44 protein-coding genes, 1 tRNA gene and 2 pseudogenes are annotated in these 42106 nt (G+C 69.8%); 24 read left to right on the forward strand and 23 right to left on the reverse strand.

The window, feature by feature from the left end; genetic code table 11:
• The coding region (locus R6U01_RS11255) for an ATPase (RefSeq protein WP_410286548.1) at positions 1-1773 on the forward strand (1773 nt) is incomplete at its 5' end.
• Between the two features lie 4 nt (positions 1774-1777).
• Here the strand turns inward: R6U01_RS11255 and R6U01_RS11260 are convergent.
• The 7 genes from R6U01_RS11260 to R6U01_RS11290 all read right to left on the reverse strand — a co-directional run bounded on the left by R6U01_RS11260 (position 1778) and on the right by R6U01_RS11290 (position 8613).
• Positions 1778-2707 (reverse strand): acetamidase/formamidase family protein, encoded by a 930-nt coding sequence (locus R6U01_RS11260; RefSeq protein WP_410286549.1) that lies wholly within the window; start codon positions 2705-2707, stop codon positions 1778-1780.
• Positions 2708-2786: 79 nt separating this feature from the next.
• Positions 2787-3158 carry a hypothetical protein gene (locus R6U01_RS11265; protein ID WP_410286550.1) on the reverse strand — a complete coding sequence of 124 codons (372 nt, stop codon included), beginning with the start codon at positions 3156-3158 and terminating at the stop codon, positions 2787-2789.
• A 270-nt stretch (positions 3159-3428) separates the two neighbouring features.
• Positions 3429-5351 (reverse strand): gamma-glutamyltransferase, encoded by a 1923-nt coding sequence (gene ggt / locus R6U01_RS11270; protein ID WP_410286551.1) that lies wholly within the window; start codon positions 5349-5351, stop codon positions 3429-3431.
• 460 nt (positions 5352-5811) lie between these two features.
• Positions 5812-5970, reverse strand: coding sequence for a hypothetical protein (locus R6U01_RS11275; protein WP_410286552.1), 159 nt, complete (start codon positions 5968-5970; stop codon positions 5812-5814).
• Between the two features lie 561 nt (positions 5971-6531).
• A complete protein-coding gene (locus R6U01_RS11280) occupies positions 6532-7122 on the reverse strand; it encodes a hypothetical protein (RefSeq protein ID WP_410286553.1) in 591 nt (196 codons plus the stop codon).
• 263 nt (positions 7123-7385) lie between these two features.
• Positions 7386-7679, reverse strand: a complete 294-nt coding sequence (locus R6U01_RS11285) for a chorismate mutase (protein WP_410286554.1) — start codon at positions 7677-7679, stop codon at positions 7386-7388.
• A 7-nt stretch (positions 7680-7686) separates the two neighbouring features.
• Positions 7687-8613 carry a shikimate kinase gene (locus R6U01_RS11290; protein WP_410286555.1) on the reverse strand — a complete coding sequence of 309 codons (927 nt, stop codon included), beginning with the start codon at positions 8611-8613 and terminating at the stop codon, positions 7687-7689.
• Positions 8614-8753: 140 nt separating this feature from the next.
• Here R6U01_RS11290 and R6U01_RS11295 point away from each other — a divergent pair, with 140 nt between their 5' ends.
• The 4 genes from R6U01_RS11295 to R6U01_RS11310 all read left to right on the forward strand — a co-directional run bounded on the left by R6U01_RS11295 (position 8754) and on the right by R6U01_RS11310 (position 10101).
• Positions 8754-9212: a DUF5796 family protein gene (locus R6U01_RS11295; RefSeq protein ID WP_410286556.1), complete on the forward strand. Its 459-nt coding sequence runs from the start codon at positions 8754-8756 to the stop codon at positions 9210-9212.
• Positions 9209-9448 carry a hypothetical protein gene (locus tag R6U01_RS11300; protein WP_410286557.1) on the forward strand — a complete coding sequence of 80 codons (240 nt, stop codon included), beginning with the start codon at positions 9209-9211 and terminating at the stop codon, positions 9446-9448. Before R6U01_RS11295 ends, R6U01_RS11300 begins: the two co-directional genes overlap by 4 nt.
• Positions 9449-9580: 132 nt before the next feature.
• Positions 9581-9931, forward strand: a complete 351-nt coding sequence (locus tag R6U01_RS11305) for a ferredoxin (protein WP_410286558.1) — start codon at positions 9581-9583, stop codon at positions 9929-9931.
• A gap of 85 nt (positions 9932-10016) precedes the next feature.
• Positions 10017-10101: transfer RNA gene (locus R6U01_RS11310), tRNA-Leu, on the forward strand.
• Between the two features lie 287 nt (positions 10102-10388).
• Here R6U01_RS11310 and R6U01_RS11315 read toward each other — a convergent pair.
• The 6 genes from R6U01_RS11315 to R6U01_RS11340 form a co-directional block, all read right to left on the reverse strand.
• On the reverse strand, positions 10389-10790 hold the full coding sequence (locus tag R6U01_RS11315; RefSeq protein ID WP_410286559.1) for a pterin cluster protein: 402 nt from the start codon (positions 10788-10790) through the stop codon (positions 10389-10391).
• Entirely contained in the window at positions 10736-11902 is a 1167-nt protein-coding gene (locus R6U01_RS11320; protein WP_410286560.1) for an ATP-NAD kinase family protein, read from the reverse strand. The genes R6U01_RS11315 and R6U01_RS11320 overlap by 55 nt, the downstream gene beginning before the upstream one ends.
• A 321-nt stretch (positions 11903-12223) precedes the next feature.
• Positions 12224-12916, reverse strand: coding sequence for a competence/damage-inducible protein A (locus R6U01_RS11325; protein WP_410286561.1), 693 nt, complete (start codon positions 12914-12916; stop codon positions 12224-12226).
• A gap of 114 nt (positions 12917-13030) precedes the next feature.
• On the reverse strand, positions 13031-13795 hold the full coding sequence (locus R6U01_RS11330; RefSeq protein WP_410286562.1) for a DUF5803 family protein: 765 nt from the start codon (positions 13793-13795) through the stop codon (positions 13031-13033).
• Positions 13796-13799: 4 nt separating this feature from the next.
• A complete protein-coding gene (locus R6U01_RS11335) occupies positions 13800-14495 on the reverse strand; it encodes a DUF2110 family protein (RefSeq protein ID WP_410286563.1) in 696 nt (231 codons plus the stop codon).
• Entirely contained in the window at positions 14495-15019 is a 525-nt protein-coding gene (locus R6U01_RS11340; protein ID WP_410286564.1) for a transcription factor, read from the reverse strand. The genes R6U01_RS11335 and R6U01_RS11340 overlap by 1 nt, the downstream gene beginning before the upstream one ends.
• 124 nt (positions 15020-15143) lie before the next feature.
• On the opposite strand from R6U01_RS11340, the gene R6U01_RS11345 reads away from it, so the two are divergent.
• Positions 15144-16301 carry a hypothetical protein gene (locus R6U01_RS11345; RefSeq protein ID WP_410286565.1) on the forward strand — a complete coding sequence of 386 codons (1158 nt, stop codon included), beginning with the start codon at positions 15144-15146 and terminating at the stop codon, positions 16299-16301.
• A 52-nt stretch (positions 16302-16353) separates the two neighbouring features.
• On the opposite strand, the pseudogene R6U01_RS11350 reads toward R6U01_RS11345, so the two are convergent.
• Positions 16354-16987, reverse strand: a pseudogene (locus tag R6U01_RS11350) (sensor histidine kinase); the annotation flags it as partial.
• A 1-nt stretch (position 16988) separates the two neighbouring features.
• Between R6U01_RS11350 and R6U01_RS11355 the strand changes: the two are divergent.
• Positions 16989-17432: pseudogene (locus R6U01_RS11355) on the forward strand (ATPase domain-containing protein); the annotation flags it as partial.
• A 64-nt stretch (positions 17433-17496) separates the two neighbouring features.
• Here R6U01_RS11355 and R6U01_RS11360 read toward each other — a convergent pair.
• Positions 17497-18102 (reverse strand): tRNA (cytidine(56)-2'-O)-methyltransferase, encoded by a 606-nt coding sequence (locus R6U01_RS11360; RefSeq protein WP_410286566.1) that lies wholly within the window; start codon positions 18100-18102, stop codon positions 17497-17499.
• 188 nt (positions 18103-18290) lie between these two features.
• Here R6U01_RS11360 and R6U01_RS11365 point away from each other — a divergent pair, with 188 nt between their 5' ends.
• Positions 18291-19340 carry a phosphoribosylaminoimidazolesuccinocarboxamide synthase gene (locus tag R6U01_RS11365; RefSeq protein WP_410286567.1) on the forward strand — a complete coding sequence of 350 codons (1050 nt, stop codon included), beginning with the start codon at positions 18291-18293 and terminating at the stop codon, positions 19338-19340.
• A 102-nt stretch (positions 19341-19442) separates the two neighbouring features.
• Complete coding sequence (locus tag R6U01_RS11370) at positions 19443-20159, forward strand: DUF47 domain-containing protein (RefSeq protein ID WP_410286568.1); 717 nt, start codon at positions 19443-19445, stop codon at positions 20157-20159.
• 53 nt (positions 20160-20212) lie between these two features.
• Here R6U01_RS11370 and R6U01_RS11375 read toward each other — a convergent pair whose 3' ends face one another.
• Positions 20213-22933 carry an AAA domain-containing protein gene (locus tag R6U01_RS11375; protein WP_410286569.1) on the reverse strand — a complete coding sequence of 907 codons (2721 nt, stop codon included), beginning with the start codon at positions 22931-22933 and terminating at the stop codon, positions 20213-20215.
• A 93-nt stretch (positions 22934-23026) separates the two neighbouring features.
• Between R6U01_RS11375 and R6U01_RS11380 the strand changes: the two genes are divergently transcribed.
• Together R6U01_RS11380 and R6U01_RS11385 are read left to right on the forward strand one after the other, a co-directional pair.
• Positions 23027-23371: a hypothetical protein gene (locus R6U01_RS11380; protein ID WP_410286570.1), complete on the forward strand. Its 345-nt coding sequence runs from the start codon at positions 23027-23029 to the stop codon at positions 23369-23371.
• A gap of 83 nt (positions 23372-23454) precedes the next feature.
• Entirely contained in the window at positions 23455-24006 is a 552-nt protein-coding gene (locus R6U01_RS11385; RefSeq protein ID WP_410286571.1) for a hypothetical protein, read from the forward strand.
• A gap of 479 nt (positions 24007-24485) precedes the next feature.
• Here the strand turns inward: R6U01_RS11385 and R6U01_RS11390 are convergent, their stop codons facing one another.
• Positions 24486-24854, reverse strand: a complete 369-nt coding sequence (locus R6U01_RS11390; RefSeq protein ID WP_410286572.1) for a cupin domain-containing protein — start codon at positions 24852-24854, stop codon at positions 24486-24488.
• 78 nt (positions 24855-24932) lie between these two features.
• A complete protein-coding gene (locus tag R6U01_RS11395; RefSeq protein ID WP_410286573.1) occupies positions 24933-25844 on the reverse strand; it encodes a 1,4-dihydroxy-2-naphthoyl-CoA synthase in 912 nt (303 codons plus the stop codon).
• 225 nt (positions 25845-26069) lie between these two features.
• Between R6U01_RS11395 and R6U01_RS11400 the strand changes: the two genes are divergently transcribed.
• The 3 genes from R6U01_RS11400 to R6U01_RS11410 are packed head-to-tail and all read left to right on the forward strand — an operon-like array spanning position 26070 to position 28734.
• Positions 26070-27089, forward strand: coding sequence for an ABC transporter substrate-binding protein (locus tag R6U01_RS11400; RefSeq protein ID WP_410286574.1), 1020 nt, complete (start codon positions 26070-26072; stop codon positions 27087-27089).
• A complete protein-coding gene (locus tag R6U01_RS11405) occupies positions 27089-27892 on the forward strand; it encodes an ABC transporter permease (RefSeq protein ID WP_410286575.1) in 804 nt (267 codons plus the stop codon). Before R6U01_RS11400 ends, R6U01_RS11405 begins: the two co-directional genes overlap by 1 nt.
• Positions 27880-28734 carry an ABC transporter ATP-binding protein gene (locus tag R6U01_RS11410; RefSeq protein WP_410286576.1) on the forward strand — a complete coding sequence of 285 codons (855 nt, stop codon included), beginning with the start codon at positions 27880-27882 and terminating at the stop codon, positions 28732-28734. Before R6U01_RS11405 ends, R6U01_RS11410 begins: the two co-directional genes overlap by 13 nt.
• Before the next feature lie 42 nt (positions 28735-28776).
• On the opposite strand, the gene R6U01_RS11415 is transcribed toward R6U01_RS11410, so the two are convergent.
• Positions 28777-28944 (reverse strand): hypothetical protein, encoded by a 168-nt coding sequence (locus R6U01_RS11415; protein WP_410286577.1) that lies wholly within the window; start codon positions 28942-28944, stop codon positions 28777-28779.
• 178 nt (positions 28945-29122) lie between these two features.
• Between R6U01_RS11415 and R6U01_RS11420 the strand changes: the two genes are divergently transcribed.
• Together R6U01_RS11420 and R6U01_RS11425 are read left to right on the forward strand one after the other, a co-directional pair.
• Entirely contained in the window at positions 29123-29974 is an 852-nt protein-coding gene (locus R6U01_RS11420) for a universal stress protein (RefSeq protein ID WP_410286578.1), read from the forward strand.
• Between the two features lie 133 nt (positions 29975-30107).
• A complete protein-coding gene (locus tag R6U01_RS11425) occupies positions 30108-30506 on the forward strand; it encodes a helix-turn-helix domain-containing protein (RefSeq protein WP_410286579.1) in 399 nt (132 codons plus the stop codon).
• Positions 30507-30546: 40 nt separating this feature from the next.
• On the opposite strand, the gene R6U01_RS11430 is transcribed toward R6U01_RS11425, so the two are convergent.
• From R6U01_RS11430 to R6U01_RS11440, 3 genes are all read right to left on the reverse strand, one after another.
• Positions 30547-30771 (reverse strand): hypothetical protein, encoded by a 225-nt coding sequence (locus R6U01_RS11430; protein ID WP_410286580.1) that lies wholly within the window; start codon positions 30769-30771, stop codon positions 30547-30549.
• Positions 30772-30868: 97 nt separating this feature from the next.
• Positions 30869-31507, reverse strand: a complete 639-nt coding sequence (gene deoC / locus R6U01_RS11435) for a deoxyribose-phosphate aldolase (RefSeq protein ID WP_410286581.1) — start codon at positions 31505-31507, stop codon at positions 30869-30871.
• A 47-nt stretch (positions 31508-31554) separates the two neighbouring features.
• Positions 31555-31923 (reverse strand): Hsp20/alpha crystallin family protein, encoded by a 369-nt coding sequence (locus tag R6U01_RS11440; protein WP_410286582.1) that lies wholly within the window; start codon positions 31921-31923, stop codon positions 31555-31557.
• 157 nt (positions 31924-32080) lie between these two features.
• Between R6U01_RS11440 and gatD the strand changes: the two genes are divergently transcribed.
• From gatD to R6U01_RS11460, 4 genes are all read left to right on the forward strand, one after another.
• A complete protein-coding gene (gene gatD / locus R6U01_RS11445; protein ID WP_410286583.1) occupies positions 32081-33367 on the forward strand; it encodes a Glu-tRNA(Gln) amidotransferase subunit GatD in 1287 nt (428 codons plus the stop codon).
• Complete coding sequence (locus R6U01_RS11450; RefSeq protein ID WP_410286584.1) at positions 33364-34485, forward strand: N-acetyltransferase family protein; 1122 nt, start codon at positions 33364-33366, stop codon at positions 34483-34485. Before gatD ends, R6U01_RS11450 begins: the two co-directional genes overlap by 4 nt.
• Before the next feature lie 24 nt (positions 34486-34509).
• On the forward strand, positions 34510-34725 hold the full coding sequence (locus R6U01_RS11455; RefSeq protein ID WP_410286585.1) for a hypothetical protein: 216 nt from the start codon (positions 34510-34512) through the stop codon (positions 34723-34725).
• A 105-nt stretch (positions 34726-34830) separates the two neighbouring features.
• Complete coding sequence (locus R6U01_RS11460; RefSeq protein ID WP_410286586.1) at positions 34831-35862, forward strand: prepilin peptidase; 1032 nt, start codon at positions 34831-34833, stop codon at positions 35860-35862.
• A 92-nt stretch (positions 35863-35954) separates the two neighbouring features.
• Here R6U01_RS11460 and dnaG read toward each other — a convergent pair whose 3' ends face one another.
• Positions 35955-37511, reverse strand: a complete 1557-nt coding sequence (gene dnaG, locus R6U01_RS11465; RefSeq protein WP_410286587.1) for a DNA primase DnaG — start codon at positions 37509-37511, stop codon at positions 35955-35957.
• 178 nt (positions 37512-37689) lie between these two features.
• Between dnaG and R6U01_RS11470 the strand changes: the two genes are divergently transcribed.
• The 4 genes from R6U01_RS11470 to R6U01_RS11485 all read left to right on the forward strand — a co-directional run.
• Positions 37690-37956: a hypothetical protein gene (locus tag R6U01_RS11470; protein WP_410286588.1), complete on the forward strand. Its 267-nt coding sequence runs from the start codon at positions 37690-37692 to the stop codon at positions 37954-37956.
• Positions 37953-39437 (forward strand): sodium:solute symporter, encoded by a 1485-nt coding sequence (locus R6U01_RS11475; RefSeq protein WP_410286589.1) that lies wholly within the window; start codon positions 37953-37955, stop codon positions 39435-39437. Before R6U01_RS11470 ends, R6U01_RS11475 begins: the two co-directional genes overlap by 4 nt.
• A gap of 107 nt (positions 39438-39544) precedes the next feature.
• Positions 39545-40975 carry an aspartate aminotransferase family protein gene (locus tag R6U01_RS11480; protein WP_410286590.1) on the forward strand — a complete coding sequence of 477 codons (1431 nt, stop codon included), beginning with the start codon at positions 39545-39547 and terminating at the stop codon, positions 40973-40975.
• A gap of 91 nt (positions 40976-41066) precedes the next feature.
• Positions 41067-42106, forward strand: a 1040-nt coding sequence (locus tag R6U01_RS11485; protein ID WP_410286591.1) for an amidohydrolase, incomplete at its 3' end; no start/stop codon positions are given.

Here is a 42106-nt window from a genome sequence, read left to right on the forward strand (position 1 = left end):
CACGCCGGCGCGGACGACGAGTGCGACATCGTCGTCTCCCCCGAACACGCCGAGAAGCTCGCGAACCTCGCCTTGGAACAGAACGTCCCGATCATCCTCGACGTCTCCGGGTACCTGGAGGAGGACACCGCCAACGAACTGCTCTTGGAGGTCGTCAAGCAGCTGTTCGCCAAGGAGAAGCGCCTGAAGAAGCCCTTCCTGCTCGTCGTCGAGGAGTGCCACGAGTACATTCCCGAGGGCGGCGGGATGGACGAGACGGGGAAGATGCTGATCAAGGTGGGCAAACGGGGGCGGAAGCACGGCCTCGGCATCGTCGGGATCAGCCAGCGCCCGGCCGACGTCAAGAAGGACTTCATCACGCAGTGCGACTGGCTCTGCTGGCACCGGCTCACCTGGGACAACGACACGAAGGTCGTCGGGCGGATCCTGGGTTCGAAGTACGCGAGCGCGGTCGAGGACCTGGGCGACGGCGAGGCCTTCCTGATGACCGACTGGGACGAGTCGATCCGCCGGATCCAGTTCCACCGCAAGGAGACGTTCGACGCGGGCGCGACCCCCGGCCTCGACGACTTCGAGCGCCCGGAGCTCAAATCGGTCTCCAGCGACCTCGTCGGCGAGCTCCAGTCCATCTCCGACGAGCAGGAGCGCCGCGAGTCCGAGCTCGCCGACCTCCGCCAGGAGCTCGAGAAGCGAGACAAGCGCATCCACGAGCTCGAGCGCGAGCTGGAGGAGGCCCGCGACCTGAGCAACATGGCCGACCAGTTCGCGCAGGCGCTCCTCGGGAAGGCCGAGGCGCCCTACCGCGGGGGTGACGGGCGGTCCGGAACCGACGGCGGGCGGTCCGGAACCGACGGCGGGCGGTCCGGGACAGACGGTGAGGGGTCCGCGGTAGTCGGAGACGCGGGCGCCGGAGACGACCAGTCCGTGCTCAAGTCGTACGACGAGGCGGTCGCCGCGACCAGATCGGACGGCGAGACGCCGGACCCTGACGGGTCATCGATCGACGAGTCTGCGACCGCCGGACCCTCGACCGCTGAGCCCTCGGTCGATGCGGAAGCGCGGGACGGTGCCGACGCCGACGCGGACCCCGACTCGGACGAGGTGGCCGCGGCCGGCGAGGGCGACTCGCCGCCCGACGACGTCGAGCCCGTGACGCGCGCGGACGTCGCCGAGAGCGCCCTCCGCTTCACCGACGCGGTCGAGCTCGGCACCCGCGAGGCCGTCATCGAGGAGCTCCGCGGCCGGATCGAGGCGCTCCCGGAGCTGTCGCGCGGGATGCTTCGACACTACCGCCGCGAGGGCGTCAGCGACCCCGTCGCCGCCCACATCGACGCCGGCGGCGACGGCGACTCCGGACACGCCTACAGCCGTCACCGACCGGTCCGGCGCGCAGGGCTGATCCGACACGCCGGACGCGGGCACTACGCGTACGCGGTCCCCGACCTGATCCGCGAGGCGTACGCCGACCGGCTCGGCGAGGAGCGGGTCCGCGAGGTCGTCCGGGCCGTCGAGACCGCGTTCGTCCCGCCGGCCGAGCGGAGCTACCCGCCGGACGCCGGGCCGGCGGACGTCGCCGTCGGAGACGACTCGGCGGGGCCAGATCTCGACCGCGTCATCGATACGGCCGGCGACGGGGCCGACGGTGCCGCCGGCGACGGCGTCGACGACACGGCCGACGGCGACGCCAGAGCGGAGGACGCCCAACGGTCGACGAGCTCCCTGAGCGACGCCGCGCGGCGTCTCGCGGAACGCGGGCGCAACGGCGACGAGTGACCGGTCAGAACGGGACCGAGAGGTACTCGCTCGGCACCGCGTTCCGCGCCGTCACCTGCGGGTCGACCACCTGACTGATCTCCAGCCCGCCGACGAGACTGGAGAACAGGTACGCCTCCGTTCGGGAGAAGCCGTGTTCGTGCGCCAGCAGCCGCACGACGTCGCTGTTCGCGAGCTCCACTGCCTCCTCCATCGTCTCCGCGCTCGCGATCGTCTTGACCGCGTCCCCGGTGTCGACGAGCGGTCGGTCGAGTGCGACCTCCGGCTCCTCGATCACGGAGAGCGTCACGTCGATCTCGGTGCCGATCTCGGCGCCCGTCCCGCACATCTCCCCGTCGGCCATCGCGGCCTTCGCGTCGCCCATCGCGAGCATCGCGCCCTCCTGGAAGACGGGGAAGTACGCGGTCGTCCCGGCCGTCATGTCCGTCGTGTCGAGGTTGCCGCCGTGGTCGTCCGGCGTGAGCGTCGAGATCGTTTCCCCGGCGGTGGCGACCCCGATCGTGCCGATCACCGGGTCGATCGGGAGCTCGATCCCCTCGAACTCGATCCGGCCGCCGCCGCTCCTGTCGCCGCCGTCGGCGAAGACCTCTGTAATCCGCGTCGCCGGGTGGTCGATGTCGGGGTCGTCCTGCAGGAGTCCGAACCCCGGCGCCGTGAGGACGCGTCCGACGTCCTCGGCGACGCGCACCGCCTCGATCTCGACGGCGAGCACGTCCCCAGGGCTCGCCCCCTCGACGGCGATCGGGCCGGTCGCGGCGTTCACCTCTTCGGGGATCGCGTCCAGCAGGTCGTCGTCGGACTGGATCGCGCCGTTCAGGCTGTCGATCGTCTCGATCGTGAGCGATTCGCCGTCGGCCGCCTCGTAGGCCGCCTCCATCTCCGGACCGAACTCGTACACGTGGCCGTCGCGGTGTGGGACCACTTCTCGTGACATCCTCTCGGACTGCGCGACGCGCGGACAAAAACCCTCGCGACGCCACGGAGTCAGTCGGTCCGGCGACCGAGCGCGAGGCCTACCGGAGCGAAGAGAGAAATCGCGCGAGCCGTGCGCGGAGGGTCGTCCGTCGGTCGGACACGGAGTCGCCGTCGGACGCGTCCGACCCGGAGGCGTCCGCGAGCTTGCGGTTCTTCTCCGCGAGCAGGTGTTCGTACCGTTCGGTGACGCACCGGAGCTGTTCCTCCTTGCGTTCGAGTTCGGCTTCGAGCCGTTCGACCTCGCGTCTGTCGGCGACCGCCCGCTCTCCGAAGTCGTCGTCACGCCGTTTCTCCGTTCGCCGCTCGGCGGCGTCGCTCGGACCGCTCGGCGCCGCCCGAACGACCGTCTCGTCCGCCAGGCGCGACGCCGACCGATCGGTCGGGCTCTCAGCGGGGACGTCGGAATCCATGGGACATGCTAGTATTTGGCATAGAAACGAGATAAAGGTCAGTCAGACGAACGGCGTGCGTTTCGTGCCGACGAGCGGTTCGACCCGCTGGCTACTCTCTTGAGTCCGTCCACGCGGCGGTTCCTCTTTCGAGTCCGCGCCGGCGAAGCGGCCACCGTGTACCGGGGGGGACCGACTCCTGTGAGGTCCGTCACAGCAGGCGATACAACCGGGTGAGATACCCGGATAAAACCGGTCTCCGGGCGATTCAGCTTCGGGTCGTCAATCGCATCACGACGGCGAATCGGCGGAACCGTCTCTGCGGTCGTCGGCGACGCCGACGTAGTCGCCGTCGTCTCTGACGAGGATCGACTGGGCGTTACCGATGGTATCGACGACGGAGACGTCATGACCGGCCTCGTTCAGCTCCTCGGCGACGTCGTCCGGAACACCGCCTTCGGCCTGCACCCACGTCCCGGTCGCGGAGTACACGCGCGGTTCCGCGACCGCCTCCTCGATGTCCATGCCGAACTCGGCGACGTTGAGGAGGATCTGGGAGACGGTGTGAATGATCGACCAGCCGCCGGGAGAGCCCACCGTCATGAAGGGGTCACCGTCGCGCGTCACGATCGTCGGGCTCGTGCTGCTGAGCGGACGCTTCTCCGGTTGGACCTCGTTCGGACCGCCGGGAGTGGAGTCGAAGTCGGTGAGCTCGTTGTTCAGCATGAACCCGCGCCCGGGGACCATGATCCCCGATCCGAACAACTGTTCGATGGTGCTGGTCCACGAGACCAGGTTCCCCTCGTCGTCGGCGGTCGTGAAGTGCGTCGTCTGCCCGGGATGGCTCACGGCGCTGTTCGTGTCGCTCTCGTTCTCGTCCCCGTCCCGTGCGCCCGAGGCGTTACCGCCGCGTGCGGCCTGCTCGACGTCTCTGGGACTCGTGTAGTACTGGTCGCCGGGCTGGTACTCGAAGGGGTCGCCGGGCTCGCGGGTCGCGTCCGTCGCTTCGTCCGGATCGATGATCTCCCTGCGCGCGTCGAGGTACTCGTCGTCGAGCATCCCCTGCCACGGGATGTCGACGAACTCCTCGTCGCCGAGGTACTCGTTGCGGTCGGCGAACGCGAGCTGAAACGCTTCGACCAGCCGGTGGTACACGTCGAACGACCGTCGGTCGTACTGCGCCAGGTTGAACGGTTCCAGGAGCGCGAGGATCTGTGCGATGACGTAGCCGCCGGAGGTCGGCGAACGCATCGTCCGGACGGTGATCTCGTGTGCGTCACCGTCGTAGGTCTGGTACGTCGGCCGAGTGATCTCGACGTTGTATCGGCCGAGGTCGTCGACGGTCATGCTCCCGCCGGTCCGGCGGTAGCGCGCCGCGCCCTGGACCGTGTCGGCGATGTCTTCCGCGATCTCCCCTTTATAAAACGGACCGATGCCCTCGTCACGGATGGTACGGAGGGTGTCGGCGAGATCCGGTTGGACGAGTTCGTCGCCCTCCTCCAGGGGCTCGCGGTACGGCGCGAACACCTGCTGGGCGGCCGGAGTGAGGGCGCCGTCCTCGACGTTGTCCGCGATCGAACTCGCCAGGAACTCGTCGACGGTAACCGTCCGTCCGTCGGACGCGGCCAACTCGATCGCCGGCTGGATGAGTTCGCTGAGCTCCGTCCGGCCGAACCGCTTGACGGCCACGTCGGCGGCCTTCAGCGTCCCGGGAACGCCGACCGCCTTGCCGTTCGTGTGCCGCGCCAGGAACGGCACCTCTTCGCCCTGGTTGTCCAGAAACATGTCCGGTCGGGCGCCCAGGGGCGCCCGCTCTCGGTTGTCGATCGCGATGATCTCGTCCTCCTCGGCGCTGTAGACGAGTATGAACCCACCGCCACCGATCCCCGACGAGTGGGGCTGAACGACGTTGAGCGCGAACTGGACGGCGACCGCCGCGTCGACCGCGTTCCCCCCGCTCTCGAGGATCTCCACGCCCGCTTCCGTCGCCTGCGGATGGACGCTCGAGACCATCCCGCCGCTCGATTCGTCGACTGCGGCGAAATCGGTCGCGTTCGACGACGTCACCGACGCGCGACCGGTCCCGACCGGAACCATCCCCGCACCCAGCGTGACGCCCGCACCCTGGAGGAACGTCCGTTTTGTCGTTGTGACGCCGTCCGTCGGGTCCGCTGCCGAGTCGTCCGACCTCTCGGGGGAATTATCACGTCCCATACGACCTTGTTATAAGTTAGCATAATAAAAATTCACATCATGTTTTGTAGAAGAAAGTCCCAAAAGCCGAACTGTCTTCGCTGTCGAAACGAGCGATCGACGGGGAAACCGGTCGAGTTCGCCCGACCACTCTCTCGCTGCTCTCCTCCGGACGGGCGTACTCAGTCGTCGGTCGCGGTGCTCGTGAGTATGAGGTCGGTCGTCTCGTCGGGCACGTCCCAGAGCGGGTAATGCCCGCTGTCCTCGAGCCAGTGCAACTGAAAAGAGGCACCGCTACCGAGAGGAGCGACCGCTCGGTGGCAGGTATCGACAGCTAAAACTGACGGGAAGTTACGCTTTTTTGGCTTTGTTGAAATCCTCTACATTTGATATATCCTGACCCGATCGTGGTCAATACGGGTGAACCACGGATCGCTCAATACAGGGGATCATCCAGAACTAGTGGAACGGGTAACGAGGATCAACTTGGTGTCTGTCTCTGTTCCTCGTCGTCTCTGAATAGCCAATACAGTCCCAAACCCAGTACTGCTTCGAGTGGGCCGAGAAACACTGCTACAAATAAAAAGAGGAAGTACACGAGCATACCGAACATGCTCTCAGTGGAGGGGCTGGTGTCCATATCTACTACTCTGATTGGTTGGATAATAGAACCTTCGGGACGATAGATTCGCAGTCTTCAGTGAGCGGCTGTTTCAGATGAAAATCTATCTGAAGAATGGGATTTCAACAGACCCGCTTTTTTAAATCGGGCTCAGTCGGCCAAACACGACGGTGCGCGATCGCATAAGAAAGGTTATATAATATTCTCGCTTTCAAGACCTAATCATGAGTTCACGGAGACCACACGGTGGCGCACGCGGCTTGCCACACGGTACCATTAGTCGTTGTCACCTCCTCGCGATGAGCGGGGTCGCCGCAATCGGTGGATTGAGCGGTTGCTTGAGCCGAGTTGCGTCGAGCTTCTTGAGAGGCCAATCCGGTGAGTGCTGAATACAGCGCGCGCATCTCGTATTCGCTCCTCTCTGAACCATGGAGAATCGGACCGGTCAGTATGAGAAATTCACGCCGCAAGTCGGCGTGAAACTGACGACGCAGGCACCGTCAACGCAGACTTCGGAGGCGTCGAAACGGTCGTCACGACGCGAGCGGTTACGGAAATGACCGCCTGCTATGCCGGCTCTCACAACGTTCGGAGGGACGCGTGCAACCACCGTCGAATATCGCTCACCTTCGACGGACCGCTGTACCCTACGTAGGCCTGACGAGGCTCATACTGCCCCTGTTCTTCGGCTCTCAGGATAGCCGCGGTAGCACGGTGGTTTCCGTCGATCAGCGCGGGAGTGCCACGCCTCCAAGAGTGGTGGTGATGAACGATTATCAGCGTTCCCCAGTCGTCGGGCGCGTTCTCAGCGAGGCCGGTGATGCGGTCCAGGGAACTCGGGTGGGGAGACGATCCGCCCGCACGGATGCGGTTGACTGCGGCTTCGACCGTGTCCCGTTCCTCGGGGTCTCCCCAGATCGTATAGACGTCCCGCAAGGCGCGCTCACTGAGACGACAGCGGATCCAACTGAGATTCAAGCTGAGCAGATTTCGGGCGACGCCGGGCTTGTGAGCGAGGATTTTGGCCTCGACCTCGTGCCTTTGGTCGTCGGTTTCGATATCGAACTTCGGCGCCGACGGTTTGCTCTGCTCTTCGGCGAGCCACTCGCTGACGACCTGCTGTTGATCGATAAAAGACACATCGAAAATTGACGAACGGTGCCTTGACATGGTGAGTATAGGTGATCTCCTCAGTCATTAATATGTCGGCTAATTATTACTTCGAGTAGCACAGCTGATTCGGTCGTCGAGGACGGAACGAATTCGAACACCGTGCTGCATCCATCCTCTATATTCAGCACGCACCACCTGTCACTTCCCGAGGGTGTTCAACAAATCCGAACATTCAGTTATGTTGTATATGGGTCTCGTTGACTTATACCCTATTTAAATGACTTTCTGCAAGAACCACCATCACCGCGCTGTCTTGCGGTTCACCGGTTTTGTCTTTGTTCCACCTTGTTCAGCTCGATCAGCAACCGGAAGATCGCCTTCACGAGGTTGGCGTCGACGTCGAAGCGCTCGGCGTTCTCGCCGGCGCGCTCCATCACCCGCTCCTCTTGGCCCTCGTCGGTCGTCGGGAGATCGCGCTCCTCCTTCACGGCCGCCACGGTGTCGGCGACGTACGTCCGGCGGGCTATCAGTTCGACGATCTCCCGGTCGATGTCTTCGATCTCGCGTCGCAGTTCGTCGAGGCTTCGGTCCTCCGCGTTCGGTGTGTCACTCATTGGTGGGTCATGATCGGTCGACGGTCGCGCCGTCGTTTCTGGTGGTCGTTCGTCGCAGCGTTCCGGGCCGCTCGTCCCACGCGTCGGCGACCGCGTCGAGGTCGGTCTCGGGGTCGGTCGGGTCCGCGACGGCGACGACGCTCGGACCGGTGCCCGACAGCGACACGCCGGTCGCGTCGGGCATCGCCTCGACCGCGGGGTCGGCGTCGAACCCGAGCGCGGCCGAGAAGGCGAGCCCGTTGACGGTCATCGCCTCGGCGTACCGGCCGTCCAGCGCGAGGTCGGCCACCAAGTCCGCCATGGGCGCGACCGCCTCGCAGCGGGCCACGTCCGCGTCCGCGCTGTAGGCGCGCTCGGGCGGCGTCCACACGAGGACGTCCCAGTCGACGGTCTCGCGCGACCGCAGTTCGTCGGCGCCGTTGTCGGTGACGGTCACGCCCCCGAGCATCGAGGCTGTCGCGTCGTCGAACGCGCCCGTGACCGTCACGCCCGCCTCGCGAGCAGCCCGCACGCCGAGTCGGCAGGCCTCCAGACGGGTGACGTCGACGGTCGAGACCGCGGCGTCACCGTCGAGATCGGGGTCGTCGGCCGCGTCCCCCACCGTCAGCCCGAGCGCGTCACAGGTCGCGAGCACGGTCGCGTTGGCGGCCGCGCTGGAGCTCTTCAGTCCGGCCGCGAGAGGCACGTCGCTGTCGGTCCGGACGGTGCCGCCCTGGCCGTCGCCCCATCGCTCGGTCGCGAGCGCGACGCAGCGCTCGATCAGGGCGGTGTCCGCGTCGAGGTCCTCGGCGATCGTCCCGTCGACGCCCCCGGCGGTCGGGTCGAGCGACACGCTCGCCCGCGTTTCGACGTCGATGCCGAAGGCCGCGCCGGTGCCCGTCGCGAGCGCGTTCAACACGGTGCCGGCGCCGAGCGCCGCGGCGCGTCCCTCCATGCACTCAGGGCTCGCGAGCGCGGACAAAGAGGTAGCGATCACGGCGAGTCTCTCGGTCCCGCGACGGGCGGCGGCGACCGCGGTCGCGCGGACCGCCGTCGAGCGCGCCCCTTTTGAGGGGGGCGACCCGAGCGACACGTATGTCAGCGCCTTCACGCAGCGACGTCCCGCCGACGTCGATCGGGGTCGACCTCCGCGAGGAGGGGGTCGTCGTCGAGTACCTCGACGGTCGGACCACGCTCTACCGCGGCGTTCCGGACCCGGTCGAGGGATCGATCACCGCCGGCCCCGGGAAGGAGACGCACGTGCTCGTCACCGACCCGACCGAGACCGAGGGCGTGATGACGTACGTCAACGACTACAACACCGACGACGAGATCCTGGAGGACTCCGGCGTCGGCCGCGTCATCGTCGAGGATGGCGAGCGCGACGAGGTGTTCCCCGGCGTGATCGTCGGTCGGACCGGGCAGCGCAACGAAGTGGTCGCCGACCCCGAGATCGCCGGCGGGCGCGTGTTCGTCTTCGTCGAGGACGGCTGGACCGAGGGGAGCTTCGAGATCGTCGAGAGGCCCGAGGGCGGGCTCGACGCGCACCGATGAGCCTGGCGAAGCCCTGGCGAGACCTCGACCGCTCGACGGTCGGGAGCGCGCCGAGCCGCTACGCGCTGTACGAGTTGGGCGACGCCGACGGCGACACGGTCGGGTTCGGCACGGGGGTGCTCCGCGACGAGCTCAAGGAGGCGCTGGCGTACGGAGACGCGGCCAAGGTGCGGTGGGAGCTCGCCGACTCGGCCGAGCACGCGGAGCGGCTGCTCGCCGAGCACGTCGAGGAGTAGTCGGCGGCGAGGGGAGGGCTCCCGAGTCGGCGAGGCGTCCCGCGTCGCAGAGAGGGACCGCCGTCGCCGGGAGGACCGCACTCACCGGGAACGACCGACAGACGAAAGTCCGGCGGCCGCCGATGGGTATTCATGAGCGACGAGGCGGACGCCGGCGACGAGGTGTTGCGCGCGAGCGACATCGGCGGCGAGGGGCCGCCGATCGAGGAGAAGCCGTACAAGATCGTCTTCGAGGCGAACAAGTGCTTCGGGGCCGGGAAGTGCGCCGAGGTCGGCGACAACTGGGTGATGGACGTACAGAGCGGCATGGCGAAGCCCCGGTCGTACTACATCGGCGAGGACGAACTGGAGGAGAACGTCCGCGCCGCCGAGGTCTGTCCCGCGAAAAAGGACAAGGGGGTCATCCACGTCGTCGACCGGCGCACCGACGAGGAGATCGCGCCGAACCCGCACGGGGACGGGACGCTCTCCGTCGACTGGTAAGCGGGACCGAGGCGGTCGGACTGTCCGCCCGGCGACGGCGACCATCCGAAAGGGGTTTCACCCCGCCGCCGGAACCGAGAGCCGCGCGGGGGTGGCTGAGCCTGGCCAAAAGCGGCGGACTTAAGATCCGCTCCTGTAGAGGTTCGAGGGTTCGAATCCCTTCCCCCGCATATCGCGGCGCTCACACACCGTGAGCGCCGCGTCTGGGACTGGAAGGGATTCGAATCAAGGAAGTCGCGCGCAGCGAAGCGAGCACGTCCGACTGTGGTTCGAATCCCTTCCCCCGCATGCCTGCGGCGAGCAATTCGCGAGCCGCAGGCTTCCGAATCGGCAGGGATTCGAAGCAGGGAACGAAGCGAGCGCAGCGAGCGGAGTGAGTGAGGTTCGAATCCCTTCCCCCGCATGCCTGCGGCGAGCAATTCGGGCGCGATAGCAGTCGGTTCGACTGATAAACCGCCTAGCAACAGAACACGAACGGGTAGACCAGGGCGACGCGGTCGCCCTCTTCCAACTTCGTGTCGCAGCCCTTCTCGTTCTCGTTGAAGCGGCCGTTCACGAGGATGCGAGCGTACGCGATCGTCTGCTCGCCGACGGGGTTCTTCCGCCACGTGCCCGGAAGCTCCTCCGGCGTCGGCGCCCAGCCGCTGTGGGTCGCGTCGGCCTCGGTCTCGGCGACGAGCATGTCCTGGAGCCCCGGATAGTCCGCGAACAGCTCGTCGAGGAACTCCCGGAGCGCGCCGCCGCAGTTCAGTGCACCCGAAACGTCGCCAGAACCCCGGTCAACGGTCGCGGTTACGCCGTCCCTCACACGATCTTCATCATCCGCGTCTCGAACTTCCCGACGCGAACCCGGACCCACCCCGCGAGCTCGTCGTCGAGTTCGGGGTCGTCGGTGTCGACGCGCAGCGCGCGCACGTCGTCGAGCTTCGCCCGCGAGGCGACGATCCGCAGGTCGCAGCGCCGGATCACCGCCGGCGACAGCTGCGGGTTCCCGCGGCCGAAGACGAACCCCTGCCCGCCGATCGGCGAGACGACGATCACGTTCTCCTCGCCGAGCGCGTCGAGGATCTCCCGCTCCGTTCCGTCCCGGACGACCACCTCGCCGTCGCGCCACACGTCGACGCCGATGGGCGACGGCTCGAAGCCCAGTTCGGCCTTGATCGCGCCGACGGTCGACCCCGGCCCGAGCACGAAGGCGACGCCCTCCCCGTCGCGCTCGCGGATGTCGTCGGCCACCCCCTCCGCGAGCGACTCCACGGTCCCGCTCGCGGTCTGTTTCGACGACTGGAGGTCGTCGGCGACGGGGACGTGCGCGACCGCCCGGAGCTCCGGGTGGACCGCCCCCTCTCGGTACGCGTCCTCGTCGATGTCCATCACCTCGCGGCGCTCCGTCCGCGAGAACGCCGCCGCGACCTCGGCCGCGTCCACCGGCGAGACCGCGAACACGGAGGAGTACACCTTCACTCCGGCGGGCACGCCGAGCATCGGGACCTCGCTGCCCGCCGCCTCCAGCGCCGCCGCCACGTCGCTCGCGGTCCCGTCGCCGCCGACGAAGAGGACGAGGTCGACCGGACCGGCGTCCGCGTCGTCGACGCCGCCGCTCTCAACCTCCCTGTCGTCCCCGCCGCTCCCGACGAATGCCTTCACGACGCGCGCGGTGTGGGCGGCGGTCGTCTCCGTGGGACCCGGCGGATCGCCGGTAGCGGTCCCCTCGTCGCCGAACGGGTCGACGACCCGAGCCGGCTCGAAGCCGGCCGCCCGCACCAGCCGCTCCCCCATCGGATCGGCCGCGGTCGAGACGGTCGCCTCCGGCGCGACCGTCGCGAGTCGATCGAGCGCTCTTCGCGCGCGGTCGGGCGCTCGCGGCTCCGCGCCGCGCGCGACCGCCTCCGCGACCTTCCCGTCGGTGCCCTTGAGTCCGACGCGACCGCCCATCCCGGCCACCGGGTTCATCACGAAGCCGACGTGCATGGTCCGATCTACGGCGGCGGACTCTTAATGGGCCGCGTCTCGGCCGCCGCGCTGGTCCGGAAGTCCAATACTTAAGACGACCCCGGAGCAATCGCCACCCATGCTCCTCGAAGCCGCCGTGACCGAGCCGCTCCCGATCGACGCGACCGCGACCGCCGTGCTCCTCGTGAGCCTCGCCGTCACCGCCGTGTGGCTCGCGTACCTCTACCGGTAGCCCCGCGGTCGCGTCCGGCACCGTCTCTCCCGTCTTCTCTTCGCGACCCCGGTCTTCCGGCGCTGCTCCTCCCGACGCCAGCGCCGCTCCGTCACCGGCCGGTCCGGTCAGTCCGACTCGACGAGCGTCGACCGCTCCCGCACCCACTCGGCGGCGCGCTCGGCCTCCGCCGCAGTCGTCGCCGTGATCTTCACCCGGACGCTCTCGCCGGGGTAGGAGCCGACGCTCACGTCGAACCGCTCCTGCAGCTCCGTGAACCGGTCCAAGAGGGCGCTCTCCGGCTCGTCGACGTCGACCGTGACGGTGTGCGTCGGCGTCCCCTCGAACTCGTCGGCGACCGACCCGAACATCGCCTTCATCTCCGTCGGGACGCCGGGCAGGACGTAGGCCGACTCGACGACCGCGCCCGGCGCGACGCCGCGCTCGTTGGCGAGCGGTCGACAGTCCGCCGGCAGGTGCGTCGTCTCCGCGGCGAGGTCGTCGGCGCTGTACCCGCGCTCGGCGAGCCACGCCGCGGCCTCCTCGTTCTTCTCGAGCTCCCGGCCGAAGGCCGCCGCGACCCCGGCCATCGTCACGTCGTCGTGGGTCGGCCCGAGCCCACCGGTGACGACAACCGCGTCGTACTCGGCGTGGTACTCGTTGACTATGCGCGCGATCTCGCCGACCTCGTCGGGGACGACGGTCACCCGACGGACGACGACGCCGCGCTCGTCGAGCCGGTCGCAGAGCCACGTCGCGTTCGTGTTCTCGGTGTCACCGACGAGGAGCTCGTCCCCGACGGTGACGACGGCGGCATTCATACCGCCGTCAAGGCGACGCGCACTCAAAAGGGTCCGCGTTCGGTCGCGGCCGTCCGCGCACTCGGCGGGCGGCGACCCGACGACGGGGCGCCGCCGGAGCGATCCGACGACCCGCTACTCGTCGTCGTCGTACACGCCCAGTCCCATCTCCCGGCGCTGCTCCCGGAGCTCCTCCAGCTGCCGCCGGAAGTACGCGGTCCCGACGGCCGCCGCGACGAGCGCGACGGCGAGGATCACGCCGAAGACGAGCAGGTCGGTCTCGCGGTACGACTGGACCACGACCGACCCGCCCTCGACCGACTCCCAGGTGATCCGGTCGCGGCCGTCGACGGTTTCGATCTCGTGGTCGCGCGGGGAGACGTGGCCCACGACCGGGAAGTCGGTGCTGAACCCGGGCGGGAGCGTCACCGCGTACGACCCGTCGACGTACGCCAGCGTGGTGAACCGTCGGGGCGACCCCGACGCGGAGAAGGCGACCTGCCCGTCGCCCATCCCCTCCGGGAAGCGGACCCACGTCTCGTCGGGGGTCCGGTCGACCTCGCCGCCGCGGGCGCGGAACTCGCTGCCGTTGAGCACCTCGCCGTCGGCGGTCCGGTACCGGAACGCCTCGAACTCCAGCGGCTGGTCGCCGGTGTACGGCGTCTGCCGGTACAGTCTGAGTTCCTCGACCTCCGAGACGTCGTACACCGCCGTGTACTGGTTCCCGGTCGAGAGGGTGAACGCGGCGTCGCGGTCGGTGTCGAACTCGTACTCGCTCGGCGGCTCCGCGTCCAGGGTCTCGTTCGCGACCTCGCCCCCCTCGTTGAGGTAGGTGAGACAGCCGGCGCTGACGGCCAACAGGGCGACGACGGCGACCGCGAGGGCGAAGCGTCGGTTCACGGGCTCAGACGATACAGCGCATCTCCGCCGGGAGGTACGAACCGATCGCGGCGAGCAGTCCCGGCGGGTCGGTGTTCTCGGTGCAGACGATGCTCTGTTCGAGGAGGCCGAGGCGCTCGACCGTGACGATGTCCTGCGCGTGGCCCGCCCGGTTCACCGTCGCGCGCACCTCGCCGCGGGTCGCCGAGTTGACGTTGACCCGGCCGTTCCCGCGCTGCCAGTCGTACAGGCGGTCGCGCTCGGCGTCCGCGAGGCGGCTCGGCTCCGCCTCCGGGTCGCCGACGTCGCCGCCGTATCGGAACCGCAGCGGGAGGTGCTGGACCAGTCCGAACCGTTCGACCACCTGCGCCGGCGACCCCCTGCCGAGTCCGATCTCGTCGGCGGGGATCCGCACGTCGACGCCCGCGTCGACCACGAACCCGTCGTCGTCCCACGACTCCAGGGTGCCGACGTACTCCTCGCCCGCCTCCAGCCCGTCGTCGTGCGCGACGATCTCGCCCCACGTCTCCGCGAGCACGTTCCGGGCCACCGCGGCGTCCTCGCCGGTGACGTCCACCTGGACGAAGCCGTCGTCGCGGACGCCGACCTGCCACTCCACGCTCAGTTCGCCGACGTCGTTGGCGACGAGCGAGCCCATACCGTCCAGCGCGCGGTCTCGGGCGTCCCCCTCGACGTAACACTTGGTTGCGAGGACGACCATCAGCCCGTCACGTCCACGTTGAGTTCGTCTCGGAGCTCCTCGACGCGCCGGCCCATCGCCTCGCGGAGCCGGTCGTTTTCCATCGCGTCGAGCGGCGAGCCGCACTCGGGGCACTCGAAGCCGAAGTCCATCGCCTCGCCGAACTCGAAGCGGATCGAACACACCTCACAGAGGTAGAACTCGTGGGTGCGCTCGTACTCCTCGCGTTCCTCCAACGCGTCCAGCAGGCGGTACATCTCTTCTTCGAGGTTCTCCGGGATGTTGTCGTAGTGGAACGTCCAGAGGTACGTGAGCCACCCCGAGTCCTCGTCGCGCACCCGTCGGTACGTGGCGAGGTCGTTCTCGTACAGGATGAACAGCGCGCGTCGGACGTCGTTGAGCTCCAACCCGAGCGCCTCCGCCAGCTCCTCGTCGGTGACTTCGCCGTCGGGCGGCGCGGCCGCGACCGGCATCCCCGTCGGCCCCACCAGCTCGTGGAGGTACTTCTGGATGACGGGGTCGTTCAGTAGATCCTCAAAAGCCATTACCCGAAATTGGTGGTGGAATCGGGTTAAAAGCTCCGAAAGGGCCACCGCCGGCGCGGTCGCGGACCCGGTCGCCAGCGGCTCCGGCAGAGCTTTACGCCGCCCCTCGGACCACCCGTGCGTAATGAGCGAGTCCGACGGTCCGCGCGCCGAGGGGTCCGACGGTTCGTCTACGTCTACCGGGAGCTCCTCCTCGGGGAGTTCGCCTTCCAGAGGCGCTCTTTCCGACGGTTCGCCTTCCGGCGATTCGCCTCCCGACGGCTCGCCTTCCGACGATCCTGACGGCCGTTCTCCCGGCGGCCCGAGCGCCCGCGTTCGCCTCCGGCGGGCGGTCGGCGCCGTCGCGCTCGCGGCCGTCCCGGTGCTGCTCGCGGCCGTCCCGCTGGTCCCCGCCGCCCTCCTCCTCGGGCCCGCCGGGCTCGGGCTGATCGGTCCCGCCGCGCTCGGCGGGGTCCCCCCGACGGTCGCCGCCTCGCTCGCCGCGGCCGTCCTCGGTCTCGGCGGATCGGCGCTGGCCGGCCCGGTCCTCGTCGACCGCCGGGTCGACCGGCTTCCTGACGCCGAACTGGACGACCGCCCGGCCGGCTTCGTCGCCGACCGCGTCGCGACCCTCGCCGAGAGCGTCGGCGTCGATGCCCCCGCGGCGACCGTCGTCCGCTCCGACGCGGCCAACGTCGCCGTCGCCGACGGCTACCGGGGCCCGCGGCTGGTCGTCTCGACGCGGCTGCTCTCGCTCCCGGCGGCCGACCGCGACGCCGCGCTCCGCCACGCGCTCGTCCGGCTTCGAACCCGGGAGGCGGCGGTCACGACCGCCCTGCTGCCGGCGCTGGCGCTCGTCGAGACGGTCGCGCTGTTGGCGACGCTGCTCGTCGGTCGGCGCGCCGAGCGGACGGCGGCCGACCGTCGCGTGAACCGGATCCACGGGTACGAACCCGAGGAGAACCGGATCCCTCCGTGGGCGTACACGGCCGCCGGCGTCCTCCTGTGGCTGCTCCTGCTGCCGGCGTGGGTCCCCGCCGCCCTCGGCGAACGCCTCTACGTCGGCGGCGGTCGCCGCGACGCGGACGCCGCGGTCGCGCGCAGCGGGAGCGCCGAGCGCGACGGGCTCGGAAACGCGATCGCGTTCGCGGGCGATGCGGCGGGCGCCGCCGACTGGCCGCCCCTGCTCGACCGGCTGTCGACCGTCTCGATGGCGGACACCGAGACGGGCCGCGTGCGCGGGACGAGCCGCCAGGAGGCGCGGTTCCGTCTGGCGCTGTTGCGGTCGAAGCGGTCGTTTTAAACGGCTCTCCGCGGGCCACCGAATCGCGGGATCGCCGTCGCACCGGCGGCTCTCACAGATGCGCGGGCACCGACAGCCGGAGGGTGGTGCCCGCGCTCGACGACTCGATCGAGAACTCCCCGCCGGCCTTGCTCACGACCCAGAAGATCAGCCAGATCCCCAGCCGGTCCGCGTGGGTCAGCGACGTCTCGCCCCGGCCGAGCACGCGCGTCTCGTGGTCCGGAATGCCGGGCCCGTCGTCGGCGATCTCGACCGCGATCCACTCGGCCGACTCGCGTTCGACGCGGATCTCGACCGACGGGTTCGGTCCGTCGTTGTGCTTGGCGGCGTTCTCCACGCCCTCCTCGATCGCGGCCATCAGCCCGACGACCGTCGTCTCGAGCGGGTCTTCGGGCGGCATCGCGAGCTCGACCGTCGCCTCGGGGAACCGGTCTTTCACCCGCGACCGCAGTTCGGTCAGGCGGTCGCGGAGCTCGACGGGGGCCTCTGCGGGCGACGGAGGCGACGGCGTGCGGTCGAGCTTCTGGACCGCGGTTGCGATCCCGGTCAGGTCCTCCGTGGTCTCGGTGATCACGCCGAGGGACCGCTCGCAGCTCCTCGTCGTCGACCTCCCGCCGCAGCAGCTCCGCGTCCCCCGAGATGAGGTTCATCTTGTTCCGGAGGTTGCGGCTGAGCACGCGGTTCATGAAGGAGGTCGAGGAGCGCGGTGCGACGATCGTGATGGCCGACGGGATCGCCGGGTACCGCCTCACGCTCCGCGGCGAGGAGGGGACGACGCTCCAGCAGATGCACGCGCTGGGCCGCTACCTCAAGAACACGGGCGTGACGGCGCTGTTCATCGAAGAGACGCGCGACATCACCGGCGAGTTCCAGGCGACGGTGGACAACATCAGCTACCTCGCCGACAACATCGTGTTCCTCCGGCACCTGGAGGTGCACGGCGAGATGCGAAAGGCGATCGGCGTGTTGAAAAAGCGGACGAGCGACTTCGAGCGGACGATTCGGGAGTTCCGCATCACCGCCGACGGTGTCCAGGTCGGCGAGCCGATGACGGGGCTGCGCGGCATCTTGAGCGGGACGCCCGAGGTCGTCGACGACGGGACGGGTATGGAGGGTGCTGCCGAGGAGTGATCGACGGCGACGAGGAGTGATCGACGGCGAGGAGGGGTGATCGGCGGCGACGAAACAGCCGTCCTCAGTCCGACCCGTCGTCGCCCTCGTCGGCGTCGACGACCGTCTTTCCGGTCGGCTCCGGGATCACCTCTCGGTCGGCGTCGACCCACTCGCGCTCCAGTTCCGCGCCCTCGAAGAGGCGGTCTAAGAACACCGCGAGCCCGGCGACCTCGGAGTGCGGCTGGTTCGTCACGCCCACGTTGAAGTCGGCGCGCTCGTACAGCGCCCACGGCACCTTCTCGCCGCCGACGACGACGAGGAGGTTACGGGGCGCGGTCGGTCCGCCCGCCGCGTTCGCATCCGCTCCCCCGTCCGAGAGCCCGACCGCCTCGCGGACCTCCTCTTCGACGTCCTGCACCCGCTCGCCGTACATCGTGAGGTGGACCACGACGCCCTCGAAGTCCCGGACGATCGCCTTCTGGTCCTCGCGGAGCTCGACGCCGAAGGGGCCGCCGAACCGGTCGGTGATGTCCCGCACCGTCTCCGCGGACTGGCCGGCGTTGTCGGGAAAGATCACCCGGTCCGCCCCGAGCGCTCGGGCCGTGAGCCCGACGTGCGTCGTCATGCGGTCGTCGCGTCCGGGCCGGTGGCCGTACCGGAGGACGACGACCTCGCGCGCCTCGTGCATGGGCGGCGATGCGCCCGCGACGGGTGTGGTCCTTTCGATGCGCTCGTGAAGGTGCGGTCTTTCCGACGCGCTCGCGGGGGCGGCCCGACACCAATTTATACCACATTCATGGATCATCGGCCGAGTCGAGCGCGAGAGGTGACCACGTAAGTGAAAGGTTCATGGGGGAGGCGGTCGCCGGATGAGGTATGACGAGCGTCAAGGAGTTCCGCGTCGACGAGCCCGCGACCGCCGACTCGCTCGGCCGCGGTCGGTTCGTCTTCACGGACGCGTACTCGGTGTTCGACTGGGGGCAGATGCCCGACGCGATCCCGCGGAAGGGCGCGAGCCTCTGTGCGATGGGCGCGTTCAACTTCGAGCTGCTGGAAGACGAGGGCGTGCCGACCCATTATCGCGGGGTCGCAGACGCTGGCACGGGCGAGACCGTCTCCCTCGCCGACGCGACCGCCCCGCCGACGGAGATGGCGATCGACCTGACGCAGGTCCCCGACCTGCCGTACGAGGGGCCGGAGACCGGCTACGACTACGACGCGTTCCACGCCGCGGGCGGGGACAACTACCTCGTCCCGCTGGAGGTCGTCTTCCGGAACCGGGTTCCGGTCGGCTCCAGCCTCCGCCGGCGCGCGGACCCCGCCGACTTCGGTCTCGACGCGGACTCCGGCGTCGCCGCCGACGAGTGGCCCGACGAGCCCGTCGACCTCCCGGAGCCGGTCGTCGAGTTCTCCACGAAGTACGAGGAGCAGGACCGCTACCTGACCCGCGACGAGGCCGACCGCATCGCGGGCGCCGCCGACGTCGACGCCCTCGAGTCGCTCGCGCTGGAGGTGAACCGCGTGGTCACCGAGCGTGCCGAGGCCGTCGGGTTCGCCCACGAGGACGGGAAGATCGAGTGCCTCTACGCCGACGGCGAGCTCCGCGTCGCCGACGTGGTCGGTACGTTCGACGAGAACCGGTTCTCCTACGGCGGCCGCGGGATCTCGAAGGAGGTCGTCCGGCAGTGGTACAAGGCGAACGACCCCGCGTGGGTCGCGGCCGTGAAGGAGGCGAGGGCGGCGGTCGCCGAGCGCGACATCGACGACTGGCGCGAGCTGTGCGAGCGCGACCCGGACCCGCTGCCCTCGGCGGTCGTCGACGCGGTCTCCGAGCTGTACGCGGCCGGGACGAACGCCTACACCGGGCGCGAGTGGTTCGACGTCCCGGACATCGACGCGGCGCTCGACGCGGTCGACGCGCTGTAAGCGGACCGCGGGCGGCGATCTTCCGGCGACGGGGCGGCGAAACCCTCACGATCGACGAGACGCGAGCGAACCTCTTTACTCCCGACGCGCGTGGGTCGAGACATGTCCACCGACGCCGACTTCGGGCAGCGGTTGGAGGCGCGCACCGGGACGTACCTCGACCGGATCGACGACTGCGTCGCCCTGCTCCCGCGGGCCCTCGACGAGTACGCAGAGGGCGGCCCCTACCGCGAGACGGTCGACGAGATCGCCGCGATCGAGAGCGAGTGCGACGAGCTGGTCCGAGAGATCACGGGGATCATCACTAACGCCGGCCCGGACGACATCGGGCTCTTGAACACGCGGATCAACTTCAACGAGTCCGCGCTGCTCGACTTCTACAAGGAGCTCGACGTGGTGGCGAACCACACCGAGCGGATCGTCCAAGAAGTGGTCATGATGCGGCCCGACGCCGACGCCGACCCCTTCCGCGACATGCGCGAGATGGCCACCCGCATCGTCGAGATGGTCGCGATCCTCGGCGACGTGGTCGAGCGGTTCGTCCGCGGCCTCGCGCGCAGCGACGCGGCCGAGACGCTCACGACGGGCATCGAGTCGATCCGCGAGCTCGAAAGCGAGTGCGACGAGCTCCGCAACGACGCCATCGCGACCGCCTTCGCCGACGAGGACGTCGACCAGCCGCTCGTCTACCGGGAGCTCGCGATCCTCTTGGACGAGCTCGCGAACACGATCGAGGACCTCACCGACCGGATCGTCGTCATCGCGAGCAAGGAGCCGGGAATCGTCACCGAGGCGGAGCCCGGAACGAGCGAGGAGTAGCCGGACACGAGCGGTGAGTAGTCTCGTAGCAAACGAACGGGCCAACGGCCGCCTCACCGCCGCGCCCACGCCAGCATGCGCTCGTAGAAGGGATCCGAGCCGAGCGCGTCGGCGTCGCCGACGAGGGTCAGCTGCTTTTTCGCCCGCGTGAGCGCCACGTTCATCCGGCGGTGGTCCTCGAAGATCGGGCCGTCGAGGTCGCCGGTCGCGACCAGCGAGACGACGATCACCTCCTTCGAGGAGCCCTGGAACCGGTCGACGGTGTCGACCGTGACCGGAGTCCGCCGGCCGATCTCCGCGACCTGCGCGCGGAAGGGGGCGATGACGCCGACGTCGTCGGGGTCGACGCCCGCGGCGAGGTAGGCGTCGACGATCGCCGCGACGCGTGCCGCCTCCCGGACGTTCCGGTTGCCGTCGCGGGTCCCGTCCGGGTCGACGAAGTCGACGCCGCCGGCGAGTCCGTCGGGGAGGTCGGCCGAGTCGACGCCGAGGCCGCGGAGGGTCTGGCCCGCCACCTCGGGGGTCGCCGGGCGGAGCGCGCCGCCGTAGAACTCCGCCGAGGCGAACGCCTGGATGCGCTGGCTCATCCGGTACTGGCGGTCGAGCATGACGCTCGCGTCGGGGTACGCCTCGATGAGGCGCTGGAAGAGCGACGTCTGGAGGTCGTTCTCGGCGCGGACCACGGGCGGGAGCTGCTCGTGGTCGCCGACGAGGACGAACCGGTCCGCGAGGTTGATCGCGGCGTGGGTGCCCGGTTCGGTGAGCTGGGAGGCCTCGTCGACGAGCGCCACGTCGAACTCGCACTCGCGGAGCACGCGGGAGCCGCAGGCCGCGGTGGTGGCGGCGACGACGGGCGCGTCCCGCAGCTCGGCGGCCTTCTCGTTCGGGTCGCCGCGCTGGACGAGTCGAACGTCCTGCATGTCGCCGCGGACGCCCGTTTTCGTCCCCACGCGGAGCACGTCATCAAAGCCCTGATCCCGGAGCGCCTCGAGGGCGTTGTCGACCGCGCGGTTGGTGAACGCCGAGAGCAGCACCCGGTTCCCCTCGGCGACCAGCGCGCGGATCGTCCGGGCGATGGTGTACGTCTTGCCGGTCCCCGGCGGACCGTGGATGAGCGCGCAGTCCTCGGCGTCGACGGCCAGTTGGACGGCCTCGTTCTGGGCCGCGTTGTTGTCGATGTAGGCGTCGGGAGCGTCCGGATCGTCGCTCCCGGGCGCGCCGGCCGGTCGCTCGCTCCCCGCCCGGAACGCCGGCTCGCGCCGTCCGAACAGCACGTCCTTGCGCGCGTCGCTCCCTTTCAAGATCGCGTCGTGGAGCGCGGTGAGCGAGCGGTCGACGGAGATCTCCGAGGGGTAGACGTCGAGGCGGCGGAGCTCGACCGGCTCGTCGGTCTCGACGACCACTTCGTCGCCGTCGAGCGCGGTGATGCGGCCGAGCTCGGCGTGCCCGCCGACCGGGTCGCCGTCGCTGGCGAGCGCCACGTCGCCCTCGCGGAGCTTGGAGACCGCGTCGTCGGGCTTGCGCGCGCGGAGCCGCCACCGGGCGTCGTCGATCTCGGTCTGCGAGACCGGTTCGAGGTCGATCAGCGCGCGGTCGTCGGCCGCGCGCTCCGCGGGGCTCTGCTCCCACAGCTTCCGGTACTCGGCGTGCGTCTCGCGGCGCTCCTCTTCGAGGGCGACGTAGAAGCGATCGAAGTAGTCGCGCTCCGGCTCGGGGACCGGTGTCCCCACCGACCCCGCCTTCGACTCCTGGTCGAGTCGGCCGGAGACGACCATGCAGGTGTCCTGCTCGAAGCAGTACCGACACTTCGCGTCGGCCTCGTACCCCGTGGGAACGGTCGGCCGCTCGCCGGGGTCGTTCAGCGCGCGCCACTCCATCGCCGCGAGGGCGTTGCGCTCGCGGACGACGAACTCCAGCAGGCCCCGCCCCACGGAGAACTCCTTGGCGGGCGCCAGGTCGCCGGACGCCTCGTTGCGGTCGAGCGCGGTGTTCTTCGTGTACAGCAGCGTCCCGATGTCGGGGTCGACGCCGCGCTCCTCCAGCATGAGGGCGTAGCAGGCAGCCTGGATCTTGTCGTGGAACCGCGGCTCGCGCTTGGTGTTCTTCCCGGTCTTCAGCTCGACGGGGGTCCCGCGGCGGAGCGCGTCGGCACGTCCCTTCAGGCCGAACGTCGGCGAGATGAGGGTGAACTCCGACCGCCAGGTGTCCTCGTCGGCGAGGGTGCCCTGCGCGAGCCACCCCTCGATGGCGGCCGCGTTGCGGCGCACCTCGTCGGCGACCTCCTCGGGCTCGTACCCCAACAGCCCGAGTTCGAGGCCGGCCTCCTCGACGCGGTCCGCGACCGATTCCTCCAAGTCCATCCCGCGGAGCAGGTCGCCGAACACCTCGTGGACGACCGTCCCCTTGACCACCGGGTAGTTGAGCGGGATGCCGGAGAGCTTGTTTAAATAATACATCCGCGGGCACTGCACCCACGAGCGGATCCCGGTCACGTCGACGAGGAAGTCGGGCTCGAGCACGACCCACGAGTCGCCCGTGGTCGCGTACCCGACCTCGCCGCCGAACTCGTCCTCGTCGGCGTCGGTCACCAGGAGCTCCATCCCCGGTTCGGCGTGCTCGGCGGTCTCCGTCCACTTCCCCCAGAGCGTCACGTCGACGGGATCGGCCGCGCCGCGCTCGGGGCGGATCCGAAGCTCTCGGAGCTCTCGGTCCCCGTACGACGTCGACACCGTCCGCGTCTCCCCGACGGAGAGGATCGGCCCCCGAACGTTCACGGCCGTCATCGGGAGCGGGCTCGAAAAACGCTGTCGGTGGGGGGCGAACGCCGTCCGCGGCCGATTTATACCCACGCAGTCGAACGGTCCGATATGACCGACTCGACCCTCTCCCGCTACGGGCGCCTCGCCGTCGTCGTCTTTGTCCTCGCGCTCGCGGTGCTGTCCGCGGTCAGCGGCCTCGCCCGGCTGGAGACGCAAGGGCTCGCCGCCCTCGGCGACGTGGTCGTCAACGGCTACATCGCGGCGCTCGTGGTCTGGGGCGTCGCGGTCGAGGGGTTCGACACGGACCGGTTCCGGACCGCGCTGTACGCCGGGCTCGTGCTGTGGGGAGTCGTCGACGTCGCGGTCGGGGCCGTCACGCCCTTCTCCGTCGTCTTCCTCGTCGCCGGCACGGCGCTGCTCGCGCGGATGGCGTACCGGCACGCGCGGGACTGACCGGCGCTGACACTCGACCGAGGCGGGTCGGGGGCTCCGCGACCGACACGCTCATGCGCCTCTACTTATAAGATTACGCCGACATGCGCGTACGAGACTGGGACGACATCCTCGCGGACGTCGCGAGCGACTCGACCGACCCGGACGGCTGGCGGGCCGTCGCCGGCTCCCGGCGCGAGGGGCTCGGCGAGGACCTCTACTTCGGTCACCCGAACGTCGGCGTCTACCACCTGAAGACGTACGCGAAGAACCCCCGCGACCTCCGCGGCGTCGGCGCGCGGGTGGCCCGCAAGGTCGACGACGAGCTCGACCCGCTCCTCCCGAACGAGGAGTCGGCGGGTCGGTTCGCGGTCCGGTCGCCGCCCGAGGACGAGGACGAGGCGAAGGACGTGGCGACGCGGCTGCGCGAGACGCTGCGGGTCCACGCCGAGGCGCCGACGAGCCCCGACCACCTGTTCGAGGACGTGATGGAGGCCATCGACTCGCCCGCGTTCGGCCCGATGGACTACCGGTTCGACGGGCGGCCCGACGAGCTCGACGAGCTCTCCGACACGTTCGACGAGGCCGAGGCGCTGCTCTCGTCGGAGCTGGAGGACCTGATCGACGAGGACGACGTCGACCGCGGATTCCACTGACACGGTACCGCTGACTCGGATCTCGTTGACCGAGCGCGATTCTGGCGAGCCCGCGTCGGTCGGATCGCGACCGTCGCGTTCGCGGTGAAGGCCTCCACAGCCCCAGCCGCTCGGTTATAGATAGGTGACTGCTGATCGGTGGTGGACACCTCCAAAGCCCCAGTCGCGAGGGCGGCGCACGCTCGCTGCGCTCCTCGTCACTCGCTCCGCTCGTTCCTGCGGTGCTTCCGTCGCCTGCGCCGCCCTCGCGACTGCCCCTTTGAGTCCCACCCCGCACAGCACCGCAGCCTCACGCCTCCCCACCCTCGTCGCGGTCGCTCGCGAGCGACCGCGACTCCCTCGCGCGTGCTCCTCGCGCCCTAATACGGGCGCTCGGAGGCACGCGCCACCGCACCGAGGATCGTCCGATCCCTCACCGGTATCGGTCCGGTCTGATTCCCACCGCTGTTGAAAGATTTAAAACGGCCGACAGCGTCCGCTCAGTCCTCGACGCGTTCCAATTCTTCCTTGGTTAGCTCGCTCTCCACGTCGCCCGTGTTCCGCGTGTCGGCCGGCTCGAACAGCAGGAGGTGCGCCTCCGGCTCGGCGACCGGGCGATGCTCGGTCCCGCGGGGGACGACGAGCAGCTCGCCCGCCTCCAAGACCACGTCGTCGCCGTCGCGGAACTCGATCCGGAGCCGACCCTCCGTGACGAGGAACAGCTCGTCGGCGTCGGCGTGGCCGTGCCAGACGAACTCGCCCTCCGCCTTCGCGAGCTTCACGGCCTGCCCGTTCAGCTCGCCGGCGAGGTGCGGGTCCCAGCGCTCGCCGATCGACGCGAACGCGCTCCCGAGGGTCACCTTCTCCATGGGTCCCGGTGGGCGCTTCGGGCTTATAAACGGCCGCGGCGTCGTCGCCGCCGGACCGCCCGGATATCCGTGCGTCCCTCAGTAGTGCCAGGGGTAGTCGCGGAACTCCGGCTCGCGCTTCTCTAAGAAGGCGTCTCTGCCCTCTTGGGCCTCGTCGGTCATGTACGCCAAGCGGGTCGCCTCGCCCGCGAACACCTGCTGGCCGACCATGCCGTCGTCGGTCATGTTGAACGCGTACTTTAACATCCGCATCGCGGTCGGCGACTTCCTCGTCATCTCGTCGGCCCACTCCAGCGCGACCGACTCCAGCTCCTCGTGCGCGACCGCCTCGTTGACCATCCCCATGTCCGCGGCCTCCTCGGCGGAGTAGGTCTTCCCGCGGAAGAACACCTCGCGGGCCTTCTTCTGGCCGATCTGCTTCGCGAGGTACGCGGAGCCGAACCCACCGTCGAAGGAGGCCACGTCGGGGTCGGTCTGGAGGAACTTCGCGTGCTCGTCGCTGGCGAGCGTCATGTCGCAGACGACGTGCAGCGAGTGTCCGCCGCCGACCGCCCAGCCGGGGACGACCGCGACGACGGGCTTCGGCATGAACCGGATCAGGCGCTGGACCTCCAGGATGTGGAGCCGCCCGGCCCGCGCCTCCTTGACGAGCGGGTCGTCCTCGTCGCCCGCCTCGTCGTCGTCGCGGTACTCGTAGCCGGAGCCGCCCCGCACCGACTGGTCGCCGCCGGAGCAGAACGCCCAGCCGCCGTCCTCCTCCGAGGGCCCGTTGCCCGTGAGGAGCACGCAGCCGACGTCTGCCTGCTTCCGCGCGTGGTCGAGCGCGGCGTACAGCTCGTCGACGGTACCGGGCCGGAACGCGTTCCGGACCTCGGGGCGGTCGAACGCGATCCGGACGACCGGCACGTCGACGCCGCGGTGATAGGTGATGTCGTCGAACTCGTCCGTGACCGGCTCCCACGCGTCGGGATCGAAGATCTCCGAGACCATGCCTCCCGGTTGACGGGCGAACGCATAAACGACGGCGGATGGGCCGCGGGCCGTCGAGGCTCGCAAATGTTGCGTCTTCCTATGACCGGTCGCGTTGGGACGAAACACCCTGAAACAGCAGTACAGGGCCACAGAAGAACGATTTGTCGCATAATGCCCGTCCTCGGAACGCGCCGTCGTTGCTGGTGACGCGAGGGTGTTTGCGCCGGAAGGCGTTCGGTTAGTATGTACGATACGGACGCGCCGACGACACGTCGGTCGTTTCTCGCTGCGGCGGGCGGTTCCGCGACGCTCGGGCTCGCGGGTTGTCTCGGCGGCGGCGGACTCGACGAGCTGACGGTCGCGCACATGCCGATCTACCCCGACCTCCAGTGGTACGTGATGGAGGGCGAGGGGTACTTCGACGAGATCGACGCCGAGATCGACGGGCAGGAGTTCACCGACGGCCCGGCGATCGTGCAGGCGTTTGGCGGCGGAGACATCGACGTCGCAATGTTCGGGATCGTCCCGGCGATGATCGTCATCGACCGCGACATCCCCGCGCAGGTGACGGCGGCGAACATCCGCGAGCCGATGGGGGTCATGGCGGAGGAGTCGTTCCACGAGACCTTCGAGGCGGAGGGCGGCGACGCGTTCGCGACGTGGGCCGAGGAGAACGACGGGCCGTTCCGCTTCGGTACCTTCCCCCAGGGGAGCGTCCCCGACGTGCTGCTCCGCTACTGGCTCCGGGAGACCGGCGTCGACCCCGAATCGAGCGACGCCGTCGAGATCGTCGAGATCAACGGCGCGAGCGCCGTCTGGCAGGCGATCGCCAACGGCGAGATCGACGGCACCTCGATCATGGAGCCGGTGCCGACGATCGCGTCCGAGGAGGGCTCGTCCGTCACGATGCTTCGGACGGCCGCGGATATCCTCCCCGGTCAGCCCGCGGCGGTCACCATGATGAGCGACGAGGTCCGCGACTCCCCGCTCGCCGCGCAGTTCGTCGAGCAGCACGGCCGCGCCACCGACTTCATCGTCGAGAGTCCGGACGAGACCGCCGGGCACGTCGAATCGGGGATCGGGATGCCCGCGGACCGCGCCCGTCGCGCGCTCGACTCGCCGCTGTCGAACTTCGTCACCGATCCCCGTGAGATCGCCGAGGCGACCCCGGTGTTCTCGGAGTTCGCGGCGACCAACGGGCAGATCGACGAACAGCCCTCGAACGAGGCGATCTTCGACTTCGAGGTCTACGACTCGCTCTGATGGCGACTGACACCAGCAGCCGGTTCGACGGATCCGAAGTGCGGACCGGGCTCGGCCTGGACGACCCGCGACGCCTCGGCCGCGGCGCCGCCGGGGTCGTGGGGTTCGTGCTCCTCTGGTACGCGGCCTCGCTCACGCAGCCGGCGTACGTCCTCCCCTCGCCGCTGGCGGTCGGGGACGCGTTCGCCGAGGAGCTCTCATCCGGCACGATGACGACCGCCTTGTGGTCGAGCGTCCGCCACTGGGTCCCCGGCACGATCGTCGGCACCGGGCTCGGCGTGGCCGCCGGCGTCGCGTTCTCGTGGAGCGGCCTCCTCGACGACGTGACCGCCCCGCTCGTTCGGACGCTCCGGCCGGTCCCGCCGCTCGCGCTGATCGGCTTCGCGATCGCGTGGTTCGGGATCAACGACGCCGGCGCGGCGTTCATCATCGCCGTCGGCGCGTTCTGGATCAACTACTACGCGTCGTACGGCGCCGTCGAGGGCGTCTCCGAGGACTTACTCGACGTGGGCCGAACGCTCGGGGTGCGCGGCGACGTGGACATGGTCCGGTCGATCGTCCTCCCGGCGTCGCTCCCGGGGATCCTGACGGGGATCCGAACCGGGCTCGGGCGCTGCTGGATGCTCGTGGTCGCCTCGGAGATCTTCGGCGTGCCGGGCGTCGGCCGCGAGATCCTCCGCGCCAGCAACAACCTCCTCGTCGACAAGGTGATCGCCTACATCCTCGTGTTGAGTCTGATGTACCTCCTCGTCGACGTGGCGTTCCGCGCGGTCCAACGGAGGGTGTTAGTGTGGCGGGCGTGAACGACGGTCCGGCGACCGAGGACGGTCCGGCGACCGAGGACGGTCCGGCGACCGAGGATGGTCCGGCGACCGGCGGCGACGGTGGGGCGCACCGCTCCGGCGTCGAGGTCGACCGCGTCGGGAAGACGTACGCGGACGACGGGAACCCGGTCCGCGCGCTCGACGACGTCTCCTTCGGGGTCGAGGAGGGAGAGTTCGTCTGTCTGGTCGGTCCGTCCGGCTGCGGCAAGACGACGCTCTTCCGGGTCATCGCCGGGCTCACCGACGCCACCGACGGAGAGATCCGGCTCGGCGGCGCTCGGATCACCGGCCCGACGACGGACATGGGCGTCGTCTTCCAGGAGTACCACCTGTTCCCGTGGCTCACGGTCGAGGAGAACATCGGGTTCGGGCTCGAACGGACCGACCGCTCCGAGTCGGAGCGGGTGCGACGGGTCGACGCGATGCTCGACCTCGTCGGCCTCTCGGAGTTCCGGGAGTCGTATCCGAAGTCCCTCTCGGGCGGCATGAAACAGCGCGTCGCCATCGCCCGGGCGCTCGCCGTGGACCCGGCGCTCCTGCTGATGGACGAGCCGTTCGGCGCGGTGGACGCCCAGACGCGGGAGATGCTCCAGCGGGAGCTGCTCGACGTCTGGGCGTCGACCGGCAAGACGGTCCTGTTCGTCACCCACGACGTCGCGGAGGCCGTAACGCTCGCCGACCGGATCGTCGTGATGGCCGCCGAGCCGGGCCGCGTCGCCGAGGTGGTCGACGTCGACGTGGACCGCCCCCGCGAGCGCGACGACCCCGCCTTCGGGGAACACGTGGCCCGCGTCCGAGAGCTGATCGGCGCGCACCCGTAGCGCTCGGTCCGGCCGGTCGTCTGCTCCGTCTCCGACGGTCGTCTACTCCTCCGCTCTCTCGTCGATCGCCGCGGCCAGTTCGTCGATGCGCGTGCGCACCACCGAGAGCGTCGCGTCGGCGTCGGCGTATCCCTGGTCGTAGTCGTCCAGCGCGGACTCGGTCTCGTCGAGGAACTCCTCGACGACCGCCGCTATCGCGTCGTCTGTCATGGCTCCGCGTTCGGTTCCCGCTCGGTTATATCCCCGGACCCGAGGCGCACCGCGCACGTCTCGTCCGCCGGTTCGCCGGAGAACGGTCGACCGAGCGTTTTATCATGCGTGCAGCGGTATTGTGTGATATGAGAAATAGTGGTACACGTCGCGCGCCGGCTCGACCGGGGTGGCGGCGATGACGGGGAAGTCCGCGGTGATCGCGACGGACCTCTCGAGGGCGAGCGAGTCGATGATCGAATCCGAGACCGGGCTGAACTGCCTCCGACAGATCGGCGTCAACCGGATTCACCTCGTGACGGTCGTCCCGTCTAACGTCCACACCGGCATGCCCGGAATGGGGTTCGAGAAGCGTCGAAAGCGGGTGCTCAGTCGCTACCGCTCGACGGTGGAAGACGCCGGGTTCGCGGTCGAGACGCACGTCGTCCGGGGGACGCCCCACCGTCGAATCAACGGGATCGCGGGCTCCGTGAACGCCGACTTGGTGCTGATCGGCTCCCGCGGGAAGAGCCCCCTCGAGAACCGGGTTATCGGGTCCACCGCGCGCAACCTCGCCCGCACGACGGTCGCGCCGCTCCTCGTGGATCGCATCGAGCGCGGCGTCGACGAGCCCGAGCCGGTCCGCCGACACCTGTTCAAGCGAACCCTGTTCGCGACGGACTTCTCCGAGAACGCCGAGCGGGCGTTCCGGTCGTTCGAGTACCTCCGGCACGCCACGGAGGAGGTCACGCTGGTCCACGTCGAATCGCCGAAGGACGACACGAGCGGCGACGCCGACCCCCAAGAGCGGCTCGACGACCTCGTCGATCGGCTCCACGAACTCGAGCTCGACGCCCGCACGGAGATCCGTCAGGGCGACCCCGCCGTCGAGATACTCGCCGCCGAGGCGGAGCACGACCCGAGTACGCTGCTGCTCGGATCTCGCGGTCGCAGCCGATTGCGTCGGCTGTTGCTCGGCAGCGTCTCCGAGGAGGTGGTCGCTCGGGCGACGGGCAACGTCTTCCTCGTCCCGCCGCCGCGGTCGGCGTAGTTCGACCGACGGTCCGTCGCGCGTTCCCCCGGCCTCGCCGTGCGACGGGACGGCTCGGGGCTGCGGAACGCCACAATATTGTTTCTACCACACACAACTATTTTGTCGACGGGCACCGTACGACCGGTATCCCATGCCAGATTCGTTGTCGAAGCAGCTCCAGAGCGACATGGAGTGCGAGAACCTCTTGGAGTGCTTTCACGGGCTCAAGCCGCTCGACCGGCAGTGTTTCGCCGTCCTCGTCGAGAGCGACGAGCCGATGACCGTCGACGCCATCGCCGAGGCCGTCGACCGCGAGCGATCGACCGCGTACCGATCGGTCCAGCGCCTGCTCCAGAGCGGCTGTGTCTCCAAAGAGCAGGTCAACTACGATCAGGGGGGGTACTACCACGTGTACTCGCCGACGGACCCGAAGCAGATCGCAGACGAGATGCAGCGGCTGCTCAACGACTGGTACGCGAAGATGGGACAGCTCATCCGGGAGTTCGAGGAGACGTACGACCGGACCGAGTCCGCGCAGACGTCGCAGTGACTCTCGTCGATCGATCCTCCACGGTCCGCTCGGTGACCGCTCAGCGGCGGCGCAGCGCGTACGCCGCGTAGCCGACGGCGACGAGCAGTCCGACCGACAGCAGGCTCCCGTACACCGCCGGCGAGACGCTGACGTAGTCGCCGAACGGGTCCGTCAGGGCGAACACGCCGAGTATCAGCGCGAGCGAGATGGCGATTCCGACCGCACCGAACGCCTTGAACGCCGTGTCGAGGTCCAGACCCCGTGATCCGCGCGAGTGGCTCATAGACCCGGATACGGGTTCTGTTTATAAATTCTCATGACCGTATTCTCACGTCGAGGGAACGGGCGACTCGGAGGACCGCACGGCGCGTCTCCGCCCGCTACTCGGGGAATCCCTCGACGAGAGCGACGCCGGAGGAGGCGCCGATCCGCTCCGCGCCCGCCTCGAACATCGCCATCGCCTCCTCGTAGGACCCCACGCCGCCGGAGGCCTTCACCGGGAGGTACTCGCTCATCAGCTCCACGTCCGAGACCGCGGCGCCGCCGTCGGCGAAGCCGGTGGCGGTCTTCACCATATCGGCGTCGGCGGCGACGGCGGCCTCGCAGGCCCGGTGCTTCTCCGCGTCGGTCAGGAGCGCGGTCTCGATGATCACCTTCACCGGAATCGGCACCGCGGCGACCACGTCCGAGACCTCGGCCGCGACGGCGTCGTCCTCGCCGGCCTTCAGCCGGCCGACGTTGATCACGAGGTCGACCTCGTCGGCGCCGTCGTCCCACGCGGCGACCGCCTCGTCGCGCTTCGTCTCGGCCGCGTGTTGCCCGTGCGGGAACCCGACGACGGTCGCGATCGCCTCCGGCGCGTTCGAGTAGTCGGCCGCCTCGGCGACGTAGCAGGGCGGGATGCAGGCGTTCATGCCGTGTTCGACCGCCTCGGTGAGGACGGTCTCGACGTCGTCCCACGTCGTCTCCGGGCCGAGCACGGTGTGGTCGATGCTGGCGGCGAACTCGTCGCGGTCCATGCGCTCTCGGTGTGTGCGACTGATAAAAGACGTACCGACCCGCGGCGTCAGCTCTCGATCGCGATCTCAGTGCCGGTCGCGGCGGCGTCGACGGCGACCGGGAGACGGACGGTGAGGATGCCGTTCTCGTAGGTCGCCTCGATGGCGTCCTCGTCGACCGTCTTCGGGAAGCGGAACCGACGGTGGTAGGTCCGGCGCACGTCGCGGTCCGGGTCCTCGTGTTCGCCGGCGATGTTGAGAACGCCGTCGTCCCACGAGGCCGTTATCTCCTCGGGATCGAACCCGGGGAGCTCTACCGTAAGCACGAACTCGTCGTCCCGTTCGTACAGTTCGTAGTCGTTACCACTGGTCTCGAACAGTCGGCTCGGGAAGTCGAGCCCCTGTGTCCACGAGCTCGCTGGTCGTGGGAGCGCCATTGCTGACCACCTCGAGTGCAGTCGACAGTATGGTCGCGGTTCGTAATAAAACCTACGATATTTGTCATTTGTTATCATTCCGATCGACGGCGTCGGCCCGGGCCGGCTCCGCCGCCGAACGGTTGGATTCAAGTCCGCCGCAGGGGAAGCGGGTGGTATGCAACCGGGAGATCGCGTCCGCGTCGAGCGCGGGGACGTCACGAACGAGGGCGTACTGCTCCCCTCGACGACTCGCGACCACCTCGTCGTCAAGCTCGACGGGGGCTACAACGTCGGCGTCGACCGCGAGGCGGCCGACGTCGAGGTGCTCGAATCGGGCGCCCGCGACGTCGACGAGGGGTCCGACGCGGGCGGCGGCGAGGCCTCCGAGATCACGTTCGACGACGACCTGCCGACGGTCTCGCTCATCTCCACCGGCGGGACGATCGCCTCCACCGTCGACTACCGGACCGGCGCGGTCACCGCCCAGTTCGACGCCGAGGACGTGCTGCGGGCCGTCCCCGACCTGGCCGGCCGCGCGAACTACCGCGGGCGCGTCGTCGCCAACATCCTCTCGGAGAACATGGAGCCCGACATCTGGCGGGAGCTCGCCGCGGCCGTGGCCGAGGAGATCGAGGCGGGCGCCGACGGCGTCGTCGTGATGCACGGCACCGACACCATGCAGTACTCGGCCTCCGCGCTCTCGTTCATGCTCGACGCGCCGGTCCCGGTCGTGTTCACCGGGAGCCAGCGCTCCGCGGACCGTCCCTCCTCGGACAACGTGATGAACGCGGTGTGCGCCGTCGAGGCCGCGAAGGCCGACCACGCCGAGACGCTCGTCTGCATGCACGCGAGTCCGTCCGACGACGCCTGCGCGCTCCACCGCGGCACCCGCGTCCGGAAGAACCACACCTCCCGCCGCGACGCCTTCGAGACGGTCGGCGCCGCGCCGCTCGGCCGCATCGACTACGAGGCGGCGGCCGAGGCGGGCGCCGACGGCGAGACGGCCGACGCCGCCATCGACTGGAACCGCGAGCCGCTCTCGCGGGAGAGGACCGACCTCGCGACCGCGACCGACATCGACGCGGACGTGGAGCTGGCGAAGTTCACGCCCGGCATGGACCCGGCCGCGTGGGACTACCTGGACGGCAAGGACGGCGTCGTGATCGAGGGGACGGGCCTCGGCCACGTCCACACCGACCTCATCCCGCGGATCGAGGAGCTGGTCGAGGGCGGGACAGTCGTCGCGATGACGAGCCAGTGCCTCGCCGGCCGGGTCTGCGACCGGGTGTACGACACCGGCCGCGACCTGCTCGACGCCGGCGTCGTCGAGGCGGGCGATACCCTCCCCGGCACCGCGAAGGTGAAGCTGATGTGGGCGCTGGCGAACCTGTCGGACCCCGCCACCGCGATGGGGCGCGACCTCGCCGGCGAGCTCACCGAGGAGTCACAGCCCTGGCGATGACGACCCCGAACGCGGGCTCCGCCTCGGGCTCGACGCTCTCCCCCGTCGTCCGCGAGGCCCGGCCCGCCGACGCCGACGCGGTCGCCGCGTTCACCCGGGACACGTGGGGCGAGCGTCAGGAGGACTACATCCCGCGGGCCTTCCCCGAGTGGGTCGCCTCGGACGACCCGGACCGCGGGACGTTCGTGGCGACGTTGCCGCCCGGGGAAATAACGGGAAGCGACGCTATCGAGGAGCGCGACGACCGCGAACCGGGCGACACCCTGGTCGCGGGCGATGGAGACGGCGCGGCGGCCGCGGGCGAGCCGGAGGCCGTGGTCGGCTGCATCCAGGGCGCACTGCTCACCGAGTGGGAGGCGTGGGGACAGGGGATCCGCGTCGACCCGGCCGCCCGCGGCTTCGGCGTCGGGACCGCCCTCTCGACCGCCGCGCTGGACTGGGCACGGGAGCGCGGCGCGACCGTCTGCCGGAACATGGTGTTCTCGTGGAACGTCGCCGGGCTCGGCCAATCGCGGGCGGTCGGCTTCGAGCCGGGGACGGAGTTCCGGTTCGCGCAGCCCGAGCCGACCGCGGACGCCGCGGCGTCGCTCGCGTCCACTCGCTTTCGGGCCCTCGCCGACCCGAACCCGAACGCCGCGTGGGCGTTCTGGACCGACAGCGACGCCGGCGACCACCTCGACGGGCTCGCGCTCGACGACGCCGAGTCGTGGGCCTGCTCCGCGCTCACCCGCGACCGCCTCCGGACCGCGACCGACGACGGCCGTCTCCTCGCGGTCGCGGGCGACGGGGGAAGCGAGGCCGACGACGGCCCCCGAGACCGCGATCGCCGCCTCGCCGGCTTCGCGGTCCGCACCCGCGTCTCGGAGTATTCGGGCGACGACGAGGGCGACGACCCCGAGCGGACCGCCGTGTACGGCGTCGCCGCGTGGCGCGACGTCGACGCGGCCGGCGCGATTTATAAGACGATCGCCGCGGACGCCGCCGCGGTCGACGCCGACGCCGCCCGTGTCCTCGTTCCTGAGACCGTCGAACACGTGAGCGACACCGCCGCGAACCGGGTGCCGGTCGCCGGCGAGCCCGACTTCGTCATGCGCGCCGACCTGACGGGCGAGTTATAACCCTCGGCCGCCGACTCGCACACCATGACACTCCTCTCGGGGGTCGCCCTCCCGTGGTCGCTCCCGCTCACGCTCGTCGTCTACGGGATCGTCGTCGCCGCCGCGGCGTGGATCTACCGGGACGCGAGGGCCCGCGGGAGCCGCTACGCGCCCCTCTGGGCGGTCGCCACGCTCGCGTTCACCATCGTTCCCGTGCTCGTGTACCTCTACCTCCACCGCGAGGCCGCTCCGGCGCCCTGAGGACGCGAGCCCAAGCGCGGCCGCCGTCGGGTCCGCCCGTCCGGCGCTATCGATCGCGATAGCCGAACCCGAACGCCTAATTACGCCCGCGGCGGCCGTGCGGACATGGTCGCCACGCTGCCGGACATTCTGCGGCTGCTCGTCGTCCCCGTCTTCGCGTGGGCGGCGCTGCGGGACGTCCGGACCCGACGCCTCCCGAACCGGATCTGGCCGCCGCTGTACGCGTTCGGGGCGCTGCTTCTGCTCTGGGAGGCGGCGACGCTGTGGCCGCTCGCCGGGATCGAGGGGCGGCTGTTCGTCGTGCAGGCCGCGATCAGCGTGCTGTTCGTCGCGCCGCTCGGCTACGCGTTCTGGTACCTCGGCGCGTTCGGCGGGGCGGACGCGAAGGCGCTGATCGCGCTCGCACTCCTGTTCCCGACGTTTCCGGCGTACGAGGTCGGGGGGGTCACGCTCCCGCTGGTCGAGACGCAGATCGGCGTGTTCTCGCTCACGATCCTCACGAACACGGTGCTACTCGGGCTCGCGTACCCGTTAGGGCTCGCCGCGCTCAACCTCCGTCGCGGCGAGCTGTCGACGACCGCGTTCCTCGCTCGGCCGGTCGCGACCGCGTCGCTGCCGGACCGTCACGGCCGCCTGTTCGAGGACGACGCGGGCGAGACCCGGAGCGGGCTGGACCTGGACGCGCTCCGGATGTACCTGCGGTGGCGCGGGGCGACGCTCGAGGAACTTCGCGCCGAGCCCGAGCGCCTCCGCGACCCGACGAGCGTCGGGGGGACGTTCGATCCGACCGACGGCGGGACCCACGTCGGCCCGCGGACGGACGGGGGAACCGGAGTGGAGGGTAGTGTAGAGCCCGAAGCCGACCGCGGCTCCGCCGACGGGGCGACGGTCGTCGACGGGACGGCGGACGCCGAGGACCCGTGGGCCGCGGAACGGTTCCTCTCGGAGATCGACCACGGGGCGTACGGCACCGACGCCGAGACGCTCCGCGGTGGGCTGGCGGTCGTCGCGACCAAGGACCGCGTGCTGGTGTCGCCGGGAATGCCGTTCGTCGTCCCCATGGCGGTCGGCCTGGTCGTCTCGCTGACGGCCGGCGACGTGCTGTTCGCGCTGCTCGGCGCGGTCGGGCTCGTCTGAGCGGTGAAAAGGCGCGAACCGTCGGTCGCGGATGCCGGTCTCGGCTCCCGGCCTCCGCGCTCCGCCTCGGCTCCCGGCCTCCGCGCTCCGTCTCAGCTGCCGGCCCGCAGGTCGCCGACCGTGAGCACCCGCGTCCCCACGGGGCGTTTCACGAACTCACCGACCTCGCGTCCGAGCAGCTCGCTGACGCCGCGCTGGGCCGCCACGTCGAGCAGCCGCTGGTCGATCAGCCCGTCGACGACGACGGTGTGCGGGGCCCTCTCGGCCGCCTCGACCGCGTCGAACGCGTCGCCCGCGTCGACCTCCGCGAGGACGCCGCGGTCGTCGCCGAGCAGCCGGGCGCGGGCGCTCTCCGAGTCGACCACCTCCTGTACGTGCTCCTCGATGGACCGCGGTTCGTCGTCGCCGGGAGCGTCGTCGGCCCCCTCGGCCGTCTCCGATCCGGCCTCCGCTCCCGACTGCGATCCGACCGGATCGGCCGATTCCCGTCCCCCCGATTCCGCGGGAGCCGACTCGGCGACCGCGACGTCAACCGCCTCGGCGGCCCCGCCGTCTTCGCCGTCCGCGGTCGCGGTCGCCGCCTCGACGGCCTCCACGAGCCCGCCCTCCGCCGCGCCGCGGGCCGCCCCGGCGACGGCGCCGTCGGCCGTCGGCCCCGCCGAAGCGGCCGTCGCGGAGCCGGCGGTCTCCGATTCGTCGTCGTCTGGCTCGGATCCTTCGGACCCGGTCGCCCCGGTCGTGGCGCGTTCCGACTCGTCGCCGTCACCCCCCGCCTGCCGTCCGTCACCGGGGTCAGCGTCTGTGGAGCCGTCGTCGTTCTCGGCGGCCTCGCGGAGGTTGGACTCGTCGGCGAGGCTGCTGTACGGGACCTTTCCGCGCAGCGCCTCGAAGACGGCGTTGCGGTCGAGGTCCTCGACGGACTCTCCGGGCGGCGCGAACGCGACGTAGTCGACGTCGCCCACCTGCGCGAGCTCGCGGAGGATGAGCTCTCCGCCGCGGTCGCCGTCGAGGAAGGCGGTGACGGTCCGGTCGGCGGTGAGCTCGGCCACCGCGTCGGGGACGTTCGTCCCCTCGACGGCGACCGCGTTCTTGATGCCGCAGTCGAGCAGCGTGAGCACGTCCGCGCGCCCCTCGACGACGATGACGGCGTCGGAGTCGCCGACGCGGGGGCCGGCCGGGAGTCCCTCGTAGTCGACGATCCCCTCGACGCGAGCGGCCTCGCGGACCTCGTCGAGGATGTCGTCGCTCGCGAGGCTCGTCTCCTCGAAGCCGCCGGCGAGGAGTTCCTTCGCGCGCTCGACGACCTCGCGGCGCTTGGCCGCCCGCACGTCCTCGATGCTGGTCACCTCCACGGAGGCCTGGCAGGGGCCGATGCGGTCGATCGTCTCCAGCGCGGCCGCGAGGATCGCGGTCTCGACCTTGTCGAGGCTCGACGCGACGGTGACCTCGCCGAACGACTGGCCGTTCTCGGACTCGACGGAGACGTCGATCCGGCCGACCCGCGACGACTCCTGGAGGTCGCGGAGGTCCAACTCGTCGCCGAGGAGCCCCTCGGTTTGGCCGAACACCGCGCCGACGACGTCGCTCCGCTCGACGACGCCGTCGGCCGCCATGGTGGCGTGAATCAGGTATTTTTCTGTGTCTTTCATGAGTGAGTGAATGGTAATGATCGGGCGGCGTCGGCCGCCCGTGTACACTTATGCGTGTCGTCGAAAATAGTTATCGCACCCGCCTCCGTCGCCACGTATTGAAGAAAAATATTCTACGAAAAGCGTTTACGAACAACTCCAAGTAAGGTTTAAGAATTCAAAGCCATTATATCTTAACATGAGTCGATCTCGGAGAGATATCGTATGGATACCGACGTTCGCGCTCCTCGTCGCGTTCGCGGTGCCGTGGCCGCTGTGGGGCGTCGACCGCGTCGTCGCGGGGCTCCCGGTCTGGATCTGGTGGCACGTCGCGTGGCTCGGCCTGTGTACGGTCCTCTTCTCCCGGTTCGCCCGAAGCGGCGCGTGGGAACGCGGGATGGGCCTGCGGACCGACACGGGTGACGACCGACGCGAGAGTCCCGTCGCCGGGGGTGACCGGCCGTGACGCTCGGGCTCTCGCTCGGGATCGTCGTCGGCTACCTCCTCTTCGCGCTCCTCGTCGGCCTCGTCGCCTACCGCGTCTCCGAGACGACGGCCGAGGACTACTACCTCGCGAGCCGGTCGATCGGGACGTTCGTCCTGCTTTTCACCACCTTCGCGACGCTGCTGTCGGCGTTCACCTTCTTCGGCGGGCCGAACCTCGCGTTCGCCGCCGGCCCCGAGTGGCTGATCGTGATGGGGACGCTCGACGGCGTGTTGTTCGCCGTGCTGTGGTACGTGATCGGCTACAAACAGTGGCTGATCGGGAACCGGCACGGATACATGACGCTCGGGGAGATGCTCGGCGATCGCTTCGGCTCCGTGGGGCTCCGGGCGCTCGTCGCCGGCGTGAGCCTCCTCTGGCTGTTCCCGTACGTCATGCTCCAGCAGATGGGCGCCGGCGAGGCGCTCGTGGGGCTGACCGACGGCGCCGTCCCCTACTGGGGCGGCGCGGCGCTCATCACCGCGTTCATGATCCTCTACGTCGTCCTCGCCGGGATGCGCGGCGTCGCGTGGACCGACACGATCCAGGGGCTGTTCATGCTCTCGGTCGTGTGGATCGCCGCCGTCTGGGTGCTCTCGGCCGTCGGCGGCGTCGGCGCGGCCACCGGGGCGATGCTCGACGCCCGGCCGGAGTTCGGGCGCTTCGGCGGCGGCACCTACACGGTCGGGTTCATCGTCTCCTCGGCGGTCACCATCGCGTTCGGGGTGACGATGTTCCCGCAGATCAACCAGCGGTTCTTCGTCGCGAAGTCGGCCGAGACGCTGAAGCGGTCGTTCGCGCTGTGGCCCGTGCTCGTCCTCCTCCTCTTCCTCCCGGCGTTCATGCTGGGCGCGTGGGCGGCGGGGATGCCCGTCGACGTGCCTGAGGGCGCGAACGTGCTCCCGGTCGTCCTGAGCGAGTACACCCCGGCGTGGTTCGCGGCGCTCGTGATCGCCGGGGCGATGGCCGCGATGATGTCCTCGTCGGACTCGATGCTGCTGTCGGGGTCGTCGTACTTCACGCGCGACCTCTACCGGCCCTTGATCAACGCCGACGCCTCCGAGTACCGGGAGGCGTGGGTCGCCCGGATCGGCGTCGCCGCGTTCGCGCTCCTCGCGTTCGTCGCGAGCCTGTTCCGCCCCGGAACCCTGATCGAGGTCGGGAGCACCGCCTTCTCCGGGTTCGCGCTGCTCGCGCTCCCGGTGATCTGCGCGCTCTACTGGCGACGGACCACACGGACCGGGATGATCGCCGGCGTGCTCGTCCCGCAGGTCGCGTACCTCGCGGTGGTGCTGTCGGCGGTCGTCGAGGTCGTGCCGACGCTCCCCCGCACCGTCGCAGGGGGCTGGGACGTCGCGCTCGGGCTGATGGCGCTGTCCGCGGCGCTCACGGTGGGCGTCTCGCTCCTCACCGCCCCGACCGCCGAGGGCGACGCCTCGCGGTTCACGGTCGCGGGCGACTGAGCCCCGTCGGACGGCCACGGCCGAACGGGTGGAAAATCAGATTTTGTATACGGTGTTGGTGGTAACTGTGGATAACCTATTTAATGACGTTTCCCGTGAGTGGATCCATGACCGCAGGACCACCGATCGAGGACCTTCACTTCGACGACGCCCCGGACGTCGGCTCGGTGCCGGGCCCGCGGAGTCGCGAGCTCTTGGAGACGCAGGAACGGATCGACAGCAGCGCGGTCGCGTACCCCAAGGACATCCCCGTCGCGTTCGAGGAGGGGAAGGGGGCGACGATCCGCGACGCCGACGGCAACACCTACATCGACATGTTCGCCGGCATCGGCGTGCTGAACGTCGGCCACTCCAACCCGTACGTCCTCGAGGCGGTCCGGGAGCAGACGGAGAAGCTCGTCCACACGGTCGACTTCCCGACCGAGGCGCGGATCGAACTCATCGAGAAGCTCGACGAGATCGCGCCGCCCGGGCTCCGCGGCCAGAACCGCGTCGTGTTCGGCGGCCCGACCGGAAGCGACGCGGTGGAGGCGGCGATCAAGCTCGCGAAGTACAACACGGGCGGCGACGGGCTCCTCGCCTTCCGCGGGAGCTACCACGGCGCGACCTCCGGCGCGATGGCGCTCACCTCGAACAAGGGGTTCAAAGACGACTACACCCCGCTGCTGCCGGACGTCGTCCACGCGAAGTACCCGTCGCCGTTCATCGACCGGGCGGAGTCGGGCGATGCCGCCTCCGTGTGTCCCCGGTCCGCGGCCGAGTGCTGCGGCGCGCCGTCGTGCGCCCGTGCGCTCAAAGAGGTCCAAGAGATCATCGAGGACCCGTACGGCGGACTGGCGAACCCGGCCGGCATCTTCGTCGAGCCGATCCAGGGCGAGGGCGGCGTCATCGTCCCGCCGGAGGGGTTCCTGAAGGGGCTCCGCGAGATCGCCACCGAGAACGACATCCCGCTGATGTTCGACGAGATACAGAGCGGGATGGGCCGGTCCGGGCGGTGGTGGGCCGGCCAGTGGCACGGCGTCACGCCGGACATCATGACGACCGCGAAGGCGCTTGGCGGCGTCGGCTTCCCGCTGTCGGCGACGATCTACCACGAGGACCTCGACACGTGGGACGCCGGCGGCCACGCCGGCACCTACCGCGGGCACGTCGTCGCGATGCGCGCGGGAACCCGAGCGATCGAGTACGTGCAAGAGCGGGATCTGCTCGCGCACGCCCGCGACCTCGGCGAGCACATCCGAGACCGGCTTCGGACGGTCGCCGAGGGGAACGACCGGCTCGGGGACGTGCGGGGCCGCGGGCTGTTCATCGGCGCCGAGTTCGTCGACGCCGACGGCGATCCCGACGGCGACGCGGTCGAGGCGATCCAGCAGTACTGCTTCGAACACGGCGTCCTCGTCTGGACGGCCGGTCGCCACGGCAACGTGTTGCGGCTGCTTCCGCCGCTGGTGCTGACCCGCGACCTCGCCGACACCGCGCTCGACGTCATCGCCGACGCGATAGCGCACGTCACGGTCGAAACGGCGACGACCGGGTAGCCGAGCGCGTCGGTCGGGAGACCGGTCGCCGGCGAGCGACCGGTGCGAGTGAGGTCCTTAAATACCCTGCCCGCATATGCGGTCAGAGACGATGTCACACGACGTGCGGAACCGACTCGCAGCGCTTCGCCGCGCGTTCCACAGACACCCCGAGCCGGCGTGGTGCGAGGTCCGCACGACCGCCCGGATCGCCGCGGAACTGGAGCGGATCGGCGTCGACGAGATCGCCGTCGGCCGAGAGGCGCTCTCGTCGGACCACCGAATGGCCGTACCCTCGACCGAGACGATGGCCGAGTGGCGCGAGCGCGCGGTCGTGGCGGGCGTCCCGCAGCACGTGATCGAACTGACCGCCGACGGGCACACCGGCGCGGTCGCCACGGTCGAGCGCGGCGACGGGCCGACCGTCGGTCTCCGCGTCGAGATCGACGGCGTCGCGATCGAGGAATCGTCGGCCGCCGGCCACCGCCCGGCCGACGAGGGATTCCAGTCCGAGAACGAGGGGTACATGCACGCCTGCGGCCACGACGCGCACATCGCGATCGCGCTGGGCGTCCTCGAAGCCGTGACGGCGAGCGATTTCCGGGGGACGTTCAGGGTGTTCTTTCAGCCGGCGGAGGAGGTCGCCGGAGGCGGCAAGCCGCTCACCGAGGGCGGTCGCGTCGACGACGTCGACTACCTGTTCGCGTTCCAGCTCGGGCTCGGCCACCCGACCGGGACCGTCGTGGCGAACGCGACCCGGCCGCTCGCGATGGCCCATATCAACGCGACGTTCGAGGGGGCCAGCGCGCACGCCGGGCGAGAGCCGAGCGCCGGCACGAACGCGATGCAGGCGATGACGACGGCGGTCCAGAACGCCTACGGCATCCCCCGCCACAGCGAGGGGATGACGCGCGTCAACTTCGGGCGCGTCGAGGGCGGGAGCGCGAGCAACGTGATCGCCGAGGAGGTCTCGGTCGACGGCGAGGTCCGCGGCGAGACGACGTCGCTGATGGAGTACGTGCGAACCGAACTGGAGCGGGTGCTGTACGCGGCCGCGGAGCTCCACGACTGCGGGGTCGTGGTCCGGCGAATCAGCGAGTCGATCCGCGTCGACGGCGACCCGGCGCTCGGGGCGGTCGTCGCGGACGTCGC

Origin of the sequence: Halorubrum sp. (assembly GCF_046498025.1) — an archaeon.
GTDB lineage: Archaea > Halobacteriota > Halobacteria > Halobacteriales > Haloferacaceae > Halorubrum.

Bases quoted from the DNA above. Each gene is read 5' to 3' on its own strand.
- R6U01_RS11265 (WP_410286550.1), bottom strand. From the start codon at position 3,158: ATGGATTCCGACGTCCCCGCTGAGAGCCCGACCGATCGGTCGGCGTCG.
- R6U01_RS11275 (WP_410286552.1), bottom strand. From the start codon at position 5,970: ATGGACACCAGCCCCTCCACTGAGAGCATGTTCGGTATGCTCGTGTAC.
- R6U01_RS11345 (WP_410286565.1), top strand. From the start codon at position 15,144: ATGAGCGAGTCCGACGGTCCGCGCGCCGAGGGGTCCGACGGTTCGTCT.
- R6U01_RS11380 (WP_410286570.1), top strand. From the start codon at position 23,027: ATGACCGACTCGACCCTCTCCCGCTACGGGCGCCTCGCCGTCGTCGTC.
- R6U01_RS11335 (WP_410286563.1), bottom strand. From the start codon at position 14,495: ATGGTCGTCCTCGCAACCAAGTGTTACGTCGAGGGGGACGCCCGAGAC.
- R6U01_RS11405 (WP_410286575.1), top strand. From the start codon at position 27,089: ATGGCGACTGACACCAGCAGCCGGTTCGACGGATCCGAAGTGCGGACC.
- R6U01_RS11325 (WP_410286561.1), bottom strand. From the start codon at position 12,916: ATGAATGCCGCCGTCGTCACCGTCGGGGACGAGCTCCTCGTCGGTGAC.
- R6U01_RS11415 (WP_410286577.1), bottom strand. From the start codon at position 28,944: ATGACAGACGACGCGATAGCGGCGGTCGTCGAGGAGTTCCTCGACGAG.
- R6U01_RS11420 (WP_410286578.1), top strand. From the start codon at position 29,123: ATGACGGGGAAGTCCGCGGTGATCGCGACGGACCTCTCGAGGGCGAGC.
- ggt (WP_410286551.1), bottom strand. From the start codon at position 5,351: ATGGGACGTGATAATTCCCCCGAGAGGTCGGACGACTCGGCAGCGGAC.
- R6U01_RS11385 (WP_410286571.1), top strand. From the start codon at position 23,455: ATGCGCGTACGAGACTGGGACGACATCCTCGCGGACGTCGCGAGCGAC.
- R6U01_RS11440 (WP_410286582.1), bottom strand. From the start codon at position 31,923: ATGGCGCTCCCACGACCAGCGAGCTCGTGGACACAGGGGCTCGACTTC.
- R6U01_RS11390 (WP_410286572.1), bottom strand. From the start codon at position 24,854: ATGGAGAAGGTGACCCTCGGGAGCGCGTTCGCGTCGATCGGCGAGCGC.
- R6U01_RS11400 (WP_410286574.1), top strand. From the start codon at position 26,070: ATGTACGATACGGACGCGCCGACGACACGTCGGTCGTTTCTCGCTGCG.
- R6U01_RS11280 (WP_410286553.1), bottom strand. From the start codon at position 7,122: ATGTCAAGGCACCGTTCGTCAATTTTCGATGTGTCTTTTATCGATCAA.
- R6U01_RS11470 (WP_410286588.1), top strand. From the start codon at position 37,690: ATGAGTCGATCTCGGAGAGATATCGTATGGATACCGACGTTCGCGCTC.
- R6U01_RS11480 (WP_410286590.1), top strand. From the start codon at position 39,545: ATGACCGCAGGACCACCGATCGAGGACCTTCACTTCGACGACGCCCCG.
- R6U01_RS11305 (WP_410286558.1), top strand. From the start codon at position 9,581: ATGAGCGACGAGGCGGACGCCGGCGACGAGGTGTTGCGCGCGAGCGAC.
- R6U01_RS11365 (WP_410286567.1), top strand. From the start codon at position 18,291: ATGACGAGCGTCAAGGAGTTCCGCGTCGACGAGCCCGCGACCGCCGAC.
- R6U01_RS11370 (WP_410286568.1), top strand. From the start codon at position 19,443: ATGTCCACCGACGCCGACTTCGGGCAGCGGTTGGAGGCGCGCACCGGG.
- R6U01_RS11360 (WP_410286566.1), bottom strand. From the start codon at position 18,102: ATGCACGAGGCGCGCGAGGTCGTCGTCCTCCGGTACGGCCACCGGCCC.
- R6U01_RS11285 (WP_410286554.1), bottom strand. From the start codon at position 7,679: ATGAGTGACACACCGAACGCGGAGGACCGAAGCCTCGACGAACTGCGA.
- R6U01_RS11295 (WP_410286556.1), top strand. From the start codon at position 8,754: ATGTCAGCGCCTTCACGCAGCGACGTCCCGCCGACGTCGATCGGGGTC.
- R6U01_RS11455 (WP_410286585.1), top strand. From the start codon at position 34,510: ATGACACTCCTCTCGGGGGTCGCCCTCCCGTGGTCGCTCCCGCTCACG.
- R6U01_RS11300 (WP_410286557.1), top strand. From the start codon at position 9,209: ATGAGCCTGGCGAAGCCCTGGCGAGACCTCGACCGCTCGACGGTCGGG.
- R6U01_RS11290 (WP_410286555.1), bottom strand. From the start codon at position 8,613: ATGGAGGGACGCGCCGCGGCGCTCGGCGCCGGCACCGTGTTGAACGCG.
- R6U01_RS11395 (WP_410286573.1), bottom strand. From the start codon at position 25,844: ATGGTCTCGGAGATCTTCGATCCCGACGCGTGGGAGCCGGTCACGGAC.
- R6U01_RS11460 (WP_410286586.1), top strand. From the start codon at position 34,831: ATGGTCGCCACGCTGCCGGACATTCTGCGGCTGCTCGTCGTCCCCGTC.
- R6U01_RS11340 (WP_410286564.1), bottom strand. From the start codon at position 15,019: ATGGCTTTTGAGGATCTACTGAACGACCCCGTCATCCAGAAGTACCTC.
- gatD (WP_410286583.1), top strand. From the start codon at position 32,081: ATGCAACCGGGAGATCGCGTCCGCGTCGAGCGCGGGGACGTCACGAAC.
- deoC (WP_410286581.1), bottom strand. From the start codon at position 31,507: ATGGACCGCGACGAGTTCGCCGCCAGCATCGACCACACCGTGCTCGGC.
- R6U01_RS11260 (WP_410286549.1), bottom strand. From the start codon at position 2,707: ATGTCACGAGAAGTGGTCCCACACCGCGACGGCCACGTGTACGAGTTC.
- R6U01_RS11425 (WP_410286579.1), top strand. From the start codon at position 30,108: ATGCCAGATTCGTTGTCGAAGCAGCTCCAGAGCGACATGGAGTGCGAG.
- R6U01_RS11450 (WP_410286584.1), top strand. From the start codon at position 33,364: ATGACGACCCCGAACGCGGGCTCCGCCTCGGGCTCGACGCTCTCCCCC.
- dnaG (WP_410286587.1), bottom strand. From the start codon at position 37,511: ATGAAAGACACAGAAAAATACCTGATTCACGCCACCATGGCGGCCGAC.
- R6U01_RS11430 (WP_410286580.1), bottom strand. From the start codon at position 30,771: ATGAGCCACTCGCGCGGATCACGGGGTCTGGACCTCGACACGGCGTTC.
- R6U01_RS11320 (WP_410286560.1), bottom strand. From the start codon at position 11,902: ATGCACGTCGGCTTCGTGATGAACCCGGTGGCCGGGATGGGCGGTCGC.